Source organism: Rhizorhabdus antheiae, from assembly GCF_049889055.1.
In the GTDB taxonomy this organism is placed as follows: domain Bacteria; phylum Pseudomonadota; class Alphaproteobacteria; order Sphingomonadales; family Sphingomonadaceae; genus Rhizorhabdus.
Map to the genome: position 1 here is coordinate 165805 of NZ_JBLTWO010000007.1, position 54575 is coordinate 220379.

Here is a 54575-nt window from a genome sequence, read left to right on the forward strand (position 1 = left end):
GGGACGGCGGAGGGATTCGTCGACTGGGTGTGGCGCATCCACAAGCCGATGCTGCTGACGCGCCATGTCCTGTCCAACGTGCAGATCGAGATCGAGGGCAACCGCGCCTGGTCCGAAAGCTATTGGGATGTCCTGCTCCGGGTCCGCGATGGCGAGGGCCTGACGGACGTCACCGGCGGCGGGCGTTATCTCGACTATCTCGAATGCCGGAACGGGCTGTGGGCGATCGTCCATCGGCGATCGGTCCACGATTGGGATCGGGTCGATCCGGTCGGCCGGACGATGGCGGATGCGGACGCGGTTCCGCCCAACAACCCCGGTGCGCGCCTGCACCTCGCGACCCGCGATGCGCATGACCCCTCCTATGCCTTTCTCGGTGGCCATCTGACCCGCTTCGATTGACGCCGGGCCTCTCGCCCGCAGGAGCCCGCCCGCGCCGACGGAACCATCGCCTCCAACGGGCTTTGACTCCGCATTCGCAGGGGCAGGAGAATAGAGCATGGCCGCGCGCTTACTGGCAGGGGCAGATCCGCCTCGTCCTCGTCTCGATTCCTGTCGAAATCTACAGCGCAACCGTCAGCAGCGCGCAGGTCGCCTTTCATCAGGTGCACGAACCGAGCGGCAAGCGCATCCGCTACGAGAAAATCGTGCCGGGATTGGGGCCAGTCGACACCGACGATATCGTCAAGGGTTTCGAGGTGTCGAAGGGCAGTTATGTCCTGCCCGAACAGGACGAAATCGACGCGGTGAAACTGGAGAGCAAGCGGACGCTCGAACTGGGGATCGCGTGTCGAGGATGTGCAGAAGCCGGACGGGCTGATCTTCGACTTCGATCCGGACGAAGATCTGGACTTCGCCGATGTGAAGAAGGCGGCACGCGAAATCCGGACGCTGCTGGCGGCCATCGGCCTCGTCGCCTTCGCCATTGCCGATGTCGACCGGTTGCTGAAGCGTGCCGCCGCGAAGAGGTTGAGGGGCTGGGGCATGGCGGATCAGGCCCTGCCCGATCTATGATGCTCTGGCCGAGGAGAGGGGAGCCGCCATGTTCGTAGCCGTCTATTGGTGGAAGGTTCACCCGGGCAAGGAGGAGCAGTTCGTGCGCGCCTGGACGCGAGGCACCGACCTGATCCGCGAAATCTACGGGAGCTACGGCTCGCGCCTGCACCGCGATTCGGATGGGCGTTTCGTGGGCTATGCCGAATGGCCCGACGAGGCGACCTGGCGCTACGCCTTCGACCATAAAATGGCCTATGAGGAGCCGGAGATACGCCGGGCCTTCGAGGAGGCCGTCTGCGAGGTTCCCGCCGACGCCGATCCCATTTTCACGATGACCGTCGTCAGCGACCGGTTGATCACCCGGACCTCGCCCGCAACCGACTGAAGCTCCAGCCTTCCTGTTTCTGGCCTGTTTCCGGGTGTAGAGAAGTCGGCTGCATGTCGGGGCGGATGCTGCGTCCGAATGGCGGGGGCATCGACAAGGGCTGCGCGATCCACAGCCCTTCGCACAAAAGAAAACGGGCGCCCCTTTCGAGGCGCCCGTCCTGTCAGTAATTCCGGTCCGCAGCGGACCTGGAGATTACTTCGCGTCCTGAACGGCGTCAGCAGCTTCTTCAGCGGCATCGGCCTTGTTCTCGAGCGCGCTCTCGACAGCCTCGTTCGAGGCATAGTCGGCGGCGTTCTCGAGCGCGTCAGCCTGGTTCTCCAGGGCGGCGGTGGTGTTGTCAGCGGCGTTTTCGGCCGGAGTTTGCTTGTTGCAGGCGGCCAGTGCGATCAGACCAGCAGCAACGACGACGACGCTCAGCTTCTTCATTCGAGCAGCTCCCAAAGCTTTTTAACGGCCGGCTCGAACGCCGTACCTCGGGCTGACATAACGTCGAAGACAAGAGCGTCAACGGAAAATCGACATGAATCCAAGGCTTAAAAGGTAACGACGTCCGTAACGAAAATCCCGAAAGGGACGGATTTCATAGGGTCGTTACAGGTCCAGCTGTTCTGCCAAAGACAGTCGATCCAGAATATTCGCCGTCTCGTCCCGCACGGACAACATGACGGCGCGCAACCGACACTTGGCCTCGTCTATGCAATGGTCGCAGGGCGTGTATGCGAGACGGGCGGCGCAGGGCACCAATGCCAGCGAGCCCCGCGTGGCCCGGACGATGTCGCCATAGGTGATTTCGGCCGGCGGCCGTGACAGCCAATAGCCACCCTCCTTGCCGCGCATCGTCTCGACGAAGCCGGCCCGCTTCATCTCCGACAGGATGACCGTCAGGAATTTGCCGGGGATATTCTGTTCGTCGGCGATCTCGGCGAGTTGAATCGGCCCCTGGCCATAACGGTCCCCGAGATGGAGCAAGGCGCGTATCGCATATCGCGTTCTCTGTGACAGCACGGCCCGACCCTCTGAAGATTGCGATCCATGTAGGCAAAGCCAACGATAATGGAAGAGTAGAGTTAGTAGACAAAGCCGACGGCGACGTTCGACCTGTCCGCAGGGGATGCGTATATGCCCGCTTGCGTCCGGCCGGGGCTTTGCCTATGGAGCGCCCCACATGGCGTCCCGGCGCCCGTGGCGATCGTAGTTCAATTGGTTAGAGCACCGGTTTGTGGTACCGGAAGTTGCGGGTTCAAGTCCCGTCGGTCGCCCCACCTTTTCAAGCATGCAGCAGCCATCCGGTCGGGCACCTCCCGGTGCCGCTGAGCCGTGCGTTGTACCAGGCCGCTTTGGGCTAGCCATCCGAGCTGAACAATTATATTACCTCAAATCGTAATAGAATTGCGTGAGGTTGTAATGATCGCTCCCTGGCTCCTTCCCGATTTCGACGATCACGAGGGCGTGCACCTCTTCCGCGACGCGGCGTCCGGGCTGACGGCGGTCATTGCGGTGCACTCGACTCATCTCGGGCCGGCGGCTGGCGGCACGCGCTTCTGGCACTATGCCGATCCGGCCGAGGCGATCACCGATGTGCTGCGTCTGTCGCGGGGCATGAGCTTCAAGAACGCCATGGCTGGCCTGCCGATGGGTGGCGGCAAGGCGGTGATCCTGGCCGATCCCCTCCGCACCAAGACCCCCGAGATGCTGGCGGCCTTCGGCCGTGCGGTCGATTCGCTCGGCGGACGCTATGTCACCGCCGAGGATGTCGGCATGTCGGACGCCGACATGGTCGCGATCTCGCGCGAGACGAAGCATGTTTCGGGGCTGCCCGTGGCAGCGGGCAATGCTGGCGGCGACCCCGGCCCGACGACCGCGCTGGGCGTCTATCTGGGCGTACGTGCGGCGATCGAGCGCGGGCTGGGCAAGAGCGACCCGCGCGGGGTGCATGTCGCGATCCAGGGCGTGGGCAGCGTCGGCGGTGCGCTGGCGCGGTTGCTGGCGGCAGACGGCGCCCGGCTCACCCTGGCAGATGCCGATGCGAAGCGTGCCCGCGCACTGGCCGACGAGCTGGGCGCGGAGCTGGTTTCGACCGGCGAGATCATGACGGTCGAGGCCGATGTGCTCAGCCCCTGCGCGCTTGGCGCAGTGCTCGACGAGCGCAGCATCGCAGCGTTGCAGGTCGGGATCGTCGCAGGTGCTGCCAACAACCAGCTGGCCACCCCCGCCGATGCCGATCGCATCCACGCTCGCGGCATTCTCTATGCGCCCGACTATGTGATCAACGCGGGCGGCATCATCAACGTCGCGCTCGAATATCTGGGTCAGGGCAACCGCGCCGAGGTGGAGGCGCGGGTGGCGCATATTCCCGAACGGCTCGAGTCGATCTGGTCCGAAAGTACCGCCAGCGGCGTTGCAGCAGCAGTCGTTGCCGACCGCATGGCGATGCGGCTGATCGGCCGGGGCTGAGCGCTCAGCCGAGAGTCGCAGCGCTTGCGCGCCGCAGGCGCTGCTCTCGCCAGACGGTGTAGAGCCCGCTGGCGGCGATAAGTGCGGCGCCGGCCAGCGTGCTGGGGCCGGGCACCACCGACCAGATCAGCCACCCCAGCAGTGCGGCCCAGACGATCTGCGCATAGTCGAACGGCACGAGCGCGGCGATCGGGGCCGCTTGCAGTGCGCGGGTCATGCACAGCTGCGCGCCGGTGCCGGTGAGCCCGCCTGCGAGCAGCAGCCACCAGGTCGTCGCATCGTGGCGCCCGGTGAAGAAGGGCATCGCGATCGCACTGGCGACGAAGACGCTGACGAAGAACCAGAAGATGATGGCGCCGGCGGACTCGGTCGCCCCCATTTCGCGCACCGTCACATTCACGGCGGCATTTGCGAAGGCTGCGGCAATCGCGATCGCCACCCCTGTCAATGGCAGGTCCGACCCGCCGGGCCGCGCGACGATTATGACGCCTAAGAAGCCTATCGCGACGGCCGTCCAGCGATGCAGCCCGACATGCTCGCGCAGGAACATGGCCGAGAGGATGGTCGCGAAGGCCGGCGCGGAAAATCCGATGGCGACCGCGTCGGCCAGCGGCAGCAGCACCAGCGACTGGAAGAGCAGGCCGAGCGAGGCCAGCCCGATCAGCGAACGGAAGATATGCGCGCCCGGCCGCTTCGTCCGGATCGTGCCCACGCCGTCGGTCAGCCACAGCCAGGCGAGGATCGCCGGTATGCCGACCGCCGCGCGGAAGAACACCATCTCGACCGGACCGGCGCCATGATTGCCGGCCAGCTTCATCGCCGCGCTCATCAGCGCGAAGAAGGCGACGCCTGCCGAGCGCAGGGCGATCCCCCGGACGATGTCCTGCGGGCGCGAAGGGAGGGGCGGGTTCATTCCGTAGCGCGATGGTCGCTATCGCGACGGCGCGCAAGGCTTCCCCGATGGACCATTGCGGAGGACGCATTTGGTCCTTATCCCCATGCCGTCGTGCATATCTTCGCCAACCCCGCCCGCTTCCTGTCGATCGCGCGCCCGCTGACGTCCTGGCTGGGCTGGCCGGGGCTCGTGCTGATCACGGCTGGCATCGTCGGCGGCCTGTTCTTCACCCCGCAGGACTATCTGCAGGGGCAGAGCGTGCGGATCATGTACGTCCACGTGCCGGCCGCCTGGCTGGGGATGGCGGGGTGGAGCGGCATTGCCGTGTCCAGCCTGATGCAACTGATCTGGCGCCACCCGCTGGCAGCGGTCGCCGCGCGCGCCATTGCGGTGCCGGGTGCGCTGTTCAGTGCGATCTGCCTCGCGACCGGTTCGATCTGGGGGCGTCCGACCTGGGGCACCTGGTGGGAATGGGATGGCCGGCTGACCTCGATGCTCGTCCTGTTCTTCCTCTATCTCGGCTATATCGCCTTGTCGTCGGCTGGTGCCGAGCGCGGCAGCAACGATCGCATCTCGGCGATCTTCGGCGTCGTGGGCGCGGCCAATATCCCGGTGATCCACTATTCGGTCGAATGGTGGCGGACCCTGCATCAGGGGCAGAGCATCGGGCTGGCCGGGTCGAAGATCGATCCCTCACTCCTCTGGCCGCTGCCGCTGACCACCCTCGGCTTCACCCTGCTGTTCGCTGCGATCGTCCTGATGCGGATGCGCGCGCTGCTGGCCGAGGCCAAGGTCGCTGCGCGGCTCAAGCGAATGGCATCCGAATGACACATTGGCCCTTCATCGCCGCAGCCTATGCGGTCACCATCGTCGGTACGCTGGGCGTGCTCGTCGCATCGCTGCGCTGGATGCGCCGCGCCGAGCGTCAGGCCGAAGCGCTGGGCAGGCGCGACTGATGGCGGTCAAGGCGAAGAATCAGAGGCTGATCCTGGCGCTGCTCGCGGTCGTGGCGATCGTCGGCGCGGCCTTGCTCGCGATGTCCGCGCTGAAGGACGAGGCCTCCTATTTCTATACGCCGTCCGATGCGAAGCGCGACCATGTCGATACCGGCCGCGCCGTCCGGCTCGGCGGCATGGTGAAGGGCGGGTCGATCGAGCGCATGGGCGATGGCGTGACGATCCGCTTCGTCGTGACCGATAATGCCGAGACCGTGCCGGTTACCTTCAAGGGTATCGTCCCCGACCTGTTCAAGGAAAATTCGGGCGTGGTCGCCGAGGGCAGTTTCCAGCCCGACGGCAGCTTTGTCGCGACCAACATCCTCGCCAAGCATGACGAGCGCTACATGCCGCCGCAGGTTGCGGGCGAGATGCACAAGACCGAGAGCCTGGACGCGGGGCCGGGCAAGGGGAAGGGGACGACGTGATAGCCGAGGCAGGATTGGCGGCGCTGTGGCTCGCGGCGGCGCTTGCGGGGCTGCAGCTGCTGTTCGGGATCATGGGCGTGTCGAGCGGCCGGGCCGAACTGCTCGCGGCGGTGCGTCCCGTCGCGGTCGTCCAGGCAGTGCTGACGGCACTGGCCTTCGCGGCCCTCGTCTATCTGTTCGTCACGGTCGACCTTTCGGTCGCTCTGGTCGTTGCCAACGATGCCTCGACCAAGCCGCTGCTGTACAAATTCGCCGGAACCTGGGGCAACCACGAAGGCTCGATGCTGATGTGGGTCACCATCCTCGCGGTGGCCGGCGGCGGCGTAGCCTTGTTCGAGCGGCGGCTGAACGAACGCACGCTGATCGCGACGCTGGCGGCGCAGGCGGCGATCGGCCTCGGCTTCTATGCCTTCCTCCTGTTCGCCTCCAACCCCTTTGCCCGCATCGACCCTGCACCGGCCGAAGGGCAGGGGCTCAACCCGCTGCTTCAGGATCCGGGCCTCGCCTTCCATCCGCCGACGCTCTATCTCGGCTATGTCGGCCTTTCGGTCGCCTTTTCCTTCGCGGTCGGCGCGCTGGTGACCCGCGATGTGGGCGCGGCCTTTGCCAAGGCTATGCGCCCCTGGGTGCTCGGCGCCTGGATTCTCCTCACCCTTGGTATCACCGCCGGCAGCTACTGGGCCTATTATGAACTCGGCTGGGGCGGCTGGTGGTTCTGGGATCCGGTCGAGAATGCCTCGCTCATGCCCTGGCTGGCAGCGACGGCGCTGCTCCATTCGGTCACCGTGCTTGCCACGCGCGAAGGCCTGCGCGCCTGGACAGTCATGCTCGCGGTCGTCGCCTTCTCGATGTCGATGGTCGGCACCTTCCTCGTGCGCTCGGGCATCCTGACCTCGGTCCATGCCTTCGCCGTCGATCCCAAGCGCGGCAGCTTCATCCTGGCCCTGCTCGCCATCTATATCGGCGGTGCCCTCGCGCTGTTCGGCCTGCGCGTCGGCACGGTGCGCGAGGGATCGCGCTTCGACGCGGTCAGCCGCGAAGGCGCGCTGGTCATCAACAACCTGCTGCTGTCGGCGATCCTCGGCATCGTGCTGGTCGGCACGCTCTACCCGCTGATGGCCGAAGCCGTGACCGGCGAGAAGCTGTCGGTCGGCCCGCCCTATTTCAACACCGCGGCCGGCCCGCTCGCGCTGGTTCTTGTCGCCGTCATGGCGGCAGGCCCGGTGATGCGCTGGCGGCGCGACGAACTGAAGGCGGTGCTGACGCGCATGGCGATCCCGCTTCTGATCGCGGCGGTCGTGCTGTTGCTGGTCGTGCTCCTCGCGCCCGGCATCGGCATATTGCCGCTGCTCGGTCTGGTCGCGGCCGGGGGCGTCGGTGTCGGCTCGCTGGCACCGCTGTGGAAGCGGAATCTGCGGCGTACCCCGCTGTTCACCTGGGGCATGGTGATCGCGCATCTCGGTATCGCGGTCAGCATGGCCGGCATGGCGGCGGAAAGTGCCTTCACCAAGGAAACGCTGGTGGCCGCGCGTATGGGCGAAAGCCACCGGGTCGGTCCCTACACCATCCGTCTCGACGATGTGGAGCCGGTCGCCGGTCCGAACTTCACGGCCGTCGAGGCCAGCATCACCGCGCAGCGCGGTACTGGCGTACCCTTCACCCTGCACCCGCAGACGCGGACCTTCCCGTCACCCCAGGCCGAGACCAATGAGGCCGCGATCACGACCGTGCTCGATGGCCAGCTCTATGTCGTCATCGGCAAGTCGGACGAGGTGGGCCGCTGGCAGCTGCGACTGTGGTGGAAGCCCTTCGTGACGCTGATCTGGGCCGGCGGCGTTCTGATCGCGCTCGGCGGCCTGCTGTCGCTGATCGGTCGCGTCCGTCGTGAGATGCGCCACGCGCCGGCGGAGCGCTACGCATGAGGAAACTCCTCATCTGGCTGCCGCTGGCGATGTTCCTCGCGTTCATGGTGGTGTTCGCCGGTGGGCTGATCAGTCCTGAGAGCAAGACCATTCCGTCGAAACTGGTCGGCAAGCCGATGCCGCAATTCTCGCTTCCGGCTGGCATCGCGGGCAAACCGGGCCTCAGCAGTGCGGAACTCGCCAACGGCCAGCCGCATCTGGTCAACATCTTCGCGAGCTGGTGCATTCCGTGCATCCAGGAATCGCCGCAGCTGGCGCAGCTGGCGCAGGCTGGCGTGCCGATCTACGGCATCGCGATCCGCGACCGGCCCGAGGATCTCGGCCGCTTTCTCGCCCGCAACGGCGATCCCTATCGGGCGATCGGCGGCGACGTGAACAGCAGCGTGCAGATCGCGCTGGGATCGTCCGGCGTGCCCGAAACCTTCATCGTCGACGGCCAGGGTATCATCCGCCGTCAGCATATCGGCGCGATCAATCCCGAGGACGTGCCGGGCCTGATGTCCGCACTGGCGGCTGCGAAATGAGGCGGCTCCTCGCCATTGCAGGCGCTGCGACGCTGGTTGCGAGTCCGCTTGCGCCGCTGTTCGCCGATTCGCTGATGCCGGCTGCGCGCTATGCCAATGAGCAGCTCGCCGATCCGCAGCAGGAGCGCCAGGCCAAGGCGCTGATGGAGACGATCCGCTGCCTCGTGTGCCAGGGGCAGTCGATCGCGGACTCGGATGCGGAAATGGCGGGCGACATGCGCGCGCTGATCCGGACCCGGATCGAGGCCGGCGAGAAGCCCGAGGCGATCCGCGCCTGGCTGATCGAGCGCTATGGCGACTGGGTGAGCTTCACGCCGCCGCTCGACCGGCTGACCTGGCCGCTCTACCTGCTCCCGGCGCTGTTTCTCGGCCTTGGCATCTGGATCACGAGCGGGCGGTTGAAGCGCCGGAGGAAAAGCTGATGGGCTGGATTGTCTTCGCGGTCCTCGCGGTGCTGGTCGTAGCCGTGCTGTGGCGCTTCGGTCGCCTGCCCAAGGGCGGGCTCGAACTGGTTGGCGCCGCCATGTTCATCGCGGTTGCCGGCTATGCCTGGCAGGGTTCGCCGGGCCTGTCCGGCAAGCCCACGCCGCCCGCTGACATGGCCAAGGTCCCCGACAGCGATTTCGCGCTGGAGCGGGAAAAGCTGCTCAGCCGCTTCGGCGCCGATGCCGATGTGCTCGGCACTGCCGACGCCTTCCATCGGCAAGGGCTCAACCTCTATGCCATCGGGATCATCAAGGGTGCGCTCGAGAAGCGGCCCAACAGCGCCGAGCTGTGGGTGGGCCTCGGCAACGCCTTCTTCATCCATGGCGGCAACCAGATGTCGCCAGCCGCCCAGCTCGCCTTCCAGCGGGCGCAGGCGATCGCACCCGATCATCCGGGCCCGCGCTTCTTCATGGGGCTGTCCTACGCGCAGGCCGGGCAGCTCGACCAGGCCGAGCTCGTGTGGCGCCAGCTGCTCGAAAGCGCGCCGCCCGGTGCGCCGTGGCGCAACGATATCGAAGAGCGGCTGGTCGAGCTCGAACGGTTCAAGGCGGGTATGGCCGCCCGCTGACGCGGACGTCGCCCGCTTCCTGACGGGGGTGGGAGAGGGACGGCGCGGCCGGGGAAGGCCGCGCCCTACAGGTCCGGGGATAGGGGGGTATGGCCCTGTCTCCCTCTCCCGATCCTCCCCTCCGGGGGAAGAGGGGAGGAAGACCGATAAGCTTAGCCGGCGAAGGGCAGGTCGAGCGCTTCGGCCACGGCCTTGTGCCGGATCTGGCCGCCCGCGACGTTGAGGCCGGCAGCGAGGTGCGGATCGGCCGCCATCGCCGCATCGGCGCCCAGCGCCGCCAGCTTCTGGACGAAGGGCAGGGTCGCGTTGTTCAGCGCGAAGGCCGAGGTGCGCGCGACCGCGCCGGGCATGTTGGCGACGCAATAATGGATCACGCCGTCGACTTCGAAGACGGGATCGTCATGGGTCGTGGCATGGCTGGTCTCGAAACAGCCGCCTTGATCGATCGCGATGTCGACCAGCACCGATCCGCGCTTCATCGTCCTGAGCATGTCGCGCGTCACCAGCTTCGGCGCCGCCGCGCCCGGCACGAGGACCGCGCCGATCACCAGATGCGCGCGGGCGACGGCGGCCGCGATCGCGGCCTTCGATGCATAGGCGGTCTTGATCTGGCTGCCGAAATGCATGTCCAGTTCGGCGAGGCGATCATTGTTGATGTCGTAGATGGTGACGTCGGCACGCTGGCCGACCGCCATCTGCGCAGCGTTGATGCCGGCGACGCCGCCGCCGAGGATGGCGACGCGCGCGGGCGCCACGCCGGGCACGCCGCCCAGCAGCACGCCGCGTCCGCCCTGTTCCTTTTCCAGATAATGGGCGCCGACCTGGATCGACATGCGGCCGGCGACTTCGGACATCGGCTTGAGCAGCGGCAGCGCGCCCGAGCGCGAGGTGACCGTCTCATAGGCGATGCAGGTCGCGCCCGATGCCATCAGCCCTTCGGCCTGCGGCTTGTCGGCGGCGAGGTGGAGATAGGTGAACAGCGTGTGGCGCGCCTCGAGCAGCGCGATCTCGGACGGTTGCGGCTCCTTGACCTTGACGATCATGTCGGCGGCGGCAAAGACCGCGCCCGCATTCGGTGCGATCCGGGCGCCTGCGGCAACATAGTCCTCGTCCTCGAAATCGATGCCGGTTCCGGCGCGCGTCTCGACGATCAGTTCGTGACCGGCGGCGGCGAGTTCGGCTACGGAGGCCGGGGTCAGACCAACCCGATATTCGTGATTCTTGATTTCCTTGGGAACACCGATCCGCATGGCTCACTCCTCTCAATGACCACCCATCATAACCCCCCGCTGACGGGAAAAAGTTGCGAAGGTCGACGCGGTTGAGCCAGCCGCGCGCAGGGGTTTGCGCGGAACCCCCTAGTCATGCCAAAAACTCCCGCATGGATCGTATCGATCGCAAGATCCTCTCACAGCTAGCCCGCGATGCGAGCCTGACCAGCGAGCAGCTGGGCGACAAGGTCGGCCTGTCGCCGTCCGCCGTCCATCGCCGCGTGAAGGCGCTCGAACAGGCCGGCATGATCCGCGGCTATCGCGCACGTCTGTCCGACGAAGCGCGGGGCAATCCCTCGACGATGTTCGTGCAGGTCACCCTGGCCGATCAGAGGCAGGCGACGATGATGGCGTTCGAGCAGGCGCTGGAGCGCACATCGCACGTCGTGGCGGCCTATCTGCTCAGCGGTGAGTCGGATTATCTGTTGAAGGTGGAGGTGGCCGAGGACGACAGCTACGAGCGCGTCCACCGCGACATATTGTCCGCACTGCCCGGCGTGTTGCGGCTGGTGACGCAGATGACGCTGCGGACCCTGCTCAAGGACGATTGACAGCGCGTCCCGCGATGGAACGGCCCTCGATGGAACGGCTGGAGCCCCACGCCGTTGCTAGCACTATCCCGCCCGTGCTAGGGCGCCGCCGCTATGCCGCTCGATCCAGGGGAAGGACGGGCGCTCGAACTGGGCACCGACATGAAGGCTGACCTCGCATGACGAATGAGGGCACGGGCGACGCTTCCGTGCAGGCGGTGCCGCACTCTGCAGCGCCCGACAATCATCTGCCGGGCGGCGGTCATGCGCAGGGCGGGATGGCCGCGCTGATGCTCGGTGCGATCGGCGTCGTTTTCGGCGACATCGGCACCAGCCCGCTTTATGCCTTTCGCGAGACCTTCGCCGGCCACCATCCGCTGCCGCCCGACGAAGTCCATATCCTGGGCGTCCTCAGCCTGATCTTCTGGTCGATGATGGTCGTCGTGACCTTCAAATATGTCGCGATCATCATGCGCGCCGACAACAAGGGCGAGGGCGGCAGCCTGGCGCTCCTCGCTCTGATCAACCGCAAGACCGAGAACAACAAGCGTTGGACCAAGGGCATCGTCCTGCTCGGCGTGTTCGCGACGGCGCTGTTCTATGGCGACAGCATGATCACGCCGGCGATCTCGGTCCTGTCGGCGGTGGAGGGCCTGACTACGGTGGAGGCCCGGTTCGCACCGCTTGTTCTGCCGCTCGCCGTGGGCATATTGATCGGCCTGTTCACGATCCAGGCGCGCGGGACGGCCAAGGTGGGCCTGCTGTTCGGCCCGATCATGCTCGTCTATTTCGCGGTGCTCGCGACGCTGGGCGTGTGGCACATCGTCGACAATCCCCATGTCCTGATTGCGCTCAATCCCTGGTACGCGGTCCGCTTCTTCCTGGAGGAGGGCTATTTCGCCTTCCTCGCCATGGGCTCGGTGGTGCTGGCGGTGACGGGGGCCGAGGCGCTCTATGCCGACATGGGCCATTTCGGGCGCAAGCCGATCGGGGTCAGCTGGCTCGTCTTCGTCCTGCCCGCGCTTATGCTCAACTATCTTGGCCAGGGCGCGATGCTGCTGTCGCAGGACATGGCGACCGCGCTGCAGACGATCCACAACCCCTTCTTCCTGCTGGCCCCGGAAATGCTGCGCCTGCCGCTGGTGATCCTGGCGACCATGGCGACGGTCATCGCAAGCCAGGCGGTGATCTCCGGCGCCTTCTCGGTCACCCAGCAGGCGATCCAGCTCGGCTTCATCCCGCGTCTGCGCATCACCCACACCAGCGCCGGCTCGATCGGGCAGATCTACATCCCGGCGATCAACTGGGGCCTGATGGTCATGGTGATCCTGCTGGTGATATCCTTCCGCACCTCGTCGAACCTTGCCGCCGCCTATGGCATCGCGGTAACCGGCGCGATGGCGATCGACACCTGCCTGATCGCAGTCGTGCTGATCCAGCTGTGGGGATGGAAGAAATGGGTGGCGGCGCCACTGATCGCGGTCTTCGCGGCGGTCGACCTCGCCTATTTCGGCGCCAACCTCACCAAGGTGCCCGATGGCGGCTGGTTCCCGCTGCTGATCGGCTTCATCGCCTTCACCCTGCTCACCACCTGGGCGCGGGGCAGGGCGCTGATGATCGACCGGCTTCGCCAGGCGTCGATGCCGGTCAAGGTGTTCGTCCAGTCGGCGGTCAATTCCGCCGTCCGCGTGCCCGGCACCGCGGTGTTCATGACCTCGCAGGCGCAGGGCATGCCCCACGCGCTGCTGCACAACCTGAAGCACAACAAATGCCTGCATGAGCGGGTGATTCTGCTGACCGTGAAGATCGCCGACGTTCCCTATGTCCGCACGACCGAGCGGGTCAGTTGCGCCGATCTGGGCCAGGGCTTCTTCCGCATCGTCATCAATTACGGCTTCATGGAAGACCCCGACGTGCCGGCGGTGCTGGCGGATACGCAGACCTGCGGGCCTGCGTTCAAGATGATGGACACGAGCTTCTTCCTCGCCCGGCAGACACTGCTGCCCTCGGCGCATCCCGGCATGGCGATCTGGCGCGAGAAGCTTTTTTCCTGGATGCTCCGAAACGCCGAAAGCGCGATGGAGTTCTTCAAGCTGCCGACCAACCGCGTGGTCGAGCTGGGCAGCCAGGTCGAGATTTGACCGGCACCGCGCCGATCATCGTCACCGCATTGCTGGGCGACGAGGATCTCGCCTGGGCGGACGGCCTGCGGCGGGTGCATTTTCCGCCCGAGCGCAATGTACTGCGCGCCCATCTGACGCTGTTCCACCATTTGCCGCCGTCGGGGCTCGACGAGCTGCGCCGCCTGCTGATGCGCGAAGTGCGGACGACCATCGCCCCCGCCGCGCGCATCTCACGACTGCTGTCGCTGGGGAGGGGCGTCGCCTTCGGCGTCGACAGCCCCGGTCTCGCTGCCATCCGGTCCCGCATCGCCGAGGCGTTCGAGCCTATGCTGACCCCGCAGGATCGCGCCGGCTGGCGGCCGCATATCACCATTCAGAACAAGGTCACCCCGGCCGACGCACGCGCGCTGATGGCGGAGCTGTCGAAGGACTTCGAGGCCCGCCCGCTGCGGATCGATGGCCTGTCGGCCTATTGGTATCGCGGCGGTCCGTGGGACTCGATCGGCGACTGGCGCTTCACTCGATCTGGCCGATCCCCGCGCAGCTGAGATCGAAGGCGGCCAGGCCGGCGTCGAGATACCCCGCCAGCATCGGCATCTCCATCAGCTGGTCGACGATCGGCTCGGCATCCTGCTCGCCTGCTGCCTCCAATGCCTCGTCCCATTCGCTCGCGTCGAACGTCCCGCGCCCGACCAGCGCCAGCGCCAGCACCTCGATCTGCTCGTCGTCGGCCATATCCTCGATCAGCGCGCGGACCTCTTCCTCGACGGCCTCATTGGCTTCGTCCTCAAGCACCGCCAGCGGATCGTCGCTGTCGGTCGGATCCTCGTCCTCCTCGGTCTCGATCGCAGGCACTTGGGCCTCCAGTTCGCGCGAACGCACGATCAGGCGGCAGATATCTTCCAGGGAAACCGTCAGTTCCATCGCACGATCCTCGCTTGTCCAGCCGCTATCGGCGCGCTTTCCAACGTGGACGCGCGGTCAGGGTTCCCGAGCGGTGGTGCGTCAGGCCGGAACGAGCGTCTTCAGCGGGACTTCCGTATCGGCGAGCGCGGCTTTGTCGGGCGTCAGGCCCTTGGTCACCAGCGCCTTGCCCTGCACATAATCCTTGACCGCATTGACGCAATCGAGCGCCAGCACCTTGCCGTTCTTCAGATAGATGATCGAGAAGCTCCGCGTCGCTGGATCGCCGCGCACGATCGTCTCGTCATAGCCGATCGACAGGCCCATGGTCTGCAGCCGCAGATCATATTGGTTCGACCAGAACCAGGGCACCGCATGATAGGCTTCCTCGGTGCCTAGGATATGCTTGGCTGCGGTCGTCGCCTGATCATTGGCGTTCTGGACCGACTCCAGCCGGATGCGCTGCCCGTCGGCAAAGGCGTTGGCGTGCATCGCGCAGTCGCCGATCGCATAGATGTCGGGGAGGCTGGTGCGGCAATATTCGTCGACATCGACGCCGTTGCCACCGGCCGCGCCGGCCGCGATCAGCGCCTCGACCGCAGGGATGATGCCGATGCCGACGATCACCATGTCCGCCGCAATGATGCTGCCGTCGTGCATGCGCACTCCGGTCACCCGGTCCTGCTCGTCGCCCAGGATGCAGTCGACCTTGGCGTTCAGCTGCACGTCGACGCCATGCGCGCGGTGCTCGGCCTCGTAGAAGCGCGACAGCGTCTCGCCCGCCACGCGCGCCAGCACCCGATCGAGCGCTTCGAGGATCGTGACCTTCTTGCCGAATTTCGACAGCACCGCCGCCGCCTCGAGGCCGATATAGCCGCCGCCGATGACGACGACATTGCTCGTCCGCTCGAGCTCGCTCAGCATCCGGTCGGCATCGGCGCGGGTGCGCACGCCGTGGACGCCGCTCAGATGATGGCCCGAGCAGGTCAGCCGGCGCGGAGAGCCGCCGGTCGCCCAGACCAGCTTGCCATAACCGATGGTCGAGCCATCGGTGAGGGTGACGCTGTGCGCGGCCGGATCGACGCTCTCGACGCGACGGCCGAGCAGCATGTCGACCTTGCGGTCGTCCCAGAAGCTGGCCGGGCGAATCAGGATGCGCTCGAAGCTCTTCTCACCCGAGAAATATTCCTTGGAGAGCGGGGGGCGCTCATAGGGCAGGTCGGGCTCGTCGCCGACGATCGCAATGCTGCCCTCGAACTTGTTCTGTCGCAGCGCCACGGCCGCCTGTGCGCCGCCATGACCGGCGCCTACGATCAGCACGTCATACTGGGCCAATTGCGAATCTCCCCGCCATGTTTTCAAGCTGGGGCGGTCTGTAGTGGGTGGAACGGCAAAGTCCAGTTGACCGGCCCTCGCACCCTGCTTATAGGCCCGCTCCACCGCGTTCGCGGACGCCTTTGGGGCGGAGTAGCTCAGTTGGTTAGAGCAGCGGAATCATAATCCGCGTGTCGGGGGTTCAAGTCCCTCCTCCGCTACCACCGGAAATCTTGGAAAAACCTCGTATTTCCGCCGTTTTTTCGGCCTTCGAGGTGACGATTTTTCTTGCCCCCAAACTGTACCGGTTGGTTACATTTAGGCTCATTCAGACCCCCTAGTGAACGGGTTTGTGAACTGGTTTCGTCGTCTCTCACTGCCGAGATTCGCATGAGAAGACAGGACTTCACCCCCGCAATGCTTGACTCGATGGCGTTTGGTCGTCGGCCGGACCCCGCCGTCGTCGGCCGGACCCCGCCGTCGTCGGCCTGACATTTGTGAACGCGCCGGGCGGCCTAAAGAGCTGGAGCTTCAGGCGGCGACTGAACCGCCCCGGCCTTGTTCATGGCGCAAGCCCGCGCTCGAGCCGTGCCAGAATATGCTTCAGCTCACTCAGCTCTTCGGCCGCCAGAACCTCGCTGATACGGGCATCCGTCGCTTCAAGATCCGCTAGGAGGGCATTGGTGAGTTGCCTGCCCTTCGTCGTCAGGCGCATCGCTTGAGACCGGCCGTCGATGGCAGCCCTGTCCAGCAGGCCCTGCGCTTCGAGCGCTGCGATGATCGGCGTCATGTTCGCACGCTTGATCCCCAGTTCCTCACACAGATCGCGTTGGCGGCAGCCGGGATTAGCGCTGATGAGGGTCAGCACGGTGCCCTGTGTGATGCTGAGACCGAAGCGTTCCGCTGCTTGCGCGGCTCGACCCATCAATATGATGGAGGCCCGGCGCATGCGGTAACCGAGATGCTGCGCGACGGGATTTTCCAAGCTGGTCATGATCCTGCCCTTTCTGTCCGGCCCATGCCCCAAGGCCGTTGCGACTGCCACCGGATTCACTTGCATCACAAGGTGGGTGTGTTATGTTATGTTACATAACAATAAGCCATTCTCTCCCGGAGTCGGAAATGTCTGAATCGAGTGTTGCTCTGTTCATCGGTGGCGAAGCACTGCCGGGCGATGCCTGCTTTGAGCGGCGCGATCCGGTTACCGGCGCCGTTGTCACGCGTGCTGCGGCTGCAACGCCTGCGCAGGCCGCTGCGGCATGCGATGCAGCTGGTGCTGCATTTCCTGCATGGTCCGCGCTTGGCCCCAATGCCCGGCGCGTCAAGCTGATGGCCGCCGCCGCGGCCATGGAGGCGCGCGCCGATCAGTTCGTCGATGCGATGATGGGCGAGATCGGTGCGACCGAAGGCTGGGCGCGCTTCAACCTGATGCTCGCAGCCGGTATGGTCCGTGAGGCGGCGGCATTGACCACCCAGATCGGCGGTGAGGTGATCCCCTCGGACAAGGCCGGCTGCATCGCCATGGCGCTGCGTGAGCCTGCGGGAGTCGTGCTCGGCATGGCGCCATGGAATGCGCCGATCATCCTTGGCACGCGCGCCATCGCGGTACCGCTCGCCTGCGGCAACACGGTGGTGCTCAAGGCCTCCGAGCAATGCCCGCGCACGCATGCGCTGATCATCGAGGCTTTTGCCGATGCAGGCCTTGGCGCGGGCGTGGTCAACCTCGTCACCAACGCGCCTGAGGATGCGGGCGAGGTTGTTGGCGCAATGATCGATCACCCGGCAGTGCGGCGGGTCAACTTCACCGGATCGACTGCGGTCGGCCGGATCATCGCGCGGCGCTGTGCCGACAATCTCAAGCCTGCGCTGCTCGAACTGGGGGGCAAGGCACCGCTGATCGTGCTGGAAGACGCCGATCTCGACGAAGCGGTCAAAGCGGCAGCATTCGGGGCCTTCATGAATCAGGGCCAGATCTGCATGTCGACCGAACGTATCATCGTGGTCGAGGCGATCGCCGATGCCTTTGCCGAAAAATTTGCCGCCAAAGTCCGCACCATGGCGGTGGGCGATCCGCGTGAAGGCAAGACCCCGCTTGGCGCGGTGGTCGATCTGAAGACGGTCGCCCATGTCGCCGCACTGGTCGAGGACGCGCTGGCTGCAGGCGCCCGCCAGCTTGTCGGTGGCGCGGCCGATGGCGTGCTGATGCCCGCCCATGTCATCGACGGCGTTACCCCGACGATGAAGCTGTTCCGTGACGAGAGCTTCGGCCCCGTGGTCGGGATCATACGCGCGCGCGACGAGGCTGCAGCGATCGCGCTTGCCAACGACACCGAATATGGCCTGTCCGCCGCCGTCTTCACCCGCGACACAGCACGCGGCCTCAGGGTTGCGCGCCAGATCAGCTCGGGCATCTGCCACATCAACGGTCCGACCGTGCATGATGAGGCGCAGATGCCTTTCGGCGGCACCAAGGCCTCGGGCTATGGCCGGTTCGGCGGCAAGGCCGGGATCGACGCCTTCACCGAACTGCGCTGGATCACGCTCGAGACCGAGCCCGGCCACTATCCGATCTGAAGGAGTGCGCGCCATGCCCACCAGTCGCCGCCTGTTTCTCGGAGGGATTGCCGGATTGGTCGCCATGCCGGGGGTGCGGGCGCTGGCAGGCCCGGCAGCGCCCGCTCCCGGCCTGGCCCATGCGTTTACCGTCCTGGTCAAGGTCGCCACACCGGTCGAGCTCGGCACGATTGCGGGCGCGCAGCGGCGCTTCATCCCGATTGTCGGCGGGACGGTCGAAGGCCCGCGCCTCACCGGTGAAGTCCTGCCATGGGGCGGGGACTGGCAGGATATCCGGCCAGGCGGCGTTACAGAGGTCACCGCGCGTTACTTCCTCAAGGCGGAAGACGGAACCGTCATTGGGGTCGAGAATGCTGGCCTGCGGATCGCCAGCGAGGCGGTGACGGCCGATCTCGCGCGCGGGGTGCCGGTCGATCCTCGAGCTTATTACTTCCGCACCACCCCGCGTTTCGATGTCGCCCCCGGCGCGCACGGCTGGCTGTCGCGCACCGCCTTTGTCGCCAGCGGCATCCGCCGCCCCGATCTCGTCCAGATCGACATCTTCAGCATCGACTGACCCCTGTTCTACCGATGGAGACTACCATGACCGATCGTCCCGAGTCCGAGACCGTTGCTTTTGATGTCATCGATGGCGTCGCCTGGGTCCGCTTCAACCGCCCTGAGAAGCGCAATTGCATGAGCCCCAAGCTCAACCGCCAGATGATGCGGGTACTCGACGCGCTCGAATATCGCGAGGATGTCGGCGTGCTGGTGCTCTCAGGCGAGGGCACGGCGTGGTCGGCAGGAATGGATCTCAAGGAGTATTTCCGTGAGACCGAAGCCCTCGGCCTCGCCGGGACCCGCACCGCGCAGAGCGAGGCCTATGGCTGGTGGCGGCGGTTGCGGTGGTTCCAAAAGCCGACCATCGCGATGGTCAACGGCTGGTGCTTTGGCGGGGGCTATGGCCCGCTGTTCGGCTGCGACCTCGCTTTCGCAGCCGAGGATGCGACCTTCGGCCTGTCCGAGATCAACTGGGGCATTCTGCCGGGTGGCGGCGCGTCCAAGGTCATCGTGGAACTGACCGGCTTCCGCAAAGCCATGTATCACGCGATGATGGGCGAGAATATCAGCGGCAAGACCGCCGCCGAATGGGGCCTCGTCAATGAAGCCCTGCCGGCCGACGCGCTGCGGGCGCGGGTTGAGGAGGTCGCCAAGGTGCTGTTGGCCAAGAACCCGGTCGCCTTGAAAGCCACCAAGGACGCGATCCGCCGGGTGCGCGAGATGACCTACGACAATGCCGAAGACTATCTGATCCGCGCGCAGGAAGCCGCCAATTCCTTCGACAATGACGGGCGCAAGGAAGGCATCCGCCAGTTCATCGACGACAAGACCTACAAGCCGGGTCTGGGCGCTTACGACAAGTCGAGGCAGACCGTCTGAGCGGCGCGGGGGGACATGTCATGACGATCGATACCCTCACCTCGCCGCCGGCCGGCGTGGTGCGCCCGGGCCTTGAACGCCTGCTCTTGCCGCGCTCGGTGGTGGTCGTGGGGGCATCGGAGAAGCCCGGCGCGCTGGGGGCATCGGTGCTCGCCAATCTCGAACGCAACGGATTTGCCGGGGACATCCACCTCATCAATCCCAAGCGCGACGAAATCGGCGGGCGGCCCTGCCTCGCTTCGATCGAGGCGCTGCCGCAAGGGGTGGATGCGGCCGTGCTGGCGATCCCGCGCGCCGGCGTGCTCGACGCACTTCGGGCGCTGGCCGCGCGCGGTTGCGGGGCGGCAATCGTGTTTTCGGCCGGCTTTGCGGAAGGCGGGCAACAGGGCCTTGCCGATCAGCGCGAAATCGCCCGGATCGCAGCCGAAAGCGGCATGGTGATCGAAGGGCCGAACTGCCTGGGCCTCGTCAATTTCGCTGCACGCATCCCGCTGACCTTCGTTGAAACGCTGGTGCCGCTGCCGGGGCCGGGTGTTGGCGTGGGGATCGTCTCGCAGTCGGGTGCTATGGCAGCGGTGCTGGGTACCATGCTGATGGGCCGCGCGATGAATCTCACCCTGTCCGTCTCGACCGGAAACGAGGCAGCGAGCGGCGTTGAGGACTATGTCGAGTATCTCGTCGCGGATCCGGCAACGCGCGTGATCGCGATGATCGTCGAACAATTCCGCCAGCCGCAGCGCTTCCTGGCCGCCGCCCGCGCCGCACGCGCGGCGGGCAAGCTGATCGTGCTGCTGCACCCCGGCAAATCGGCCGCCGCGCGAGAGAGTGCCGCGACCCATACCGGCGCGCTGGCGGGCGATTATGCGTTGATGCGCGCGTTGGTCGAACGCACCGGCGTTCTCTTTGCCGAAACGCTCGAAGAGCTGGGCGACATCACGGAGATTGCCGCGCGTTGTCCGGCGCTGCCCGTCGGCGGCACGGCGGTGCTGGGCGAATCCGGAGCTTTCAAGGCGCTGACGCTGGATCTGTGCGAAGGGTTGGGCGTCGCGCTTCCGGCGCTTGACGACGCCAACGCCCCCGCCGTGCGCGCAGCGATGCCGGACTTCGTCGCGGTCAGCAATCCGCTCGATATCACCGCCCAGGGATTGGTAGAGCCCGACATCTACTACCGCCTCATCAAGGCGCTGCACGATGATCCACGCTTCGGTTGCATCGTCGTCGGGATCATCCAGACCGACGACAAAACCACCGCGATCAAGCTTCCCGCGATCCTGCGCGCCGTGCAGGATATGCAGCTGGTCAAACCGCTGATCTATGCCGGGCTCGATGAAGGCGCGGCGATCAGCACGGCCGACCGCGATGCCCTGCGCGCGGCAGGGGTGCCGGTGTTTCCGAGCACCGAGCGGGTCCTGCGCGCCATCGCCCGTCTCGGCGCGCTGGATGACCGCGTTCTGGATGCGCGCGTTGCCGAGCCAGTCGCGCTCGACCTCGGCGGCATGCAGGGTGTGATCCCCGAATATCGCGCCAAGGCGATGCTTGCTCCGATGGGGCTCGCCTTTCCCGCAGGCGGGCTCGCCCGCTCGGTCGACGAGGCGGTCGCTGTTGCCGAGCGGGTCGGCTATCCCGTGGCGATCAAGGCACAGGCGGCTGCACTCAGCCACAAGAGCGATGCGGGCGGCGTGATCCTTGGTCTCGCCGATGCTGATGCGGTGCGGGCGGCCTGGCTGCGGCTCCACGAAAATGTCGCCGCCTATGATGCCGCCATCACCTTGGACGGCGCGCTGGTCGAGGCGATGGGGAAGCGCGGAGTGGAATTGATCATCGGGGCCAAGCGCGATCCCGACTGGGGGCCGGTGGTGCTCGTCGGTTTCGGGGGCATCACCGCAGAAATATTGCAGGATGTGCGCCTCATCACCCCCGACATGACCGAGGCAGCGATCATCGCCGAACTCGGCCGGTTGCAGAGCGCCGCGCTGCTGCACGGCTATCGCGGGTCGCCCGCGCTCGACGTTGCCGCCGTGGCCCGCGCCGTAACCGTTTTGATGGACGTGCTGATCGGCACGCCGGTAATCCGCGAGGTCGATCTCAACCCGGTCATCATCCATCCGGCGGGCGAGGGCGTAGTTGCGCTCGATGCGCTGATGCTGGTGGCAGGAACCGATTAAGCCGGGACGGCGACAGGGCAGGCGGCTGAGACCGACGCTCTGACAGGGAGGAAAAGACAATGCGCAATGATCCCGCAGCAGTGATCAACAGCGGCCCGATGTCACGGTTTCAGTGGGGCATCGTCGCGGCGATGATCGCTCTCAACGCGCTCGACGGGTTCGACGTCATGTCGATCAGCTTCGCCGCGCCGGGGATTGCCGCCGAGTGGGGGGTTGACCGCGCGGCGCTGGGGCTGGTGCTGTCGATGGAACTGGTGGGGATGGCGATAGGCTCCCTCATGCTCGGGCAGGTGGCCGATCGCGCGGGGCGGCGGCCTACGATCATCGGGTGCCTCTTGCTGATGACAACGGGGATGCTGGGGGCGGCCGCTGCGCATGAGGTTCTGGCGTTGTCGGGTTGGCGTATGCTGACGGGGCTCGGCATCGGGGGAATGCTGGCTGCGATCAACGCCGCCGTGGCCGAAGCGGCCAACGCCCGCCATCGCGCGCTGGCTGTGGTGCTGATGGCAGCAGGCTATCCTTTCGGTACGATCATCGGCGGCCTGATTGCATCGTCGCTGCTGGCCCATTTCGATTGGCGCGCCGTCTTCCTGTTCGGTGCTGCGTGGTCCGCAGCAATGATCCCGCTGACGCTCTGGCGGGTGCCGGAATCGGTCTCCTTTCTGGCCTGGCAGCGCGGGGCGAAGGCGCTGGAGCGGATCAATGCGACCCTTGCACGAATGGGCCATGGAGGGATCGAGGCCTTGCCCGACAGGCCGGCCGCGCGCGGACGGCTTCCGCTGTCCCAGCTGTTTCAGCCTGCGCTGGTCGCAACCACTGTGGCGCTGACCATCGCCTATCTTGCGCACATCATGACATTCTACTTTATCCTCAAGTGGATACCCAAGATCGTGGTCGACATGAATTATCCCGCGCCCGAGGCTGCCGGCGTGCTGGTTTGGGCCAGCATTGGCGGGGCGACGGGATCGCTGCTGCTTGGCCTGCTTACCGCACGGGTGCGCCTGTTCGTGCTGACCATTGCCGCGATGGTGCTGTCGACCGGGTTGGTGATCCTGTTCGGCAGCGGCCAGTCCGACCTCGCCTCGCTGTCGCTGGTGGCAGCGCTGGCTGGATTTGCAACCAACGCCGGGGTTGTCGGGCTCTATGGCCTGATCGCGCAGAGCTTCGGCACCGACCTGCGCGGCACGGCGACCGGGTTCATCATCGGCATCGGTCGCGGCGGGTCGGCCATGGCTCCTGCGGTGGCGGGAATATTGTTCTCGGCAGGCTATGGCCTGCAGGCGGTGGCGGTGACGATGGCGATGGGCTCCCTGGTCGCGGCCGCCGCGTTGCTGGTCCTGGCGCGGCGGCAGGCCGCCCCCGCCGGCTGATTGCCAATTCAGCGTCGGGGAGCAGTTCGGTATCGATCTGCGTCGGCCGTGCGCAGGTCATCCTCGCCCTAGTCATTGCTGACGAACCCTATGCCGAGTTCGCCACCGCTTTCCAGCACCGCCACTTCGGGCTTTTCACCAAAGGCAGGCCGAGGCTCATATATCCCCGACCGATCGCCGATACGCTAAGCGGACCAGGCGGGCGTCAGGGCTGCGGCGTTCATGGCGCAGGCACCAGCAAGACGGCGGCCGTGATCAGCGACACGGCCTAATTGCCGCTCGCGTCCATCAGGAACCCCGACAAGGCGGGGCCTATCGCTCCTCCGAGGAGGAACAGGCCATAGAGCAGGCCATTTGCCTCGCCAAATGCATTGCGGGCGAGAAGACCGGATTGCTGCCGCGGAAGGCATTGAAGCCGCCCGATTTAAAGCCTTGCGAGTAGCTCGCACAGAGCAGGATATTCTTAGTCGCCTTGTAATCTATCACGATGCGCGGCGCGAAGTCGGTGTCCTTGCGGCTCAGCGCCAGAGCAGGCGGCGATGCCAGCGCGGTTCCTGCCGGGAAAACCGCCGGCCCGGGCGGATCGGAGGTGCTGAGCACCTGCACCGTCTGCGTGTTGTTGACGTTCTTTTTTTCTTCCGAATAGCGCGCTCCGGCCGATACGGTCAGCCCGGAGGCAAGCTCGTAGGAAAGATCCCTGTGCTAAGACCAATAGAGCCGCATCGGATTGGCACGGAGCAGCTTGTGCTGCAGCGCCTCCATCGGAGCGATCAGCGGGATGACATCCACCAGCGCGCCATCGTCGGGCAGCATGTCCTGCATATTGGGGTGTGGCCAGTCGGTGCCCCACAGCACCCGGTCGGGATAGTCCTCGACCAGCGGGCGCACCGCGCGCACGAAATCGGCATAGGGCGGGCCTGCAGGGTCGAGCCGGTCCGGGCAGGTGGCCTTGAACCAGATGTCCTCGCGGCTATCGAGCAGGCGGCGGAAGGCGGCCATGTCGGGGCCATCCGGGCCTTGCGTCACATCGGGGCGGCCCATGTGGTCGATGACGATCGGCACCGGAATCGCGGCGAGGAAGGGGCGCAACTCCTCCAGAATGTCGGCCTCGAAATAGACCACCACATGCCAGCCAAGCCGGGTGATCCGGCCTGCCAGATCCAGGAAACGGTCCTTGGGCGCATCATCGACGAGCCGCTTGAGGAAGTTGAACCTTATGCCGCGAATGCCACCCTCGTGCAGGTCGTCGAGTTCTGCATCGCTGATTGCGGGATCGACCACCGCCACCCCGCGCGCCATCCCTTTCGACTGTGCAATGGCATGAAGCGTCGCACGGTTATCGGTGCCGTGGCAGCTCGCCTGGACGATCACGTTGCGGGTGAAGCCGAGGTGATCGCGCAGGGCGAACAGCGCCTCGGCCCCGGCGTCTTGCGGCAGATACTTGGCTTTTGGGCTGAACGGAAACTGCGCCTGAGGACCGAACACGTGGCAATGGGCATCGACCGCGCCCGGCGGCGGAGTGAAACGCGGCTTGGCCGGGTCCAGCGCCCAACTGCGGATGCGCCCCTCGGCGTCGGTGGTGCTCATAGGAAAACCTCTCCATCCATCAGCTTGCGCGCGGTGCGCAGCATCCCGGCCTCGACCGGCTGGCCTTCGGTGTCGGTGGTGACGACGCATTCGGTGACGCCGGTGGGGTGCTCGACCCCGATGATCCGGGTGCGCCCTTCCGGCAGGCGGGCGAGCGCGGCGGCGGGCGAGCCTTCGATCAGGCAGGCGGTGGCGACACTCACCGCGCCAAGCACCCCGATCGAGGCATGGACGCGGTGCGGGATAAGTGAGCGCACCGCAATCGCACCGCCCTCGCGCGGGAGCGCGACGAGCATCATCTTGGGCACGGATTTCTCGCGCACATCGCCGAGGTTCATCAGCGGCCCTGCGGCGACCCGGATGGCCTCCACGCGCGCCTTCATCGCGATGTCCGCATCGAGCGTGTCGCGGTCTTCATAGCCGGTGATCCCCACATCAGCAGCGGCCATCACGACGCAAGGCATGCCGTTGTCGATGAGGGTCACCTTGACGCCGTCGACCACATCCACCCCGCGCCCTGTGGGCAGCAGCGCGCCGCAGGACGATCCGGCGGTATCGCGGAACACCAGCGGGATCGCCGCCGCCGTGCCGGGCACTCCGCTGATCGCTGCATCGCCGCTGTAGTCCACCCGGCCGCCGGGCGTCGGCACCCTGGCTGTCGCTACCTGTCCGGTGTTCTCCATGTAGACCGCCACCTGCGTGACATCGCCCTGCGGCGTCACCAATCCGCGCTCGATGGCAAAGGGGGCGACGGCGGCGAGCATATTGCCGCAATTCTGCGCGTCGGTGACGATCGCCTGATCGACGAAGACCTGCAGGAACAGGTAATCGACGTCGACGCCGGGCCGCGATGACTTGCTGACGACCGCCACCTTGCTGGTCAATGGATCGCCGCCGCCCATCCCGTCGATCTGGCGCGGATCGGGCGACCCCATGACCCGCAGCAATGCCGCATCGCGGGCAGCAGGATCGGCGGGCAGATCGTCGTTCAGAAAAAAGCCGCCCTTCGACGTCCCTCCGCGCATCCACATGCAGCGGATGCCCGTTTGCTGACGGCCCGTTCCGGGCACAGAGCCGGCACCCACTTTAGCCGAGCGGGCAGGCTCAGACATATTTCAGACCCATCTCGGCAAGGCGAGGGCGCATGTTGTATATGTCGAGCCCAAGTTCGCCAGCCGCCAGCCGCTGGCGCTTGGCCTCCTCGGCGGCCTCGCGTGCCCGAGCCTGGGTGAGCACATCGGCTGCGTTCTCGCGCCGGACGACGCACACGCCGTCATCATCGGCGACGATCACATCGCCCGGCTGGATCGCCGCGCCCGCGCAGACGATCGGCACGTTGACGCTGCCGAGCGTGTTCTTGACCGTTCCCTGCGCAAACACGGCCTTGGACCACACCGGAAAGCCCATCTGGGTGAGATCGCGCACATCGCGCACGCCGGCATCGATGACCAGCCCCCGGCACCCGCGCGCCATCGCGCTGGTTGCCAGCAGATCGCCGAAATAGCCGTCGACGCAAGGGCTGGTGGGAGCCAGCACGAGGATATCGCCGGGCTGAAGCTGTTCGATGGCGACGTGGATCATCCAGTTGTCGCCGGGCGGGGCCGAGATCGTGACCGCGTTGCCTGCGATCCGCGCTCCCGAATAGATCGGGCGCATGTGGTGGGCGAGCAGGCCGATCCGCCCCTGCGCCTCGTGAACCGTCGCGACCCCGGCCGCCGCGAGGCCATCGACCACTGCCAGATCGGTGCGCGCGATATTCTGGACGACAATTCCCATGATCACACTCCTTGTCGCGTTACCGTGCCTGCGCGCGAGCAAGACTCGCCAATCGAAGTTGACGATGCGTAATAGGTTTTTGCTATAGATGCTCCCGTGATCCAGCCCTTCGACCTGAACCTGAGGCACCTGCGCGCGCTGGTCAGCGTGGTGGAACTGCGCAGTCTCAACCGCGCGGCGGAGGTGGCGGGCCTCTCGCAACCGGCGCTGACGCAGGGGCTGGCCAAGCTGGAGCGGCAACTGGCTGTGACCCTGTGCGAGCGGCATCCGGGCGGGGTCTTGCCGACGCCTGCCGGGATGGCGCTGGCCGGACGGGTGGAGCGTGCCGCTGCCCACCTTGCCGCCGCCATGCGCCGTCCCGGGCGGGCGGGCGGGCGGGGCTTCTCGCGACCCGAACAGCTGATGACCGCGACGCAATTGCAGGCATTCCTCCACTTCGCCCATGCGCAGGGCTTTGCAGGAGCGGCGGCGGCGAGCGGCATGTCGCAGCCAGGTATTCACCGGGCGGTGCGCGAGCTGGAACAGATCACTGGGCAAGCGCTGGCAGAGCGGCGCGGGCGGGGGATGGTGCTGACCGGCATGGGCCGGGCGCTGGCCCGCGGCGCGCGGCTCGCGGCGGGCGAGATCGCCGCCGGGATCGCCGAAGCCCGGGGCGACGACGATCCAGGCGGTCGCATCGCCGTCGGTGCGATGCCGCTCAGCCGCGCGCTGGTTCTGCCTCACGCGCTTGCCCATTTCCTGCGCGATGTGCCTGGCACGGTGATCGACGTGATCGAGGGGTCGTGGCGCGAGTTGATCGACCCGCTGATCGACGGGGCTATCGACATGATGGTCGGCGCGCTGCGTGACGATCCGCCCGCCGATGTCATCCAGGTGCCGTTGTTCGCCGACCGGCTGGCGGTGTTCGCGCGCAAGGACCATCCCCTCGCCGGACGCAGCGTCACCCGCGCCGAATTGCAGAGGCAATCATGGGTCGTGGGTCCGCAAGGCACGCCGCTGCGCGCGCATTGGCAATCGCTGTTTCCGGGCGATACCCCGCCCGTGCCGGTCGAATGCGGTTCGGTGATGGTGATCCGCGGGCTGGTGATGCAGAGCGACCTCCTGACCCTGCTCTCCCCCGATCAGATCGCGGTCGAGCTTGAGACGCAGATGCTGGTGCGGATCGATGCCGAAGTGCCGGATTCGGTCCGCACCATCGGCCTTACCACACGCCGCAACTGGCGGCCGACACAGGCGCAGCAGCGGTTGATCGATCTCATCCGTCAGGCCTCCATGGAAACAAGAATTCACTAAAATCAATAACCAGAGGTGCAATTGGATTGGGTCTTGTCCAGCCTCATCTCCTAGGGCTGGGGAATGAGCATAGAGATGACGTTCATCGGCTTTGGTGAGGCCGGGCGGGCTTTCGCGGTTCCCGGCGCGCGCGCCTTCGACCGCAAGCTGATGGTGGCCGATGCGCGCGAGGCGATGCTGGTGGCCTGCGACGAGGCCGGAGTGACCGCCTGCGACACGGCGAGCAAGGCGCTCGACGGCGCGCAGGTGATCCTAAGCCTCGTGACCGCCGATCAGGCTGTGCCCGCCGCGCGTGACTATGCCCCGTTGCTGGCGCCGGGCGCGCTGTGGCTCGACATGAACTCCATCGCGCCTGCCTCCAAGCAGCGCGCCGCCGGGTTGATCGCCGCGTCGGGCGGGCGCTATGTCGATGTGGCGGTAATGGCCCCGGTGCTTCCGCGGCGTCGCGCTGTGCCGTTGCTGGTGAGCGGCCCCGATGCCGAACAGGCTGCTGCGGCGCTGGCCGCGCTGGGCTTCGACACTGTCACCGTCGCGGGAGAGCGCATCGGGCAGGCCTCGGCGATCAAGATGATCCGTTCGGTGATGGTCAAGGGGCTGGAGGCGCTGAGCGCGGAATGTGCGCTGGCGGCGGAGCGCGCCGGGGTGCGCGATCAGGTGATCGCCTCGCTCGATGCCAGCTGGACCGAACAGGGCTGGGCCGAGCGGTTCGACTATAATCTCGAACGGATGATGCAGCATGGAGAGCGCCGTGCGGCCGAGCTGGAGGAGGTGGCGGTGACGCTGGGCGATCTCGGCCTCGACCCGGCGATGATCAGTGCCGCCGCGACACTGCACAGGGCGCTCGGCGCGCGGGGCCTGACCCCGCCCGAGGGCCTTGCGGCCAAGCTTGCCGCGCTCGATACCCCCAACACAGCGAGGGCTGCATGAGCCTGATCATCGATTGCCACGGCCACTATACCGTCCTGCCCAAGGCCCATGATGCATGGCGCGAGGAACAGAAGGCGGCTTTCAAGGCAGGCACCGCCTGTCCCCCTTATCCCGACATCTCGGATGACGAGATCCGCGAAACCATCGAGGCGAACCAATTGCGGCTGGTCCGTGAGCGCGGCGCGGACCTCACCATCTTCTCCCCGCGCGCTTCGGCGATGGCTCCGCATGTGGGCGACGAGAGCGTGGCCCGCGAATGGGCGCGGCGCTGCAACGACCTGATCGCGCGGGTCGTCGGCCTGTTCCCCGAGACTTTCGTGGGCGTGTGCATGCTCCCGCAAAGCCCCAAGGCGGACATGAGCGCCAGCATCGAAGAACTGGAGCGCTGCGTCACCGAGCTCGGCTTCATCGGCTGCAACCTCAACCCCGATCCGGGCGGCGGGCACTTCCAGCATCCGCCGCTGACCGACCGCTTCTGGTATCCGTTCTACGAGAAGATGGTGGAGCTTGACGTTCCGGCGATGATCCATGTCTCGGGCAGCTGCAATCCGGCGATGCACGCGACAGGCGGTTACTATATCGCTGCTGATACCATCGCCTTCATGCAATTGCTGGAAGGCGATCTTTTCGCCGATTTCCCTACCCTGCGCTTCATCATTCCGCACGGCGGCGGGGCCGTGCCCTATCACTGGGGACGGTATCGGGGCCTCGCGGACATGCTGAAGAAGCCTGATCTCGCGACGCATCTGATGAACAACATCTTCTTCGATACCTGCGTCTATCATCAGCCGGGAATCGATCTGCTGGCCGATGTGATCGACAACAAGAACATCCTGTTCGGCAGCGAGATGGTGGGCGCGGTGCGCGGGATCGACCCGACCACCGGGCACTATTTCGACGACACCAAACGCTATGTCGACGCGCTCGATATCTCCGAGGAAGAACGTGCCGCAATCTTCGAGGGCAATGCCCGGCGGGTGTTCCCCCGGCTTGATGCGTTGCTGAAGGGGAGGGGACTATGACGACCTGGCCCACCAATGCATGGTATGTCGCAGGCTGGGATGCCGAGATCGACAGCGCGCCGTTCGCCCGCACGATCTGCGAGGTGCCGATGGTGTTCTACCGCAAGCTTGATCGCAGCGTGGTAGCGATGCGCGATGCCTGCCCGCACCGGCTGCTGCCACTGTCGATGGGTATTCGCGAGGGGGACTCGCTGCGCTGCAAATATCACGGACTCAAGCTAGGCCCGGACGGCGTGGCCGAGGAAATGCCGCTTTCCGGCGACTCGGTGAACCGCGCGATCTGCACCGAGACCTATGTCACGCATGAACGCTACCGCTTCGTGTGGGTGTGGATCGGCGAAAGGGCCAAGGCCGATCCGGCGCTGATCCCCGACCTGTGGCCGTGCGCCAAGAACGGGTGGGTATTCGACGGCGGCTATTATCATGTCGCATGCGATTACCGTCTGATGATCGACAATCTCATGGACCTTACACACGAAACTCACGTCCATTCGGGCTCGATCGGCCAGCCGGAGATTATGGAGGCGGGGATCGCCACGCGAGTCGAGGGCGACGAGGTCGTGGTCGAACGCTGGATGCCAGGCATCGATGCCCCGCCGTTCTGGCACGGGGCGTTGAAGCAGCCGGGGCCGGTCGATCGCTGGCAGATCTGCCGATTTGCGCTGCCGTCCTCGGTGATGATCGACGTCGGTGTCGCGCCGGTCGGGGCGGGGGCCACGCTGGAGAGCCACGATCAGGGCGTGCGTGGCATGGTGATCGATTTCATGACGCCCGAGACCGAGACCACGCACCATTATTTCTGGGGCATGGCGCGCAATTTCGACATTGACGATCCGGGCTTCACCGCCCGCTTCAAGGCCGCGCAAGGCGCTGTGTTCGCTCAGGACAAGGTGATCCTCGAAGCGCAGCAGCGTTCGATTGCCGCCAATCCCGGCCTGAAGCTGGCCGGCTACAACATCGATCAGGGCGGCGTACGCGCGCGCCAGATCATTGCCCGCGCTATCCGAGCGCAGCAGTCGGAGCGGGGGGCAGGATGACGCAGGACATCCATGCCTATCTCGCCGAGTTCGACGATATCCCCGGCACGCGCGTCTTTACGGCCGCGCGGGCGCGCAAGGGCTATCACCTCAACCAGTTCGCGATGAGCCTGATGAAGCCCGAAAACCGCGCCGCCTTCAAGGCGGACGAGTGCGGCTATCTCGATCAGTGGGCCATATCCGAAGAGGTCAAGGCTGCCGTGCGCGCGCGTGATTACAATGCGCTGCTCGATCTGGGGGGGAACATTTATTTCCTTTCCAAGATCTTCTCGACCGACGGGATCGCCTTTGCCGAGGCGGTCAGCACCATGACCGACATGAGCTGGCCCGAATATCGCCAGATGATGCTGGAGGGTGGTCGTTCGCCCGAAGGCGTGCGCTCGATCAGGGAGGGGCGCTGATGGCCCGGATTACCGCAGGCGTGGGCAGCAGCCACGTGCCCTTGCTGGGCGTTGCCCATGATCAGGGCAAGGAGCGTGACGACTATTTCGGCCCGATCTTTGCCGGCTATGACTGGACGCGCGACTGGGAGGCTGTGGAACAGCCCGATGTCGTGATCCTTGTCTATAATGATCATGCCTCGGCCTTCGACATGCGCGTCATCCCGACCTTCGCGCTGGGTTGCGGCGAGGTTTTCCGGCCAGCTGACGAAGGCTGGGGGCCGCGCCCGGTGCCGGACGTGCAAGGCCACCCCGATCTCGCCTGGCACATTGCCCAGAGCCTGATCCTCGACGAATTCGACATGACCATCATCAACGAGATGGACGTCGACCACGGCCTTACCGTTCCGCTTTCGATGATGTTCGGGAAGTGCGCGGCCTGGCCGGTCAAGGTGATCCCGCTCGCGGTCAACGTCGTCACCTATCCCCCACCGTCGGGCAACCGATGCTGGGCGCTGGGTGAGGCGATTGCGCGGGCGGTCGCCAGTTTCCCCGAGAACCTCACGGTGCAGATATGGGGCACGGGCGGGATGAGCCACCAGCTTCAGGGCGCGCGCGCCGGGCTGATCAATCCCGATTGGGACAACCGCTTTCTCGATCTGCTCGAAGCCGATGACGACGCGGTGCGCCACATCCCGCATATCGAATATCTGCGCGAGACGGGCAGCGAAGGCATCGAGATGGTGATGTGGCTGATCATGCGCGGCGCCCTGGGCCCTCGCGTCCGCCGCCTTCACCGCCATTACCACGTCCCTTGCAGCAACACGGCCATCGGCCACATCGTTCTGGAGCCCACCCCATGAGAATTGCCCTCGCCGGCGCCGGCGCCTTTGGTGAAAAGCACCTTGATGGTCTCAAGCTGATCGACGGGGTGGAGATTGTCTCGATCATCTCTCGGCGGCTGGAACAGGCCGAAGCGGTTGCCGCCAAATATGGCGCGCGCCATGCCTCCACGGAATTGGACGACGCGCTGGCCCGCGATGATGTCGATGCGGTGATCCTGTGCACCCCCACGCAGATGCACGCCGCGCAGGCCATCGCCTGCCTGGAGGCGGGCAAGCATGTGCAGGTCGAAATCCCGCTCGCCGACAGCTGGGCCGATGCCGAGGCGGTGCTCAATAAGCAGCGGGAGACAGGCCTCGTCTGCATGGTCGGCCACACGCGGCGCTTTAATCCCTCGCACCAATATGTGCACAACCGGATCAAGGCGGGCGAGTTCAATGTCCAGCAGATGGATGTTCAAACCTATTTCTTCCGCCGCCAGAACATGAACGCGAAAGGGGAGAAGCGCAGCTGGACTGACCACCTTTTGTGGCACCACGCGGCGCACACGGTCGATCTGTTCGCCTATCAGGCGGGGCGGATCGTCAAGGCCAACGCGATCGAAGGCCCGCACCACCCGGAACTGGGCATCGCGATGGATATGTCGATCCAGTTGAAGAGCGAGAGCGGGGCGATCTGCACCCTCTCCTTGAGCTTTAACAATGACGGCCCGCTCGGCACCTTCTTCCGCTATATCGGCGACAGCGGCACCTATATCGCGCGCTACGATGATCTGGTGAACGGGCGCGAGGAGCCGATCGACGTCAGCGCGGTCGATGTCAGCATGAACGGGATCGAACTTCAGGACCGCGAGTTCATCGCCGCGATCCGCGGAGGGCGCGAACCGAATTCCTCGGTCACACAGGTGCTCGATTGCTACCGGGTGCTGCACGAGCTCGAAGGGCAGCTTCAGGCATGACGCAGCGCCGGATCGGCGCGCGCGCTGTCCGGCCGGTGGGGCTGGGCTGCATGTCGTTGTCGTGGGGCTATGGCGCTCCGCCGCCCGAGGAGCACGCCGCCGCGCTGCTCAACCGGGCGCTCGATCTGGGGTACGACCATCTCGATACCGCCAATATTTATGGCCTTGGCCAGAATGAGGACGTGATCGGGCGCGCTCTGAAGGGGCGGCGGGATGAGTTTCTGCTGGCGACCAAGATGGGAATCGTGATCGAGGGGCAGAACCGCGGGATCGATTGTTCTCCGCAAGCGATCCGGCGCAATGTCGAAGCCTCGCTGGCGCGGCTGCAGACCGACCACATCGACCTGTATTACATGCACCGTTTCGATCCCAAGGTGCCCGTCGCCGACATGGCAGGCGCGATGGGCGAGCTGATCGCCGAGGGCAAGATCGGGTCCTATGGCGTGTCCGAATGGTCCGCCGCGCATATCCGCGAGGCGCACGCCGTCGCCCCGATGGCGGCGGTGCAGACCGAATATTCGCTATGGAGTCGCAATCCCGAAATCGCGGTGCTCGACAGCTGTCGCGCGCTCGGGATTACCTTCGTCGCCTTCTCGCCGGTGGCGCGCGGGGTTCTGGCCAACGGCCTGCGCGATCCGGAGGCTCTCGTCGAACACGATCTGCGCCGCGCCATGCCGCGCTTTTCTGCCGAGAACTGGCCGCGCAATCTCGCGCTGATCGATGCCTTCAACGCCATCGCCGCGCGCGAAGGTGTGACGTCCGCGCAGCTCAGCCTCGGCTGGCTGCTGGCGCAGGGCGAGCATATCGTCGCGATCCCCGGCACCACCAACCCCGATCATCTCGCCGAGAACATCGCCCGCGCCGACTGGACCATGCCGCCAGCGCTTGTCGAGGAGCTCGATACCCTCATCAACCGCCACTCTGTCGCCGGGCCGCGCTATGGCCTCGCCATGCAGGCGACCATCGACACAGAGGAATTCGCCGCATGAAAACCCAGGTCGCGATCATCGGCTCCGGCCCGGCGGGGCTGCTGCTCGGTCATTTGCTCAAGGCCGAGGGGATCGACTGCGTGATCCTCGAACGGCAGGCGCGCGCGCGTGTCGAAAGCCGCATCCGGGCGGGGGTGCTGGAAACGGTCACGACCGATCTGATGCGCCGTCTCGGTCTTGATGAGCGGATGAACCGCGAGGCGCTGATCGAGGACGGGTTCAACCTGGCCGATGGCGACATGATGGTGCGGATCGACATCAAGGCGCTCACTGGCAAGACCGTGGTCGTCTATGGCCAGACCGAGCTGACCCGCGACCTCATCGCTGCCGCGCCGGAACGCGATCTTCAGATCGTGTTCGAGGCCGGGGATCTGGCGCTCCACGATGTCGAGAGCGATCATCCGAGTATCACCTTTGTGAAGGACGGGGTCGCGCAAAGGCTGGACTGTGACATCATCGCCGGGTGCGACGGCTTCCACGGGCCCTCGCGCCGCGCCATCCCGGCGCATCTGGCGCGCGAATATATCCACGAATATCCCTTTGGCTGGCTCGGCATCCTCGCCGACGTGCCGCCCTGCCATGACGAGCTGATCTATGCCAACGGGCCGGATGGCTTCGCGCTGGCCTCGATGCGCTCGCCGACGCGCAGCCGCTATTATATCCAGGTGCCTCTCACCGAGCGGCTGGAGGACTGGCCCGAAGACAGGTTGTGGGATGAGCTGGAAACGCGCTTCAACCCGATCTCGCAGCATGGCGTGACCCGCGGCCCGGCGCTCGAAATGTCGATCGCGCCGCTGCGCTCCTATGTGTTCGAGACGATGCGTCATGGGCGGCTGTTCCTGGCAGGGGATGCTGCGCATATCGTTCCGCCGACTGGAGCGAAGGGCCTTAACCTTGCTGCATCGGATGTGCATTACCTCTCGCAAGCGATCATTGCTCATTACCGGCAGGGGCAGGAAACGGGGCTCACCGGCTACCGCGACAAGGCGCTTGCGCGGATATGGAAAGCGGAGCGGTTCAGCTGGTCGCTGACGCGGCTTATGCACTCCTTCCCCGATCAGAGCGCCTTTGAACGGCGGATGCAGTTGGCCGAACTCGATTATCTCGCCCGCTCGACCGCAATGCAGACCGCCATCGCCGAGAATTACGTCGGCCTGCCGGTTTAGCTGCGGGCGTCCTCAATGATCAGTTCGGCGGCGCGCTCGGCCACCGCTATGGCGGGGCCGTTGGTGTTGCCAGAGACCGGCGTCGGCATGATCGAGCAATCGACGACCCGCAAGCCCGCCAGTCCGTGAACCCGGCAACGCGGATCGACCACCGAGTTCGCCGGGTCGGTGCCCATCGAGCAGGTCCCAGTGCCGTGCAGGCCGCATTCGGTCATCTTGCGGACCTCGGCGACAAGCGCGTCCTCGTCCGTCATGTCCGCGCCGGGCATCCGCTCCGCCCCGATATAGGGCGCGAGCGCGGGCATGGCGGCGAGTTTGCGGAACAGCCGGAACAGACCCATCGCCTTGCTCTGGTCATAGGGATCGCTCCACATTCTGGGATCGATCACCGGTGCATCGCGGTGGTTGGGCGAGGTGAGAGTGACGGTGCCCCGGCTCTTCGGGCGCAGATGGTAGCCCGAGAACGTCAGGCCCGGCCGGTCGGTCAGCGGGCTGCCAGGGCGTTCAGCCATTTCATTGATGGTGCGCATCGCGAAGGGCGCTGCGGCGACTTGATATTCGGGCCAGTCGTCCAGCCCCTCGGTCGAGATCAGGCCGGTGATCGGCATACCCACCCGCGCGAGCGGGCCAGTGCGGGTAATGAAATAGCGCAAGGCATTGCGATACAGCCGCCAGCCTAGAAACTCTCGATTGTTGCCAGGGTCATTCCGCAAGTCGAACGATACGCCCATCTTCTGGTGATCGGCGAAGTTCTGGCCGACGGCCGGGGCTTCATGCGCGATCGCAATGCCGAGCCGTTGCAATTCCGCGCCCGGCCCGATGCCCGACAGCTGGAGCAATTGCGGTGAGCCATAGACCCCGGCACTGACGATCACCTCGCCCGCCTCGATCGCTTCCTCGACGCCGCCACGCTCGCATACCACGCCCCTCACGCGGCCCTCGGCTATAGTCAGGCGGGTGACTGCGGCGGGGTGAAGAACGGTGAGATTGCTGCGCGAGCGCACCGGCGCGACGAAGGCCTCATAGGTCGATTGCCGCTTGCCCTTGCGGTCGACCGTATATTGCGACCGGCCCGCGCCGGTAATGCCGGGGGTGGTGATGTCGTCGACCCACGGCATCCCGCCCTCGGCGAAGGCCCCGGCGAGCGCATCGAACACCGGTCCCTTATAGTCTGATGGCGTGATCTGCTGTTCCCCATCGGCCCCGCGGCCGGAATGGGCTCCGGGAGCGCGGTAGCTTTCGAAGCGAGCGATGCAGCGCGAGATCTCGTCCCAGCCCCAGCCGGCCAGGCCCATTGCCTTCCAGCCATCGTAGTCGCGCGGCATGCCGGGGAGATACCACGTGCCGTTGATGGCCGAAGACCCGCCCAGCCCGCGGCCATAGGCGTGCATTTCCTTGCGCCTGCCGGGCTGCTGCGCGACCGGAAAAGCCCGGAAATAGGCCGGATTGCCCATGATCTTCACGAAGCCGCCGGCCATCAGGATAAACGGGTGATTGTTGCGTCCGCCATCCTCGATCAGCAGCACCTGACGGCGCGGATCGGCGCTCAGCCTGTTGGCAAGTACGCAGCCCGAAGATCCTGCGCCGACGATGATATAGTCGAACCGGGCCAAGCCCCTCTCCCTCCGACGCAAACTGGAACCTTGATTTCTATTTTTCCAACACCACGCTTGACCGTCTGTCAAGCAACAATTAGAAACGACATTCTAATTATAGCAGGAGAGAGCGATGTTGCCGGTTGAACGGATCATCGGAGAAGAAGGGCTGTCCGCCACTGATCAGGGTCTTCGGCTAGCGATGCGCCTGCCCTGGTATCGCTCGCTGCCGTTTTCGGTGGTCGAGGTGGGCGGGGTGACGATCGACGGCGCGCCAGTCGATCTGGCCGAGGCTCATATCGAGTTCGGCGGAGTGGTCTGGCCACTGGCGGAGAACGGCGAGAAGACCAACGCCTTCTGGTTCGTGCGAGACAGCGCCTTTTTGCACATGCCCGGCATCGATGCAGCGACGGGCAGCGAGCATGATGTCGCGCTCAGCCTGTTCATCAGCCCGCCCTACATTCCGGGCATGCGCCGGACCAATGTGCAAACCCAGCGCCTGCGTGTCGCCTGAAGGAGCCCCTGACATGATCAGCACCACTGCCACTGGCCCGCAGACGGGCGTCACGCTCTATTCCTTCACCAACGCCTGGCTCAACCGCAAGTTCGAGCTGGACGGGCTGCTGCATGAAGTCGCGCGGCGCGGGATGGGGCCGAACATCGAGATCATCGGCTTCCAGAATTTCCGCGAATTTCCCGATGTCTCCGATGAATTTGCCGAGACGTTCAAGCAGATGGTGGCCGAAGCCGGGTTGAACCCTGTGTCCTGCGCGATCAATTCCGACCGCTTCCTGAAGCCCGGCCAGCAGCCGATCGACGATGCGACGCTGGTCGAATATCACAAGCGCCAGTTGCGTTCTGCCAAGAAGATGGGCTTCAGCCTGGTGCGCTACCAGTTCGCGCTCCCTGTAGAACTGCTGCCCGCAATCGCTCCCTATGCCGAGGAACTCGACATCCGCATGGGAGTGGAGGTCCACGCGCCGATGTGGGCCGGCCACCCGGCGGTGCAAGCTTATGGCGAGATGTATGACAAGCTCGATACGCCCTATCTAGGCTGGATCCCCGATTTCGGCGGCACGGCCAGCCGTATCCCGGAATCGATGCTCAACGCTGCGCGTGCGGCCGGGGCTAAGGAGAGCTTGATCGACAAGCTCAAGGAGGTCTGGGTCGAGCCTGGAATGAGCCACGAGAAGGCCGGGCGCCTGCGCGCATGGGCACTGGGCGAGGGCCACGCGCCTGAACATATCCAGGCGGCGAGTCTCGCTTTCTTCATCCTCTCCAACAACGATCCGAAGAGCTGGGCCGCGCTGGTCGATCGCACCATCCACATTCACGGCAAGTTTTACGGCATGACCGACGAGGGCCATGAAGAAGCGATCGATTACGAGACGATCCTTCCGCTGTTCCGCGACGGCGGCTTCACCGGCACGCTGGTGAGCGAGTGGGAAGGCCACGCCTATCTGCCGGATGACGGCTTCGATCAGGTCGAAAAGCATCAGGCGATGTGCCGCCGGATCTTCGCCGAAGCTGCCTGAGGGGCGATAGCTGTGTAACGGGTGGGGATGGGGCAGGGCCGACGAGGCGCCTGCCCCTTTTGCGGTCAGGCGGGGACGGCTTGGCTATCGCGCAGGGCATCGACCTTGGTGCGGTCGATCCGCAGGGTGCTCACCAGCCAGGCCATGGCGCCGCCTGCAAGCACGATCAGCGCCAGCACGAACCACGCTAGCGCATCGATCTTGCCCTGCGGCATCTGATCGACCGGCATGCCTACGGGAAAGTCGATCACGCCGAGGAACGACCCGGCCAGCAACGCCACAGCGCCGCTGCCCAGTTGCAGGCCGATGAACATGAAGCTCGCCACCATGCCCTGCGCCGGGCGACCGGTGTCATAGCTGTGTTCGTCTCCGATCTCGTAGGTCACGACATTGAAGGGCACGACGTACAGCCCATAGGCCACCCCGCCCACGAAACGCAGCCCCGCGATAAGCGCACCCATGGCGGCTGAACCGGCGGCCGGGGCCAGCCCGCCCAGCGGCAGCAGCACAGCCAGCGCTTGCACAGCGAAGAAGGAGACCAGCCCGATCACCATCGCCTGCCGGGTCGAGAAGATCTTTAGGAACAGCGGCGCCAGCCCCATCGCCATCAGCGAGCCCACCGTCGCCGCCATCAGCAGCCGGGGCGTCCAGCTCGCGTCGAGCTGCCAGAAATAGGTCGCGAGATGCAAGGTCAACTGGTTGATGACCGAATTCACGAACAGCACCAGAAAGGCGACCAGCAGAAGCTTGCCGATATTGGGCGTGATCCGCACCGCGCGGATGAGACTGGCGAGCACTGCAAGCGGGCCCGAGCCGCTGTCGGCGGTCGGCGTCGCTATCATCTCGCCGGCCTCGATAGCGCGGGCTCGGCGATATGTGCCGATCGCGCCTGCCAGCATCAGCACGCCTCCCAGCCCCGCAACGAACAGGCCGAAACCGGGGTAGGGCGCCGGGTTGAGCTGCGGCTTGGGAAAGCCCGGCGAGCTTACGAAGAACACCCCGAAGGCGACCGCCGGAACGGTCAGGATCACCAGCTGGTTGCCGACGTTGCGCAGCACCGCCACGAGCCGCCGCTCGGCGGTGTCGGTCGTCAGCTCTCCTCCCAGCGCATAGGCAGGGACCGTCCACAAGGAGATGCCGCACCGCGCCAGCAGGCCCCAGCCGAGCAGCCAGGCGAGGATTCCGAACTGCGCCATCCCGGCGGGCGGCGCAAAGACCATCGCGATACCGAGGCAAAAGGGCGCAATCGCGGCAAACATCAGCGTGTGCCGCCGCCCCAGCCTGCTGCTGCGCATCTGGTCTGACACTGCCCCGATCCATGGATCGACCAGCGTATCGAAGACGATGATGACGGCAATCGCGATGCCGATCAGCCATCCCGAAAGGCCTACAACCTGCGCATAGAAGAACAGAACGAAGGCGTCCCAGGCGAAGGATTTTACCAGTTCGGGCATGGCGCAGATCAGCCAGGCGATTCGCTGCTGCCAGCTCAGGCGCTGCGAAACCTGCGGCGTTGACGCCATAGCCTCGTCTCCCTCTCCCTGACGCGCCTCTTCGGGCGCGCCATTATTAGAAGGAGTACTCTAATTGAGGGTGGCGGCTTGTCAATCCGCGCGGAGATAGGCGAGGCACATGCGGGCAAGTTCGCGCTTCATGGCTTGCCAATCATAGGCGTGCGCCGCCTCCCCGCTCGATCCGAGGCTGAGCTGGCGGGCAAGGGTCGCGAAGATCACGTGATAGCCGGTCTGGGCCTTGACCACATGGTCATCATCGCCGTTCCCGCCAAACTCTTCCGCATAGGCCAGCATGGCCTGTGCCGCGTCACGCTCGGCGCGCATGGCGTGCTCCTTGCCCGGTATGGCGACCTGTGCATCGAACTCGGCGCGATTCATCGTCAGGCGCAACAGCGGCGCATGCTTGCGAAGCACTTCCGCATAGCCTCCGACATAGGCATAGATGAATGACGCGAGGTCCGGGCATTCGGCCTGCAATCGCTGCACCAGCCCGGTTTCCTCGGCGGCCAGAGCCTCGAGCGCTTCGGCGATCACGCCGCGCACCAGATTGTCCTTGCTCTCGAAGCGCAGATAGATCGACCCGATCGATACCTGACCGCGCTCGGAAACTTCCTGAAGCGTGAATTCCTCGTTACCGCGTTCCAGCATCAGATCGCGGGCGGCTTCGAGCATCCGGCGCAGCGATGCCAGCGAGCGTCCCTGCTGTGGTTTGCGGCTGACATCCTCGACCGCGAAGGCCTTGCCCTCGTTCTTCTTTTTCACACTTCCAGGCATGACAGGCAGACCGTCCCGGCGTTCCAGGCGCAAGAGAGAGGCGTCGACATCAGGCTATCCGTTATCCTGTCAGCAAGCGGTCCATGCAGCACCGCGTCGAAGCTATGTGTGCAACCGCGAACGCCTGTCAAGGAGGCTGGCTTGGCATGCGGTTGACATCGGCCGGGTGCTGGCCGATGCCCACCCCCGGCCATCGCTGCCTGTTTGTCGGCGCGCGGGCCGCTTGCGACTATGCCTGTACCATGTGCCGCCGGTGACCCGCCATGCTGATGGCCCCAGCCAGGACCGCACCGCCGAGGCCGACACAGCCCGTTACCAGAAATGCTCCCTGCATAGACCCGACACTGGCATCGACCAAATGTATCAGTCGCGGCGATTGCGACTGGCCGAGAAAGAACGCCGCCGTCCACATTCCCATGCCGGTGCCCCGGTGGTGATAATCGAACTTGCTCTGCGTCCAGTTGATCAGTGTCGGTACGGCCATTCCCGCTGCCGTCTGCTGCACGATCAGCGCGGCAGCCATCATCGCAGGGCTGGTCGCCATCCCGATGCCGACAAGGCCGAGGCCCATCAGGCTCAGGAAGGAAGCAATCTGAACGCTGTGGCGCTGATTGGACAGCAGCTTGAAGATCGCCGCGCCTGCGAGGATGAAGAACTGCGGGATGAAAATGATCGCTGCATAGGCCTGCGGCCCCTCTACCCCCACTTCGCGGAAAACCAGCGCGCCGTTGATGATGAAAACATAGTAGAGCATCGAACTGAACAACGTCACCGATGCTATCAGGATCAGATTCAGCGCCGGAAAGGGGCTCTTGGGGGTCTCGGTCTCTGCGGCGATGGTCACGCCCTTTTCGGCGGCCTTGCGCGGCTCGAACAGCCAGACGAACATCATCGCCCAGATCGGCAAGGCGACGAGGTAGACGAAGAACACCCCGTTCCATTGCACCGTGGTTGCAAAGCCGACGATCAGCGCCACGAACCCGGCAAGAAAGGGGCCGAGCAGGCCTTGGAGGAACAGCCAGTTCTTGCGTCCCTTCTCGTCCCAGTAATCGCCGATCAGGGTGTTGACGACGGTCAGGATCCCGGCCTCCGATACGCCGAGCAACAGGCGCGAATAATAGATGTGGTCGAGATCGTTCAGCAGCAGCGGGGCAGACCCGAACGCGCCGTAAAGCGCGGTGCACACCAGCAGCAATTTGCGGCGGCCAAAACGGTCGACCAGCAGGCCCGCAAAGGGGGCAAGGATCGCCATCGCCAGTCCCGGCGCTCCGATCATCGCGGGCACTTTGGCGCGCGCATCGGGATCCTCGGCAAAGTGCTGAATCATTGCGGGAACCGCGGGCCCCATCGCCACAATCGCGATGATCGGAAGAAACGCGGCCAGCACCACGATCACGCCTTGCGGTTTCAGGGTCAGATCCCTGAAAAAATTGGTCATTGCCTGCACGCTTCTCTCTCCCAAGACACGAGCAATTCTTATTATTAGAATATGTGTTCGGTTTTATGAGGCTTTCCCGGCTCGGTCAAGCCTGCAAGCGAAGACGGCTGCACTCCGCCCGAGCGAACTGGCATTGACCGAATGGCTTGTGCTAAAATAGAATGAATATTTCAAAAGTACGGCATGGGAGCGGGATGGTGTTGCGGCGGTTGCGCATGGGGATGATTGGCGGCGGGCCGGGTTCGTTCATAGGTCCGATCCACCGAATCGCCGCGGAAATGGACCGCGAGATCGAACTGGTCGCGGGCTGCTTCTCGAGCGACCCGGCCAGAAGCCGCGCAGCGGCCGACAGCTATCGCACTGACCCGGCGCGCGCCTATCCCGATCTCGACGCCATGTTCACGGCCGAGCGCGCGCGGGATGACGGGATCGATTTCGTCGCTGTGGTCAGTCCCAATCACCACCATCTGCCGGCAGCCCGCGCGGCGCTCGCAGCGGGCGTTCCGGTGCTCAGCGACAAGCCTGCGACGGCCACTCTGGCCGAAGCGCGCGAACTGGCCGGGTGCGTTACTGCGGCGGGCCTGCCCTATGCGCTTACCCACACATATACGGGCTACCCGCTGGTGCGAGAGGCGCGGGCACGGATTGCGGCGGGCGCGATCGGTACCGTGCGCAAGCTGGTAGTCGAATATCCGCAAGGCTGGCTGGCAGGCGAAGCGGCGGGCAAGCAGGCTGAATGGCGCACTGATCCCGCCCGCTCCGGCCCGGGCGGCTGCATCGGCGACATCGGCACGCACGCTTTTCAGCTTGCCGAATTTGTCACCGGGTCGAAGGCGGTCGAGTTGCTCGCCGATCTTGCCGCCGTGGTGCCGGGACGGGCGGTCGACGATGATTGCACCGTTCTGCTGCGCTATGACAACGGCGCGCGCGGGGTGCTGCTAGCGAGCCAGATCGAAGTCGGCGAGATGAACGGGCTGCGCATCCGCGTCTATGGCGACAGGGGCGGGCTGCTGTGGCGGCAGGAAGTGCCGAATACGCTGACGATTCACAGCCTCGACGGGCGGACCGAAATCGTCCACGCAGGCGGGTCGCAGCTTGGCTCTGATGCCGCCAGCCGGACTCGCACGCCCACCGGCCATCCCGAGGGATATCTCGAAGCCTTCGCCAACATCTACCGCGATTTTGCCGCTGTGTTGCGCGGCGAACCTGCGCCGCTCTTGCCGGGGATCGGCGATGCCCTCCGCGGCATGACCTTTATCGACACCGCAGTGCGCGCCAGCCGGGACAAGGCCGGCTGGGTGCCGCTCACCGTCTGAAAGGATTGCCTTACATGAAGACCATCAAGGGACCGGCGATCTTCCTCGCCCAGTTCGCCGGGGATGCAGCGCCGTACAACAGCCTGGACGGCATCGCCGACTGGGTCGCGGGAATGGGCTACAAGGGCATCCAGATCCCCAGCTGGGACGCGCGCCTGTTCGATCTGACACTGGCGGCGGAGAGCCAGACCTATTGCGACGAGATCAAGGGGATGCTCGCCGACAAGGGGCTTGCGATCACTGAGCTTTCGACTCACTTGCAAGGGCAGCTGGTGGCGGTCCATCCCGCCTTTGACGCACAGTTCGACGGCTTTGCTCCCCCTGAAGTGCACGGCAATCCCAAGGCGCGGCAGGAATGGGCGGTGGCGCAGGTCAAGAACGCCGCCATCGCCAGCCGACGCCTGGGCCTTACCGCCCATGCGACCTTTTCCGGGGCGCTCGCCTGGCCCTATTTCTACCCCTGGCCCGCGCGTCCTGCCGGGCTGGTCGAGGACGCCTTCGACGAGCTCGCCCGGCGCTGGAAACCGATCCTCGATGTGTTCGACGAGAACGGAGTCGATGCGGCCTACGAAATCCACCCCGGCGAGGACCTGCACGACGGGGTGACCTTCGAGATGTTCCTCGAGCGGGTCGGAAACCACCCGCGCGCCAATATTCTCTACGATCCCAGCCACTTCGTGCTGCAACAGCTCGATTATCTCGCCTTTATCGACATCTACCGCGAGCGGATCAAATGCTTCCACGTGAAGGATGCCGAATTCCGCCCCAATGGCCGTAGCGGAGTCTATGGTGGGTATCAGTCCTGGGTTGACCGGCCGGGTCGGTTCCGCAGTCTGGGTGACGGGCAGGTCGATTTTCCGGCGATCTTCAGCAAGATGGCCGCCAACGCTTTCGACGGCTGGGCGGTGCTGGAATGGGAATGCGCGCTGAAGCATCCCGAACAAGGGGCAGCGGAAGGAGCGCCCTTCATCGCCCGCCACATCATCCGGGTGACCGAACACGCCTTCGACGACTTCGCCGCCGGCGGGGCCGACCGCGCGCTCAATCGCACGCTGATGGGGATCGACTGAGGCTATTCCGCCGGGCAGGGATCAATCGCCGGTCCCGGCCCGGATCCGGCCGATGTCCTCGGCTGACAGATTGCGGATGCGTATGTTGCGGAAGGTGATCTCCGCCGCCTCGAATTCGAGCGCGATCCGGCCGCTGGTCAGGGGCTGGCCGTTGCGGTTGATGATCTTGAACAGGGTGTTGACGATGCGTCCGTTGACCAGATGGGCGGCCTGATCGTCAAAAGCGTAGAGATCGAGCGTGTTCCACCCGCCCAGCCGTTCATAGGGGCCCGAATGCGGGAGCCATTGCCGGGCGAGGTCGCCCGCCACGACCGGCTCCTTGTAAACGGTTGGCAGGCCAGGGAAGAAATTTGGCCACAGCGGGGTGCCGCCCAGCAGAATGCCCTGCACGGCACGGGTGTTGACGGTGACGGCCGAGCCGACATCGCCTTCCTGCACCTGATATTCCACACAGTCGGGGAACAGCCGGTCCCGTTCCGGCCCCATATGATACAGGATGCCGCTGTTGCGCCGCTGCAAGGTGCGGGGCGCAAAGCGGCGGGCACCCCATTTATATTGTAGCTGGAGGTGGTAGTTGGCGCAGGCTTCACGCGTGGCGATATGACCGAAGCTCGCCTTGGCAGGCCCGTTGAAGGCGGGACCCAGCATGTGGATCAGGCCCCCGCTCCGAAATTGCACCGCCCGGTGTGCATCGCCAAGGCCGGTGCCCTCCTGCCATATCGTCCACTCACCGGCTTGCCTCTCGCCGAACAGAGGCCGCCAACCGGACAGCTCGGCAGCGTCCCGCGCGAAAGCCGGCCGCTGCACAGCACCGGCTGCCGCAGTGGCGGCGATCCCAGCCAGAAGCGCGCGGCGATCCATGATCATGTCAGCTTACGCCCTGGCCGTTGGGCGATTCGCCCCGTCACGCGGCCAGCGCCAGTTCCCTGGTGGCCGACAATGTGGGAACGAAGGGCAGGTAGGAAATGCGCTTGCGCACCCCGACCGTGACCTTGTGCGGACCGGGCGCAAGTTCTGTACCGAGAACACTGACCAGCGCCTTCTCCCCGAAGTTCCAGCGGTTGTCGTAGCAGTTTTCCATCTCGTCCAGCGTATAGGTCTTGCCGCGCACGGTGAAGCGGACCGCCTCGCGCGGGTATGCAACGCCATCCACAGTGACGGCGATGTCCTCCACCATCGACAGCCCGAGACCGCGGTAATAGGGCAGGCGGACTTCCAGCGCGAAGCCCCCTTCGACAGCTGCGAGGCTGCCGGCGACGATCATTTTGTGGTCCATCATGGCCAGGAGTCTCCTCAGGCAGCCAGGGGGGTCTTGAGGGCGGGCATTTCGGTCTCACCCAGCAGGCGGGAAAGCATCACCTGCTGGCGGCGCACCTGTTCGACCGAGTTGGGTTCCTCCACATCCTCGATCCAGCGGTTGCCTTCATATTCCGAGCAGATGTAGCCGGTGTATCCGCCTAGCTTCAGCACCCTCACGATCTCGTCATAGGGAATGCTGGGTTCGACATAGTCTTCGGTCATCTCGTAGAACTTGCCATGGATGTTGTGGATGCGCGGCATGTAATCGAGCATCCGCTTGGGCTCGAACGCGGCGTTGTGGCGCAGGGTTTCGGCCATGGCGATGGCAGGGCCGGTGCCGCCCATGTCGCGGACGTTGAGGATCACATATTCCGAAAGGACGCGGTCTTCATAGGCCTTTTCGATATAGTCGGCGATGTTGGCGGGCACGCCGATGCGCATGAATTTTTCCTTCCATACGCGCGGGAAGCTGAACAGGAACATGCCCATGTCCGGCAGGAAACCGAGTGCGTCAGAACCCGATTTCTCGAAGGCTTCGGCGTGGCGGATGATCCAGGGATGGTCGAAATGCAGCGGCGCGTGCACTTCGATCAGGATCTTGATGCCCTTCTCCTCGGCGTAGGGCGCTGCCGCGACCAGCACTTCGGGCGCGATCGAGACCAGCGCGCGGATGAACTTCATCCCCAGCATGGCACCGAAGTCGATGTCCTTCTTCACGCTCGCCACCTGCTCGTCGAAGGGCATGGGGCGACCCTTGTAGCGCTTGTAGTCGAGCATGAAGTCGTGACTGATAGCGACGCCGCCGTGGCGCGCCATGCTGTCATGCCAGGCTGCGATATCGGCATCATCGATCCCGCATTCAGGCCAGCCCCAGAAAGACTGCTCGCCGATCACCTCGATCCCGTTCGCGCCCAGCTCGCACGAGATGCGGATGCAATCGTCGCGCGTCAGCGTGCCGTCGAAGGTGTCGTTCTGATAGGAATAGAGGCTGACGCCTCGCTTGATCTGACTGGTCATTGTCGCCCTCTCCACATTTGGGTCAAATTGTCGGAAGGCGGGCCAGAACGGGCCGGTTTTGAACGGCTGGTTCTGAATTCTCTCCCTGGGGCATGCGCCCAATTAGAATATTTATTCGTATAAACATGCGCGGTGGTCAAGGCCTGAGACATGCCCTTGCCCAAATAGAATTAAAGTACTATTTTCAGTGTAATCTCGGAGGGGAAAAGGGTAGATGCCAATGCGTCGCCTGCTGGCGATATGGCGCGGGCGCCGGCGGCCTATCGCTGTCGCTGCGGCCCTGCTGCTGATCGTCAATCAACGGATTCCGGGCGCCGTCCATCGGTCGCGCAGAGAGACGGATGCGATGACCCAGAATGCGATCATCATTCCCATGTTCGCACTGGTGTTCGCACTGGTCGTTGCGGTTGCACGAAAGCAGACGCCCTGACCCTTTTCCAGCGCCTCGGAACCTGTCCGTCTTGCTACCAAGGAAAACCGCTCATGCCTTTCGAATTCAGCGTCAGCCTCGAATATATGTTCCACGAAGCCGGCGATCGGCTGGAAGATCGCATGGCTGCAGCTGCTGCGGCGGGCTTCCGGAAAGTCGAGATCTTCACCACCGCCAACCGCGATGTGTCCAGCCTCAAGGCGGCGCTGGCTGCGACGGGGTGCGAGTTGCTCGCCACGGTTACCGATCCCCGCATTGCGCTGGTCATGGCCGACCAGCATGACCGTTTCCGCGAGATGTTCGCGCAGGCCGCAGCCGAGGCGGCCGAGCTTGGGGCGCAGGCGATCGTTGTACCTTCGGGCATTGCGGTGCCCTACATGAAGCGCCCCGCACAGCTCGACATCGTCGCCGGAGCCATTGCCAGCATCGTGCCCGTCGCCGAGGCGCACGGGCTCACCATCTTGCTGGAGTCGGTCAACACCCGCGTCGATCATCCCGGCGTGCTGTTCGGCATGACCGAAGACGCGGTGGCGGTGATCGAGAAGATCGGCAGCCCGCATGTCATGCTGCTGTATGACGTCTATCATTCTGTCACCGAGCGCGAGGATCCCTTCACGGTTCTGCCCAAGGTCGCGAAGCACCTCGGCCACATCCAGATCGCCGATGCGCCGGGCCGGGGGGAGCCGGGATCGGGCAAGATCGACTGGGCGGCAATCCTCAAGCTGATCGAGGAAGTCGGCTACACCGGACCGATCGGCCTCGAACTGAGCCCGGCAGATAGCGATACCGCCGCTGCACTCGCCTCGATCAGGACGCTCGCTGCATAACGCCTGGCCGTCAGGGTGCGGGCTGCCCTGTGCGGCCTGCTGCAGTATGCAGCTTAAGCTTTGCAAGCAGGTCCGCATGGGCCAGCCGCACGTCGAGCCGGGTGTAAACGCGGATGCTGCGTGCGGGCAGGGCTTCGCCGAAGTGCATGTCGTCAAGAATGCGGCGCGCGGGCTGATCGCGATACTCGCTGCTTTCGGAAGCGATTGCTGTCAGCAGAACCGGGGGGCTGTCCCCCATGGGCCAGGCGCCGCCCAGCGTCACAAAAGACGGGGGCCGGGTGAATTGATCATAGAGCCACTCGGTAAAGGGCGAGATCGGACGCAAGTCTGCTGCCATTTCCGCAATCGACATTTGCATTTGACGATAAGCTGGCTGCGGCACTTGCCACAGGGGGATCGCGCTGGCTTCGATGACCGCGCGTGCCGCCGCGATATCGGTGGCAAGATTATACTCCCACCCCCCGTCGGGGTACGCTCCGCCGCCGATCCAGATCAGCGTCATCCTGTCTGCAATGTCGGGAGCGTGGTGCAACGCTTCGGCTACATTTGTAAGCGGCCCGCCGCAGCACAGGAAGAGCGGCAGGCCATGGCTGCGGCGGGCTTCGGCGATGATGGCACTTGCCGCCGGTGATGGTGTGTCGCCTGCCAGGCCCGGCCTCTCCAAGCCGGTTGCAACCGGCACCGGCGTGCTGTGGCCAAGCCGCAGCATCATTTCGCGCGCCAACTCGCTCCCCCGCTCTGCCGTTTTGCCCTTGGCAACGCCCGAGGGCGTCAGTTTCGGGTCGAGGAACGAGGACGTGATGAGCACGGTTTCGGTGGTGGGCGACAGCAATTGATGCGCCAGCGCCAGCAGCCCGTCGGGATCGCCCGCGAAATCATTGTCCACGATCACCCGCGCCGATGGGCGCTGTGGGATGCTCGACGCGGCCTCAGCCTGCCGGGGCAGCAACTGAGCCAGACCGGCGGCGGCAAAGCCGGTCAACATCGATCGACGGTCGAATGTCATGCGTCAGATATCCAGCCAGCGATGATGGCGCGGACCCAAGCCGGCTCGCCGCTCTGCTTGATGCAGGTGTGATCAATCATTGTGCCGCCTTCCTCATCGCCTGAGTCGCAGATGCCGGGCAGGCGACGAAATCCGCGCCCGCACCGTAGAAGCGGACGGCGGCATCCGCATGGTCAGGGGCCGAGACCATCACGCATAACTGCACGCCGAAGCGCAGCGGCAAGGGCGCGGGCAGCGGCAAGGTGCTGAGCTGGCGGTTGGTTTCCGGGCAATAGGGACGGAATTCGGGGCTCGGCTCAAACGGCACGGGCATGGCCGCAGGGCTCTGCATCCGGGCGGTCAGCTCGATCCGGTCCATCCCGCCGTGCTGCACCGTGACCCAGCGGATCGCCGCGCCCTCCAGTGTCTCCCACAGCAGGCTCACCGAGGCGAGGGCGAGCGGCCGACCATCTAGTTCCACCGGCGTGGGAAAAGGCCAGTGGAACCACACCGTCTTGCCCGCCTTGATGGTGAAAGTGGTGAAGAACCCGCGATAGAACCCGCGTCCCTCCGACCAGTCGGCCCCGTCGACGATGCCGAGGAATTCCGGTCCGCATTCCTGCGCCACGACGGCGGCAGCGGGCACCCAGTGGCGCGCGAGGATGGTCACAGGCTCAGCCCCATGACGGGTCCTTCCCCGGCCGCCACTTGATAGAGCAGCCAGCGCTGGGGATTTGCGGCTGGGGTGCCGGAGCGCCTGTCAGCAGCGCGTCGGCGGCGCGGCGCATGTCCTCGCCCGTCACCGGCACATCGGTGCGCTGCGGCGGTGCCCCCGGCACCGGGGGGTGCGGCAGGCGCGGGCGGCTGGCGCAGAACTGGCCGGTGTAGAACAGCCTGCGATCGGGACCGTAGAGGAAAAAATCGGGGGTGCAGATTGCGTTATAGGCCAGCGCCACGTCCTGGCTTTCATCATGCAGATAGGGGAAGGGCAGGTCGTGCGCCCTCGCGAACTGCTGCATGTGCGGATAATCGTCTTCCGGAAATTCCTCGGGCGAGTTGGAGGAGATCGCGACCACCTGCACTCCCTTGGGGGCATATTCACGCGCGAACGCGATCAGCCCGCCCAGCATGTGCAGCACCACCGGGCAATGGTTGCAGATGAAGGTGACTAGCAGCGCGGGAGCATCGAACTCGCCCATTGTTCGGACGCGCCCATCGGTATCGGGCAGCGCAAACGGGGGAGCCTGTCGGCCGTAATCGAGCTGGCGCGACCATTTGAGCATCGTCTCTCCACTCCTTTATAAATAGAATTTGTATTCTTATATGCGGCTTTATAGAGTGGGACAAGCATAAGACGCGGCACGGAGAGGGCTGAGACGATGGATGAGCAGCAGCCGGGGGGCTGGAATCGCAGGACATTTCTGGGCGCGGCGGCGATACTCGCGGCGGTCGTCGACCTTCCGGTGGCCGCGATCCGTCTAGACCTTCTTGATGCCGGCGAAGCGCCGAGCGAACGCCGGCGCGACCTGATGCGCATCGTCAGCCAGATCGTTATCCCCCGGACCGATACGCCGGGCGCAGGCGACGTCGGTACAGGCGATTTCGTGCTGCTCGGTCTCGCGCACGGGCTCGAAAAGTCTCGCGCGCGCCTGCCGAAGGAAGCGCCTGAAGCGCTGATCCGCTATGCGCGCAAGGACGGCTCATTCGATCAGGCCGCCTGGCTCGAGGCTGAACTCGATGCCCGCTCCAGAGGCGATTTCTTGAGGGCCGCCCCCGATACCCAGGCGAAGCTGCTCGCCGCACTCGATGCCGAAGCCTATGCTCAAGGCGTACGCGAACATCCGTGGCGTACGGTCAAAGCGCTGATCCTCACCGGCTATTATACCAGCGAGCCGGGCGGTTCCCAGGAGCTGCAGTTTGAACTGGTGCCCGGCACCTATGTCCCCGACATCCCCGTTACGAAGCAAACCCGCGCTTTCTCGAGCGACTGGACTGCGGTGGATTTCGGCTGAGGCGGGAGGGCAAAGACCATGGATTTCGACGCAATTGTCGTGGGTTCGGGCATTACCGGGGGGCTGGCCGCGAAGGAGTTGACCGAAGCGGGCCTCAAGGTGCTGATGATCGAGCGCGGGCGCAATATCCGCCATCAGCTGGACTATGAAACCGAGATGAAGACCCCGTGGGAGATGCCCTTTCGCGGTGCGGGCGATCAGGCGATGTATGCGCGCGAGCACCCGGTGCAGATGCTCAACCGCCACTTTAACGAATACACCCAGGGCCACTTCGTCAACGATGCGCAGAACCCCTATGCGACCGCCGAGGGAGCGGATTTCAAATGGTTCCGCTCGTACCAGCTCGGCGGTCGCTCGCTGACCTGGGGGCGGCAGGCCTATCGCTGGTCCGATTATGATTTCGAGGCGAACAAGCGCGACGGGCATGGTACCGACTGGCCGATCCGCTATGCCGATCTCGCGCCCTGGTACGACAAGGTGGAGGAATTTATCGGTGTTTCGGGGGCGGCGGAGGGGCTGAAACAGCTACCCGATGGCCGTTTCCAGCCGCCGATGGCGCTCAATCCGGTCGAACAGCATGTGCGTGCAGTGCTGAAGGCCAATTGGCCCGATCGCTGTCTGACAATCGGTCGCACCGCCAACCTCACGGAGGCCAAGGGCGAGCGCGGGACGTGCCAGAATCGTTCGATCTGTGCGCGCGGCTGTTCGTTCGGGGCCTATTTCTCCACCCAGTCGAGCACCCTGCCCGCCGCGATGGCGACAGGGCGGCTCACCCTCATCACCGATGGGGTCGTCGAAAAGCTCGATTTCGATTCCGCCACCCGCCGCATCACCGGTGTCCGCTATCTCGACCGCAATACCAAGGAACGCAAGACTGCGACGGCGCGCATGGTGTTCCTCAATGCCGGAGCGTTCAACTCGGTCCACGTGCTGCTTAATTCGGCCAGCGAGGCGATGCCGAACGGGCTAGCCAACTCCAGCGGCGTGCTCGGCACCCATATCATGGACCATGCCAATACCCTGTCGGCGATCGCGCTGATGCCGGGCTTCGAGGATCGCACCAGCACAGGCAACCGCCCCACCGGCGTCATCGTCGCGCGCTATCGCAACATGGACGAGATAGACGGCGAGGGGCACACGCGCGGCTATTCGTTCCAGGGCGGCGCATTGCAGAGCACCTGGACGGCGGGCAAGCGCGATCCGGGGATTGGCGCCGGGCTGAAGGAAAGGCTGCAGAAGCCCGGCATGTGGCGGATGGTACTGGTCGGCTTTGCCGACTGCGTCCCGCGCGCCAGCAACCGACTGACGCTCGATCACAAGGCGGTCGATGCAGATGGCATTTCGCAGCTCAGCATCGCCTTTGCGTTCGGCAAGGAAGAACGCGCGGCGCTGGCACAGGCCAAGGCCGATGCGGGCGAGATGCTCACCAAGGCAGGCGGTCAGGTGATCATGGGCTTTGACCAGCCCGGTGCCGGCGGCACCGCGATCCACGAAATGGGCGGCGCACGCATGGGCCACGACCCGGCAACATCGGTGCTGAACAAGTGGAGCCAGGCGCATGACATCGCCAATCTGTTCGTCACCGATGGTGCGCAGATGAGCTCGTCCGCCTGCCAGAACCCCTCGCTCACCTATATGGCGCTGACCGCGCGGGCCTGCGATGCTGCGGCGTCGATGCTGCGCGAGGGCAAGCTCTGATCGTGAGCACCCCGCCTCCGGCCCTGACACCGCGCCAGCAGAATCTGGCGCTGATGACGCTGATCGTGGCTGTGGTCCTCGAGATCGTCGATCTGACGATCGTCAACACTGCGCTGCCTGCGATCACGGCCGGTCTATCGGCCTCGGCCGAGGCGGTGCAGTGGACCGTGGCGGGCTATGCGCTGAGCTTTGCGCTGCTGCTGATGGCGGGCGGCCGGCTGGGCGATGCGCTGGGCTATCGTAGGGTTTTCCTGCTGGGCGTCACGTGCTTCACGATCGCCTCGGTCGCCTGTGGCCTCGCCCAGACGCCCGAGCAACTGGTGCTGGCGCGGCTGACGCAGGGTGCGGCGGGGGCGATCATGTCGCCGCAGGCGCTGGCGCTGATGCAGGTGCTGTTCACCCCGCTGGAGCGCGTATCCAAGCTGGCGCTGTTCGGTCTGGTGGGCGGGCTCGCCGCAATTGCCGGGCCGGTTCTGGGCGGGATGTTGATCGAACTTGACCTGTTCGGACTCGGGTGGCGGCTGATCTTCCTCATCAACCTGCCGATCGGGCTGTTTGCGCTGGCGTCGGGCTGGCTGTTCCTGCCCGACCGCAAGTCGGCGCATGGTAGCGGCTTCGATGGGACGGGGATCATGCTGTTCGGGCTCGCAGTGCTGTGCCTGTTGTGGCCGCTGACCCGGGTTGAGGGCGGCTGGAGCTTTGCAGAGCCTCTGGTGCTGGCGCTGGCCGGGCCGCTCGCCTTCCTGACCTGGCGTCATGCCAGCCTCCGGGTGCGTAGCGCTCGCGCGGCGGTGTTCGATCCTTCGCTGCTGACGATCCGTCCGTTCCGGCTGGGGCTGGGCATCTCCATCGCCTTTGCCGCCGCCAATGCCGGCTTTCTGCTGATTTTCGCGTTCGCCCTGCAAAGCGAGCGCGGCGAGAGTGCGCTGACTACCGGACTGCTGCATATGCCGTTCGGGCTAGGCGCGATGATCGGCATTGCGGTGCTCGGGCGCAATTTCCTTCCGCGCTTCGGCAAGTGGGTGTTGGTCGCGGGCGGGGCAGCGATGCTGGTTTCGGTGCTGACGATCCTCGCCGGGATCGGGCTGTGGCAACTGCCTTGGACCGTGCTGGTGCTGCCGCTGGTGCTGGCGGGGCTGGGAATGGGGTCGCTGTCAGGCTGCATCGCTCCGGTGACCTTGGCGCAGGTCGACAAGGATCATGCGGGCGCCGCCAGCGGGATGCTCAAGACTTCGCAGCAGATCGGCGGCGCGCTCGGAATCGCGCTCAACGGGAGCGTCTATTTCGCGCTGTCGGGCAAGGGTTTGATCTTGCCCTCGCTGGCGGCGGGGTGTGTGATCGCCGTGGTGCTGGCGATCACTGCCGGGCTCGCGCTGCGCCTGCCGGGAGTGATTTTCCACCCCGAACCCGCCCGGAGCGACGCCGCCTAGAGTGCGTTCACGATGGGTGAACACACTCTAGGCGTTTGATGCCGCATTTTCCGAACCGTTGACCGAATCCGGTCAACTTGAGAATGCTCTGGACACCGCGCTGTGCCGGGCCGCAGCTCTGGTCAGGGCTTTGGACCTGCCTGCGGCTCCAGCATGCCGATCACCCCCATCCAGCGGTGCAGCAATGTGATCCAGTCCTCACTGGCCTTGCCTTTGGTGCCCTGCGCCAGACCAAAGCCGTGGCCGCCATTGGCCAGCAGGTGAAATTCCAGCGCTGCGCCCGCCGCGCGATAGCTGTCGACCAGCGGCAGGCCCTTCTCGCGCTGCAGCAG

At 65.3% G+C, this 54575-nt stretch carries 58 protein-coding genes, 2 tRNA genes and 2 pseudogenes (2 of these 62 only partly in view); 40 read left to right on the forward strand and 22 right to left on the reverse strand.

Annotation, left to right across the window (positions count from 1 at the left end):
• The 4 genes and pseudogenes from ACNI3R_RS14520 to ACNI3R_RS14535 all read left to right on the forward strand — a co-directional run.
• Positions 1-402, forward strand: partial view of a nuclear transport factor 2 family protein gene (locus tag ACNI3R_RS14520; RefSeq protein WP_426184545.1) — the 3' portion only. It extends 159 nt beyond the left edge of the window; only the last 402 of its 561 coding nucleotides appear in the window; the start codon falls outside the window, past its left edge; the stop codon is at positions 400-402.
• Positions 403-464: 62 nt separating this feature from the next.
• Positions 465-779, forward strand: a pseudogene (locus tag ACNI3R_RS14525) (Ku protein); the annotation flags it as partial.
• 19 nt (positions 780-798) lie between these two features.
• Entirely contained in the window at positions 799-1014 is a 216-nt protein-coding gene (gene ligD, locus ACNI3R_RS14530; RefSeq protein ID WP_426184547.1) for a non-homologous end-joining DNA ligase LigD, read from the forward strand.
• Between the two features lie 28 nt (positions 1015-1042).
• Entirely contained in the window at positions 1043-1381 is a 339-nt protein-coding gene (locus ACNI3R_RS14535) for an antibiotic biosynthesis monooxygenase family protein (RefSeq protein ID WP_426184549.1), read from the forward strand.
• Positions 1382-1576: 195 nt separating this feature from the next.
• Here ACNI3R_RS14535 and ACNI3R_RS14540 read toward each other — a convergent pair whose 3' ends face one another.
• Positions 1577-1810, reverse strand: coding sequence for a hypothetical protein (locus ACNI3R_RS14540; RefSeq protein ID WP_426184551.1), 234 nt, complete (start codon positions 1808-1810; stop codon positions 1577-1579).
• Between the two features lie 165 nt (positions 1811-1975).
• Positions 1976-2389: an RrF2 family transcriptional regulator gene (locus tag ACNI3R_RS14545; protein WP_426184553.1), complete on the reverse strand. Its 414-nt coding sequence runs from the start codon at positions 2387-2389 to the stop codon at positions 1976-1978.
• A 180-nt stretch (positions 2390-2569) separates the two neighbouring features.
• Between ACNI3R_RS14545 and ACNI3R_RS14550 the strand changes: the two genes are divergently transcribed.
• Positions 2570-2646, forward strand: a tRNA-His gene (locus ACNI3R_RS14550).
• A gap of 142 nt (positions 2647-2788) precedes the next feature.
• A complete protein-coding gene (locus tag ACNI3R_RS14555) occupies positions 2789-3838 on the forward strand; it encodes a Glu/Leu/Phe/Val family dehydrogenase (RefSeq protein WP_426184555.1) in 1050 nt (349 codons plus the stop codon).
• 4 nt (positions 3839-3842) lie between these two features.
• On the opposite strand, the gene ACNI3R_RS14560 is transcribed toward ACNI3R_RS14555, so the two are convergent.
• Complete coding sequence (locus tag ACNI3R_RS14560) at positions 3843-4751, reverse strand: DMT family transporter (RefSeq protein ID WP_426184557.1); 909 nt, start codon at positions 4749-4751, stop codon at positions 3843-3845.
• Between the two features lie 93 nt (positions 4752-4844).
• Between ACNI3R_RS14560 and ccmC the strand changes: the two genes are divergently transcribed.
• From ccmC to ACNI3R_RS14595, 7 genes are read left to right on the forward strand one after another with little or no spacing between them, the layout of a single operon-like run.
• Positions 4845-5561, forward strand: coding sequence for a heme ABC transporter permease CcmC (gene ccmC / locus ACNI3R_RS14565; RefSeq protein WP_426184559.1), 717 nt, complete (start codon positions 4845-4847; stop codon positions 5559-5561).
• Complete coding sequence (gene ccmD, locus ACNI3R_RS14570; protein WP_426184561.1) at positions 5558-5689, forward strand: heme exporter protein CcmD; 132 nt, start codon at positions 5558-5560, stop codon at positions 5687-5689. The genes ccmC and ccmD overlap by 4 nt, the downstream gene beginning before the upstream one ends.
• Entirely contained in the window at positions 5689-6156 is a 468-nt protein-coding gene (ccmE, locus tag ACNI3R_RS14575) for a cytochrome c maturation protein CcmE (protein WP_426184563.1), read from the forward strand. The genes ccmD and ccmE overlap by 1 nt, the downstream gene beginning before the upstream one ends.
• Entirely contained in the window at positions 6153-8078 is a 1926-nt protein-coding gene (locus tag ACNI3R_RS14580; RefSeq protein WP_426184565.1) for a heme lyase CcmF/NrfE family subunit, read from the forward strand. Before ccmE ends, ACNI3R_RS14580 begins: the two co-directional genes overlap by 4 nt.
• Positions 8075-8602, forward strand: a complete 528-nt coding sequence (locus ACNI3R_RS14585) for a DsbE family thiol:disulfide interchange protein (protein WP_426184567.1) — start codon at positions 8075-8077, stop codon at positions 8600-8602. Before ACNI3R_RS14580 ends, ACNI3R_RS14585 begins: the two co-directional genes overlap by 4 nt.
• Positions 8599-9024, forward strand: a complete 426-nt coding sequence (locus tag ACNI3R_RS14590) for a cytochrome c-type biogenesis protein (protein WP_426184569.1) — start codon at positions 8599-8601, stop codon at positions 9022-9024. The genes ACNI3R_RS14585 and ACNI3R_RS14590 overlap by 4 nt, the downstream gene beginning before the upstream one ends.
• Complete coding sequence (locus ACNI3R_RS14595; RefSeq protein WP_426184571.1) at positions 9024-9656, forward strand: tetratricopeptide repeat protein; 633 nt, start codon at positions 9024-9026, stop codon at positions 9654-9656. The genes ACNI3R_RS14590 and ACNI3R_RS14595 overlap by 1 nt, the downstream gene beginning before the upstream one ends.
• Positions 9657-9808: 152 nt before the next feature.
• Here ACNI3R_RS14595 and ald read toward each other — a convergent pair whose 3' ends face one another.
• Positions 9809-10906, reverse strand: coding sequence for an alanine dehydrogenase (ald, locus tag ACNI3R_RS14600; RefSeq protein WP_426184573.1), 1098 nt, complete (start codon positions 10904-10906; stop codon positions 9809-9811).
• 131 nt (positions 10907-11037) lie between these two features.
• Between ald and ACNI3R_RS14605 the strand changes: the two genes are divergently transcribed.
• The 3 genes from ACNI3R_RS14605 (at position 11038) to ACNI3R_RS14615 (ending at position 14128) form a co-directional block, all read left to right on the forward strand.
• Entirely contained in the window at positions 11038-11478 is a 441-nt protein-coding gene (locus ACNI3R_RS14605) for an Lrp/AsnC family transcriptional regulator (protein ID WP_296625888.1), read from the forward strand.
• Between the two features lie 158 nt (positions 11479-11636).
• Entirely contained in the window at positions 11637-13598 is a 1962-nt protein-coding gene (locus ACNI3R_RS14610) for a potassium transporter Kup (RefSeq protein ID WP_426184576.1), read from the forward strand.
• On the forward strand, positions 13595-14128 hold the full coding sequence (locus ACNI3R_RS14615; RefSeq protein WP_426184578.1) for a 2'-5' RNA ligase family protein: 534 nt from the start codon (positions 13595-13597) through the stop codon (positions 14126-14128). Before ACNI3R_RS14610 ends, ACNI3R_RS14615 begins: the two co-directional genes overlap by 4 nt.
• Here the strand turns inward: ACNI3R_RS14615 and ACNI3R_RS14620 are convergent.
• Both ACNI3R_RS14620 and ACNI3R_RS14625 read right to left on the reverse strand, forming a co-directional pair.
• The gene (locus ACNI3R_RS14620) at positions 14097-14504 is read right to left on the reverse strand and encodes a DUF3775 domain-containing protein (protein WP_426184580.1); all 408 of its coding nucleotides are present in this window, start codon (positions 14502-14504) and stop codon (positions 14097-14099) included. The genes ACNI3R_RS14615 and ACNI3R_RS14620 overlap by 32 nt on opposite strands.
• Positions 14505-14585: 81 nt before the next feature.
• Positions 14586-15818, reverse strand: a complete 1233-nt coding sequence (locus tag ACNI3R_RS14625; protein WP_426184582.1) for an NAD(P)/FAD-dependent oxidoreductase — start codon at positions 15816-15818, stop codon at positions 14586-14588.
• A gap of 126 nt (positions 15819-15944) precedes the next feature.
• Here ACNI3R_RS14625 and ACNI3R_RS14630 point away from each other — a divergent pair.
• Positions 15945-16021 (forward strand) — tRNA-Met (locus ACNI3R_RS14630).
• 338 nt (positions 16022-16359) lie between these two features.
• Here ACNI3R_RS14630 and ACNI3R_RS14635 read toward each other — a convergent pair.
• Positions 16360-16791, reverse strand: coding sequence for a MarR family winged helix-turn-helix transcriptional regulator (locus tag ACNI3R_RS14635; RefSeq protein ID WP_426184584.1), 432 nt, complete (start codon positions 16789-16791; stop codon positions 16360-16362).
• A 128-nt stretch (positions 16792-16919) separates the two neighbouring features.
• On the opposite strand from ACNI3R_RS14635, the gene ACNI3R_RS14640 reads away from it, so the two are divergent.
• The 5 genes from ACNI3R_RS14640 to ACNI3R_RS14660 are packed head-to-tail and all read left to right on the forward strand — an operon-like array spanning position 16920 to position 23325.
• Positions 16920-18371 (forward strand): aldehyde dehydrogenase, encoded by a 1452-nt coding sequence (locus tag ACNI3R_RS14640; RefSeq protein WP_426184586.1) that lies wholly within the window; start codon positions 16920-16922, stop codon positions 18369-18371.
• Positions 18372-18384: 13 nt separating this feature from the next.
• Complete coding sequence (locus tag ACNI3R_RS14645; protein ID WP_426184588.1) at positions 18385-18927, forward strand: DUF3237 domain-containing protein; 543 nt, start codon at positions 18385-18387, stop codon at positions 18925-18927.
• 26 nt (positions 18928-18953) lie between these two features.
• A complete protein-coding gene (locus ACNI3R_RS14650; RefSeq protein WP_426184590.1) occupies positions 18954-19790 on the forward strand; it encodes a p-hydroxycinnamoyl CoA hydratase/lyase in 837 nt (278 codons plus the stop codon).
• A gap of 20 nt (positions 19791-19810) precedes the next feature.
• Positions 19811-21955 carry an acetate--CoA ligase family protein gene (locus tag ACNI3R_RS14655; RefSeq protein WP_426184592.1) on the forward strand — a complete coding sequence of 715 codons (2145 nt, stop codon included), beginning with the start codon at positions 19811-19813 and terminating at the stop codon, positions 21953-21955.
• 59 nt (positions 21956-22014) lie between these two features.
• Positions 22015-23325, forward strand: a complete 1311-nt coding sequence (locus ACNI3R_RS14660; protein ID WP_426184594.1) for an MFS transporter — start codon at positions 22015-22017, stop codon at positions 23323-23325.
• A gap of 312 nt (positions 23326-23637) precedes the next feature.
• Here ACNI3R_RS14660 and ACNI3R_RS14665 read toward each other — a convergent pair.
• From ACNI3R_RS14665 to ACNI3R_RS14680, 4 genes and pseudogenes are all read right to left on the reverse strand, one after another.
• A pseudogene (locus tag ACNI3R_RS14665) lies at positions 23638-24003 on the reverse strand (TonB-dependent receptor domain-containing protein); the annotation flags it as partial.
• Positions 24004-24027: 24 nt separating this feature from the next.
• Entirely contained in the window at positions 24028-24912 is an 885-nt protein-coding gene (locus ACNI3R_RS14670; RefSeq protein WP_426184596.1) for an amidohydrolase family protein, read from the reverse strand.
• On the reverse strand, positions 24909-25943 hold the full coding sequence (locus ACNI3R_RS14675) for a 4-oxalomesaconate tautomerase (protein WP_426184598.1): 1035 nt from the start codon (positions 25941-25943) through the stop codon (positions 24909-24911). The genes ACNI3R_RS14670 and ACNI3R_RS14675 overlap by 4 nt, the downstream gene beginning before the upstream one ends.
• Positions 25944-26016: 73 nt before the next feature.
• Entirely contained in the window at positions 26017-26691 is a 675-nt protein-coding gene (locus ACNI3R_RS14680; RefSeq protein WP_426184703.1) for a 4-carboxy-4-hydroxy-2-oxoadipate aldolase/oxaloacetate decarboxylase, read from the reverse strand.
• A 93-nt stretch (positions 26692-26784) separates the two neighbouring features.
• Here ACNI3R_RS14680 and ACNI3R_RS14685 point away from each other — a divergent pair, with 93 nt between their 5' ends.
• From ACNI3R_RS14685 to pobA, 9 genes are all read left to right on the forward strand, one after another.
• A complete protein-coding gene (locus tag ACNI3R_RS14685) occupies positions 26785-27981 on the forward strand; it encodes a LysR family transcriptional regulator (RefSeq protein WP_426184600.1) in 1197 nt (398 codons plus the stop codon).
• Positions 27982-28044: 63 nt separating this feature from the next.
• A complete protein-coding gene (locus tag ACNI3R_RS14690; protein ID WP_426184602.1) occupies positions 28045-28908 on the forward strand; it encodes an NAD(P)-dependent oxidoreductase in 864 nt (287 codons plus the stop codon).
• Entirely contained in the window at positions 28905-29930 is a 1026-nt protein-coding gene (locus ACNI3R_RS14695) for an amidohydrolase family protein (RefSeq protein WP_426184604.1), read from the forward strand. The genes ACNI3R_RS14690 and ACNI3R_RS14695 overlap by 4 nt, the downstream gene beginning before the upstream one ends.
• The gene (locus tag ACNI3R_RS14700; protein ID WP_426184606.1) at positions 29927-30967 is read left to right on the forward strand and encodes a Rieske 2Fe-2S domain-containing protein; all 1041 of its coding nucleotides are present in this window, start codon (positions 29927-29929) and stop codon (positions 30965-30967) included. Before ACNI3R_RS14695 ends, ACNI3R_RS14700 begins: the two co-directional genes overlap by 4 nt.
• The gene (ligA, locus tag ACNI3R_RS14705; RefSeq protein WP_426184608.1) at positions 30964-31368 is read left to right on the forward strand and encodes a protocatechuate 4,5-dioxygenase subunit alpha; all 405 of its coding nucleotides are present in this window, start codon (positions 30964-30966) and stop codon (positions 31366-31368) included. The genes ACNI3R_RS14700 and ligA overlap by 4 nt, the downstream gene beginning before the upstream one ends.
• Positions 31368-32210 (forward strand): class III extradiol dioxygenase subunit beta, encoded by an 843-nt coding sequence (locus tag ACNI3R_RS14710; RefSeq protein WP_426184610.1) that lies wholly within the window; start codon positions 31368-31370, stop codon positions 32208-32210. The genes ligA and ACNI3R_RS14710 overlap by 1 nt, the downstream gene beginning before the upstream one ends.
• The gene (locus tag ACNI3R_RS14715) at positions 32207-33148 is read left to right on the forward strand and encodes a Gfo/Idh/MocA family oxidoreductase (RefSeq protein ID WP_426184612.1); all 942 of its coding nucleotides are present in this window, start codon (positions 32207-32209) and stop codon (positions 33146-33148) included. Before ACNI3R_RS14710 ends, ACNI3R_RS14715 begins: the two co-directional genes overlap by 4 nt.
• Complete coding sequence (locus ACNI3R_RS14720) at positions 33145-34137, forward strand: aldo/keto reductase (RefSeq protein ID WP_426184614.1); 993 nt, start codon at positions 33145-33147, stop codon at positions 34135-34137. Before ACNI3R_RS14715 ends, ACNI3R_RS14720 begins: the two co-directional genes overlap by 4 nt.
• Positions 34134-35303: a 4-hydroxybenzoate 3-monooxygenase gene (gene pobA / locus ACNI3R_RS14725; protein WP_426184616.1), complete on the forward strand. Its 1170-nt coding sequence runs from the start codon at positions 34134-34136 to the stop codon at positions 35301-35303. The genes ACNI3R_RS14720 and pobA overlap by 4 nt, the downstream gene beginning before the upstream one ends.
• Here pobA and ACNI3R_RS14730 read toward each other — a convergent pair.
• Positions 35300-36916, reverse strand: coding sequence for a GMC family oxidoreductase (locus ACNI3R_RS14730; RefSeq protein WP_426184618.1), 1617 nt, complete (start codon positions 36914-36916; stop codon positions 35300-35302). The two genes, pobA and ACNI3R_RS14730, sit on opposite strands and share 4 nt — an antisense overlap.
• 115 nt (positions 36917-37031) lie before the next feature.
• Between ACNI3R_RS14730 and ACNI3R_RS14735 the strand changes: the two genes are divergently transcribed.
• Together ACNI3R_RS14735 and ACNI3R_RS14740 are read left to right on the forward strand one after the other, a co-directional pair.
• Positions 37032-37412: a C-glycoside deglycosidase beta subunit domain-containing protein gene (locus tag ACNI3R_RS14735; protein WP_426184620.1), complete on the forward strand. Its 381-nt coding sequence runs from the start codon at positions 37032-37034 to the stop codon at positions 37410-37412.
• 13 nt (positions 37413-37425) lie between these two features.
• Positions 37426-38433: a sugar phosphate isomerase/epimerase family protein gene (locus tag ACNI3R_RS14740; protein WP_426184622.1), complete on the forward strand. Its 1008-nt coding sequence runs from the start codon at positions 37426-37428 to the stop codon at positions 38431-38433.
• 65 nt (positions 38434-38498) lie between these two features.
• On the opposite strand, the gene ACNI3R_RS14745 is transcribed toward ACNI3R_RS14740, so the two are convergent.
• The 3 genes from ACNI3R_RS14745 to ACNI3R_RS14755 form a co-directional block, all read right to left on the reverse strand.
• Positions 38499-39956, reverse strand: coding sequence for an MFS transporter (locus ACNI3R_RS14745; protein WP_426184624.1), 1458 nt, complete (start codon positions 39954-39956; stop codon positions 38499-38501).
• Positions 39957-40037: 81 nt separating this feature from the next.
• A complete protein-coding gene (locus ACNI3R_RS14750) occupies positions 40038-40709 on the reverse strand; it encodes a TetR/AcrR family transcriptional regulator (RefSeq protein WP_426184626.1) in 672 nt (223 codons plus the stop codon).
• A gap of 241 nt (positions 40710-40950) precedes the next feature.
• Positions 40951-42159 carry an MFS transporter gene (locus ACNI3R_RS14755; protein WP_426184628.1) on the reverse strand — a complete coding sequence of 403 codons (1209 nt, stop codon included), beginning with the start codon at positions 42157-42159 and terminating at the stop codon, positions 40951-40953.
• 215 nt (positions 42160-42374) lie between these two features.
• On the opposite strand from ACNI3R_RS14755, the gene ACNI3R_RS14760 reads away from it, so the two are divergent.
• Together ACNI3R_RS14760 and ACNI3R_RS14765 are read left to right on the forward strand one after the other, a co-directional pair.
• Positions 42375-43475: a Gfo/Idh/MocA family oxidoreductase gene (locus ACNI3R_RS14760; RefSeq protein WP_426184630.1), complete on the forward strand. Its 1101-nt coding sequence runs from the start codon at positions 42375-42377 to the stop codon at positions 43473-43475.
• Between the two features lie 14 nt (positions 43476-43489).
• A complete protein-coding gene (locus tag ACNI3R_RS14765; protein ID WP_426184632.1) occupies positions 43490-44545 on the forward strand; it encodes a sugar phosphate isomerase/epimerase family protein in 1056 nt (351 codons plus the stop codon).
• A gap of 21 nt (positions 44546-44566) precedes the next feature.
• Here the strand turns inward: ACNI3R_RS14765 and ACNI3R_RS14770 are convergent, their stop codons facing one another.
• The 3 genes from ACNI3R_RS14770 to ACNI3R_RS14780 are packed head-to-tail and all read right to left on the reverse strand — an operon-like array spanning position 44567 to position 46861.
• Entirely contained in the window at positions 44567-45412 is an 846-nt protein-coding gene (locus ACNI3R_RS14770; protein ID WP_426184634.1) for a 3-keto-disaccharide hydrolase, read from the reverse strand.
• Between the two features lie 37 nt (positions 45413-45449).
• Positions 45450-45824, reverse strand: a complete 375-nt coding sequence (locus ACNI3R_RS14775) for a C-glycoside deglycosidase beta subunit domain-containing protein (RefSeq protein ID WP_426184636.1) — start codon at positions 45822-45824, stop codon at positions 45450-45452.
• A gap of 14 nt (positions 45825-45838) precedes the next feature.
• Positions 45839-46861: a sugar phosphate isomerase/epimerase family protein gene (locus tag ACNI3R_RS14780; protein WP_426184638.1), complete on the reverse strand. Its 1023-nt coding sequence runs from the start codon at positions 46859-46861 to the stop codon at positions 45839-45841.
• 220 nt (positions 46862-47081) lie between these two features.
• Between ACNI3R_RS14780 and ACNI3R_RS14785 the strand changes: the two genes are divergently transcribed.
• Together ACNI3R_RS14785 and ACNI3R_RS14790 are read left to right on the forward strand one after the other, a co-directional pair.
• Entirely contained in the window at positions 47082-47291 is a 210-nt protein-coding gene (locus ACNI3R_RS14785) for a hypothetical protein (RefSeq protein WP_426184640.1), read from the forward strand.
• A gap of 53 nt (positions 47292-47344) precedes the next feature.
• Entirely contained in the window at positions 47345-48118 is a 774-nt protein-coding gene (locus ACNI3R_RS14790) for a TIM barrel protein (RefSeq protein WP_426184642.1), read from the forward strand.
• A gap of 10 nt (positions 48119-48128) precedes the next feature.
• On the opposite strand, the gene ACNI3R_RS14795 is transcribed toward ACNI3R_RS14790, so the two are convergent.
• The 3 genes from ACNI3R_RS14795 to ACNI3R_RS14805 all read right to left on the reverse strand — a co-directional run bounded on the left by ACNI3R_RS14795 (position 48129) and on the right by ACNI3R_RS14805 (position 50386).
• Complete coding sequence (locus ACNI3R_RS14795) at positions 48129-49124, reverse strand: nucleoside hydrolase (protein ID WP_426184644.1); 996 nt, start codon at positions 49122-49124, stop codon at positions 48129-48131.
• Positions 49125-49200: 76 nt separating this feature from the next.
• Entirely contained in the window at positions 49201-49773 is a 573-nt protein-coding gene (locus tag ACNI3R_RS14800; RefSeq protein WP_426184646.1) for a hypothetical protein, read from the reverse strand.
• Positions 49774-49777: 4 nt separating this feature from the next.
• Positions 49778-50386 carry a thioredoxin family protein gene (locus ACNI3R_RS14805; protein ID WP_426184648.1) on the reverse strand — a complete coding sequence of 203 codons (609 nt, stop codon included), beginning with the start codon at positions 50384-50386 and terminating at the stop codon, positions 49778-49780.
• A 96-nt stretch (positions 50387-50482) separates the two neighbouring features.
• On the opposite strand from ACNI3R_RS14805, the gene ACNI3R_RS14810 reads away from it, so the two are divergent.
• Genes ACNI3R_RS14810 through ACNI3R_RS14820 form a run of 3 tightly spaced genes read left to right on the forward strand, consistent with a single transcriptional unit; the run spans position 50483 to position 54243 of the window.
• On the forward strand, positions 50483-51115 hold the full coding sequence (locus ACNI3R_RS14810; protein ID WP_426184650.1) for a gluconate 2-dehydrogenase subunit 3 family protein: 633 nt from the start codon (positions 50483-50485) through the stop codon (positions 51113-51115).
• 18 nt (positions 51116-51133) lie between these two features.
• Positions 51134-52813 (forward strand): GMC oxidoreductase, encoded by a 1680-nt coding sequence (locus ACNI3R_RS14815; RefSeq protein ID WP_426184652.1) that lies wholly within the window; start codon positions 51134-51136, stop codon positions 52811-52813.
• A gap of 2 nt (positions 52814-52815) precedes the next feature.
• Positions 52816-54243 carry an MFS transporter gene (locus ACNI3R_RS14820; protein ID WP_426184654.1) on the forward strand — a complete coding sequence of 476 codons (1428 nt, stop codon included), beginning with the start codon at positions 52816-52818 and terminating at the stop codon, positions 54241-54243.
• Positions 54244-54365: 122 nt separating this feature from the next.
• Here ACNI3R_RS14820 and ACNI3R_RS14825 read toward each other — a convergent pair whose 3' ends face one another.
• Positions 54366-54575 carry the 3' end of an alpha/beta hydrolase gene (locus ACNI3R_RS14825; protein ID WP_426184656.1) on the reverse strand. 714 nt of this gene lie beyond the right edge of the window, so only the last 210 of its 924 coding nucleotides appear in the window; its start codon lies beyond the right edge, outside the window; the stop codon is at positions 54366-54368.

What these genes read in the sequence shown, in the direction of transcription:
- ACNI3R_RS14780 (WP_426184638.1), bottom strand. Translation starts at nt 46,861, where the DNA reads ATGACCAGTCAGATCAAGCGAGGCGTCAGCCTCTATTCCTATCAGAAC.
- ACNI3R_RS14560 (WP_426184557.1), bottom strand. Translation starts at nt 4,751, where the DNA reads ATGAACCCGCCCCTCCCTTCGCGCCCGCAGGACATCGTCCGGGGGATC.
- ACNI3R_RS14605 (WP_296625888.1), top strand. Translation starts at nt 11,038, where the DNA reads ATGGATCGTATCGATCGCAAGATCCTCTCACAGCTAGCCCGCGATGCG.
- ACNI3R_RS14710 (WP_426184610.1), top strand. Translation starts at nt 31,368, where the DNA reads ATGGCCCGGATTACCGCAGGCGTGGGCAGCAGCCACGTGCCCTTGCTG.
- pobA (WP_426184616.1), top strand. Translation starts at nt 34,134, where the DNA reads ATGAAAACCCAGGTCGCGATCATCGGCTCCGGCCCGGCGGGGCTGCTG.
- ACNI3R_RS14640 (WP_426184586.1), top strand. Translation starts at nt 16,920, where the DNA reads ATGTCTGAATCGAGTGTTGCTCTGTTCATCGGTGGCGAAGCACTGCCG.
- ACNI3R_RS14655 (WP_426184592.1), top strand. Translation starts at nt 19,811, where the DNA reads ATGACGATCGATACCCTCACCTCGCCGCCGGCCGGCGTGGTGCGCCCG.
- ACNI3R_RS14635 (WP_426184584.1), bottom strand. Translation starts at nt 16,791, where the DNA reads ATGACCAGCTTGGAAAATCCCGTCGCGCAGCATCTCGGTTACCGCATG.
- ACNI3R_RS14810 (WP_426184650.1), top strand. Translation starts at nt 50,483, where the DNA reads ATGGATGAGCAGCAGCCGGGGGGCTGGAATCGCAGGACATTTCTGGGC.
- ACNI3R_RS14670 (WP_426184596.1), bottom strand. Translation starts at nt 24,912, where the DNA reads ATGAGCACCACCGACGCCGAGGGGCGCATCCGCAGTTGGGCGCTGGAC.
- ACNI3R_RS14715 (WP_426184612.1), top strand. Translation starts at nt 32,207, where the DNA reads ATGAGAATTGCCCTCGCCGGCGCCGGCGCCTTTGGTGAAAAGCACCTT.
- ACNI3R_RS14755 (WP_426184628.1), bottom strand. Translation starts at nt 42,159, where the DNA reads ATGACCAATTTTTTCAGGGATCTGACCCTGAAACCGCAAGGCGTGATC.
- ACNI3R_RS14690 (WP_426184602.1), top strand. Translation starts at nt 28,045, where the DNA reads ATGAGCATAGAGATGACGTTCATCGGCTTTGGTGAGGCCGGGCGGGCT.
- ACNI3R_RS14735 (WP_426184620.1), top strand. Translation starts at nt 37,032, where the DNA reads ATGTTGCCGGTTGAACGGATCATCGGAGAAGAAGGGCTGTCCGCCACT.
- ACNI3R_RS14535 (WP_426184549.1), top strand. Translation starts at nt 1,043, where the DNA reads ATGTTCGTAGCCGTCTATTGGTGGAAGGTTCACCCGGGCAAGGAGGAG.
- ACNI3R_RS14585 (WP_426184567.1), top strand. Translation starts at nt 8,075, where the DNA reads ATGAGGAAACTCCTCATCTGGCTGCCGCTGGCGATGTTCCTCGCGTTC.
- ACNI3R_RS14610 (WP_426184576.1), top strand. Translation starts at nt 11,637, where the DNA reads ATGACGAATGAGGGCACGGGCGACGCTTCCGTGCAGGCGGTGCCGCAC.
- ACNI3R_RS14620 (WP_426184580.1), bottom strand. Translation starts at nt 14,504, where the DNA reads ATGGAACTGACGGTTTCCCTGGAAGATATCTGCCGCCTGATCGTGCGT.
- ACNI3R_RS14675 (WP_426184598.1), bottom strand. Translation starts at nt 25,943, where the DNA reads ATGTGGATGCGCGGAGGGACGTCGAAGGGCGGCTTTTTTCTGAACGAC.
- ACNI3R_RS14555 (WP_426184555.1), top strand. Translation starts at nt 2,789, where the DNA reads ATGATCGCTCCCTGGCTCCTTCCCGATTTCGACGATCACGAGGGCGTG.
- ccmD (WP_426184561.1), top strand. Translation starts at nt 5,558, where the DNA reads ATGACACATTGGCCCTTCATCGCCGCAGCCTATGCGGTCACCATCGTC.
- ACNI3R_RS14775 (WP_426184636.1), bottom strand. Translation starts at nt 45,824, where the DNA reads ATGATGGACCACAAAATGATCGTCGCCGGCAGCCTCGCAGCTGTCGAA.
- ACNI3R_RS14695 (WP_426184604.1), top strand. Translation starts at nt 28,905, where the DNA reads ATGAGCCTGATCATCGATTGCCACGGCCACTATACCGTCCTGCCCAAG.
- ACNI3R_RS14590 (WP_426184569.1), top strand. Translation starts at nt 8,599, where the DNA reads ATGAGGCGGCTCCTCGCCATTGCAGGCGCTGCGACGCTGGTTGCGAGT.
- ACNI3R_RS14785 (WP_426184640.1), top strand. Translation starts at nt 47,082, where the DNA reads ATGCGTCGCCTGCTGGCGATATGGCGCGGGCGCCGGCGGCCTATCGCT.
- ald (WP_426184573.1), bottom strand. Translation starts at nt 10,906, where the DNA reads ATGCGGATCGGTGTTCCCAAGGAAATCAAGAATCACGAATATCGGGTT.
- ACNI3R_RS14720 (WP_426184614.1), top strand. Translation starts at nt 33,145, where the DNA reads ATGACGCAGCGCCGGATCGGCGCGCGCGCTGTCCGGCCGGTGGGGCTG.
- ACNI3R_RS14790 (WP_426184642.1), top strand. Translation starts at nt 47,345, where the DNA reads ATGCCTTTCGAATTCAGCGTCAGCCTCGAATATATGTTCCACGAAGCC.
- ACNI3R_RS14650 (WP_426184590.1), top strand. Translation starts at nt 18,954, where the DNA reads ATGACCGATCGTCCCGAGTCCGAGACCGTTGCTTTTGATGTCATCGAT.
- ACNI3R_RS14700 (WP_426184606.1), top strand. Translation starts at nt 29,927, where the DNA reads ATGACGACCTGGCCCACCAATGCATGGTATGTCGCAGGCTGGGATGCC.
- ligA (WP_426184608.1), top strand. Translation starts at nt 30,964, where the DNA reads ATGACGCAGGACATCCATGCCTATCTCGCCGAGTTCGACGATATCCCC.
- ACNI3R_RS14660 (WP_426184594.1), top strand. Translation starts at nt 22,015, where the DNA reads ATGCGCAATGATCCCGCAGCAGTGATCAACAGCGGCCCGATGTCACGG.
- ACNI3R_RS14765 (WP_426184632.1), top strand. Translation starts at nt 43,490, where the DNA reads ATGAAGACCATCAAGGGACCGGCGATCTTCCTCGCCCAGTTCGCCGGG.
- ACNI3R_RS14645 (WP_426184588.1), top strand. Translation starts at nt 18,385, where the DNA reads ATGCCCACCAGTCGCCGCCTGTTTCTCGGAGGGATTGCCGGATTGGTC.
- ACNI3R_RS14770 (WP_426184634.1), bottom strand. Translation starts at nt 45,412, where the DNA reads ATGATCATGGATCGCCGCGCGCTTCTGGCTGGGATCGCCGCCACTGCG.
- ACNI3R_RS14595 (WP_426184571.1), top strand. Translation starts at nt 9,024, where the DNA reads ATGGGCTGGATTGTCTTCGCGGTCCTCGCGGTGCTGGTCGTAGCCGTG.
- ACNI3R_RS14815 (WP_426184652.1), top strand. Translation starts at nt 51,134, where the DNA reads ATGGATTTCGACGCAATTGTCGTGGGTTCGGGCATTACCGGGGGGCTG.
- ACNI3R_RS14740 (WP_426184622.1), top strand. Translation starts at nt 37,426, where the DNA reads ATGATCAGCACCACTGCCACTGGCCCGCAGACGGGCGTCACGCTCTAT.
- ACNI3R_RS14795 (WP_426184644.1), bottom strand. Translation starts at nt 49,124, where the DNA reads ATGACATTCGACCGTCGATCGATGTTGACCGGCTTTGCCGCCGCCGGT.
- ACNI3R_RS14745 (WP_426184624.1), bottom strand. Translation starts at nt 39,956, where the DNA reads ATGGCGTCAACGCCGCAGGTTTCGCAGCGCCTGAGCTGGCAGCAGCGA.
- ACNI3R_RS14805 (WP_426184648.1), bottom strand. Translation starts at nt 50,386, where the DNA reads ATGCTCAAATGGTCGCGCCAGCTCGATTACGGCCGACAGGCTCCCCCG.
- ccmE (WP_426184563.1), top strand. Translation starts at nt 5,689, where the DNA reads ATGGCGGTCAAGGCGAAGAATCAGAGGCTGATCCTGGCGCTGCTCGCG.
- ACNI3R_RS14760 (WP_426184630.1), top strand. Translation starts at nt 42,375, where the DNA reads ATGGGGATGATTGGCGGCGGGCCGGGTTCGTTCATAGGTCCGATCCAC.
- ACNI3R_RS14540 (WP_426184551.1), bottom strand. Translation starts at nt 1,810, where the DNA reads ATGAAGAAGCTGAGCGTCGTCGTCGTTGCTGCTGGTCTGATCGCACTG.